The 57,671-nt window shown below is 48.6% G+C and carries 54 protein-coding genes and 1 riboswitch (1 of these 55 only partly in view); of the genes, 16 read left to right on the top strand and 38 right to left on the bottom strand.

The window, feature by feature from the left end:
- Positions 1-288: 288 nt before the first annotated feature.
- A complete protein-coding gene (locus B8987_RS08610; RefSeq protein ID WP_084661269.1) occupies positions 289-2,184 on the top strand; it encodes a glycosyl hydrolase family 18 protein in 1,896 nt (631 codons plus the stop codon).
- A 210-nt stretch (positions 2,185-2,394) separates the two neighbouring features.
- Here B8987_RS08610 and B8987_RS08605 read toward each other — a convergent pair whose 3' ends face one another.
- The 14 genes from B8987_RS08605 to B8987_RS08540 form a co-directional block, all read right to left on the bottom strand.
- Positions 2,395-3,351 (bottom strand): NAD(P)H-dependent flavin oxidoreductase, encoded by a 957-nt coding sequence (locus tag B8987_RS08605; protein ID WP_084661268.1) that lies wholly within the window; start codon positions 3,349-3,351, stop codon positions 2,395-2,397.
- Positions 3,348-3,737, bottom strand: a complete 390-nt coding sequence (locus B8987_RS08600; protein WP_020375695.1) for an HIT family protein — start codon at positions 3,735-3,737, stop codon at positions 3,348-3,350. Before B8987_RS08600 ends, B8987_RS08605 begins: the two co-directional genes overlap by 4 nt.
- A 317-nt stretch (positions 3,738-4,054) precedes the next feature.
- Positions 4,055-4,825 carry a glucosamine-6-phosphate deaminase gene (locus B8987_RS08595; RefSeq protein WP_084661267.1) on the bottom strand — a complete coding sequence of 257 codons (771 nt, stop codon included), beginning with the start codon at positions 4,823-4,825 and terminating at the stop codon, positions 4,055-4,057.
- A 22-nt stretch (positions 4,826-4,847) separates the two neighbouring features.
- Complete coding sequence (nagZ, locus tag B8987_RS08590) at positions 4,848-6,452, bottom strand: beta-N-acetylhexosaminidase (protein WP_084661266.1); 1,605 nt, start codon at positions 6,450-6,452, stop codon at positions 4,848-4,850.
- Between the two features lie 24 nt (positions 6,453-6,476).
- Positions 6,477-7,649 (bottom strand): exo-beta-N-acetylmuramidase NamZ family protein, encoded by a 1,173-nt coding sequence (locus tag B8987_RS08585; RefSeq protein WP_084661265.1) that lies wholly within the window; start codon positions 7,647-7,649, stop codon positions 6,477-6,479.
- A 30-nt stretch (positions 7,650-7,679) separates the two neighbouring features.
- The gene (locus B8987_RS08580; protein ID WP_084661264.1) at positions 7,680-8,381 is read right to left on the bottom strand and encodes a PIG-L deacetylase family protein; all 702 of its coding nucleotides are present in this window, start codon (positions 8,379-8,381) and stop codon (positions 7,680-7,682) included.
- Between the two features lie 62 nt (positions 8,382-8,443).
- Positions 8,444-9,400, bottom strand: a complete 957-nt coding sequence (locus tag B8987_RS08575; protein ID WP_084661263.1) for a GNAT family N-acetyltransferase — start codon at positions 9,398-9,400, stop codon at positions 8,444-8,446.
- Between the two features lie 69 nt (positions 9,401-9,469).
- The gene (locus B8987_RS08570; protein WP_084661262.1) at positions 9,470-10,531 is read right to left on the bottom strand and encodes a GNAT family N-acetyltransferase; all 1,062 of its coding nucleotides are present in this window, start codon (positions 10,529-10,531) and stop codon (positions 9,470-9,472) included.
- A 96-nt stretch (positions 10,532-10,627) separates the two neighbouring features.
- Positions 10,628-11,731: a serine hydrolase domain-containing protein gene (locus tag B8987_RS08565; RefSeq protein WP_207651512.1), complete on the bottom strand. Its 1,104-nt coding sequence runs from the start codon at positions 11,729-11,731 to the stop codon at positions 10,628-10,630.
- Between the two features lie 41 nt (positions 11,732-11,772).
- Entirely contained in the window at positions 11,773-12,780 is a 1,008-nt protein-coding gene (locus B8987_RS08560; RefSeq protein WP_084661260.1) for an oligopeptide/dipeptide ABC transporter ATP-binding protein, read from the bottom strand.
- The gene (locus tag B8987_RS08555) at positions 12,773-13,777 is read right to left on the bottom strand and encodes an ABC transporter ATP-binding protein (protein ID WP_084661259.1); all 1,005 of its coding nucleotides are present in this window, start codon (positions 13,775-13,777) and stop codon (positions 12,773-12,775) included. Before B8987_RS08555 ends, B8987_RS08560 begins: the two co-directional genes overlap by 8 nt.
- 4 nt (positions 13,778-13,781) lie before the next feature.
- On the bottom strand, positions 13,782-14,696 hold the full coding sequence (locus B8987_RS08550; protein WP_084661258.1) for an ABC transporter permease: 915 nt from the start codon (positions 14,694-14,696) through the stop codon (positions 13,782-13,784).
- A 6-nt stretch (positions 14,697-14,702) separates the two neighbouring features.
- Entirely contained in the window at positions 14,703-15,692 is a 990-nt protein-coding gene (locus tag B8987_RS08545; protein ID WP_084661257.1) for an ABC transporter permease, read from the bottom strand.
- A gap of 82 nt (positions 15,693-15,774) precedes the next feature.
- Complete coding sequence (locus B8987_RS08540) at positions 15,775-17,580, bottom strand: ABC transporter substrate-binding protein (protein WP_084661256.1); 1,806 nt, start codon at positions 17,578-17,580, stop codon at positions 15,775-15,777.
- Between the two features lie 237 nt (positions 17,581-17,817).
- On the opposite strand from B8987_RS08540, the gene B8987_RS08535 reads away from it, so the two are divergent.
- Together B8987_RS08535 and B8987_RS08530 are read left to right on the top strand one after the other, a co-directional pair.
- Positions 17,818-18,717, top strand: a complete 900-nt coding sequence (locus tag B8987_RS08535) for a MurR/RpiR family transcriptional regulator (protein ID WP_084661255.1) — start codon at positions 17,818-17,820, stop codon at positions 18,715-18,717.
- 506 nt (positions 18,718-19,223) lie between these two features.
- Positions 19,224-20,579 carry an O-antigen ligase family protein gene (locus B8987_RS08530; RefSeq protein ID WP_084661254.1) on the top strand — a complete coding sequence of 452 codons (1,356 nt, stop codon included), beginning with the start codon at positions 19,224-19,226 and terminating at the stop codon, positions 20,577-20,579.
- A 111-nt stretch (positions 20,580-20,690) separates the two neighbouring features.
- Here the strand turns inward: B8987_RS08530 and B8987_RS08525 are convergent, their stop codons facing one another.
- On the bottom strand, positions 20,691-21,287 hold the full coding sequence (locus B8987_RS08525; RefSeq protein ID WP_084661253.1) for an alpha/beta hydrolase family protein: 597 nt from the start codon (positions 21,285-21,287) through the stop codon (positions 20,691-20,693).
- A gap of 405 nt (positions 21,288-21,692) precedes the next feature.
- Positions 21,693-22,259, bottom strand: coding sequence for a hypothetical protein (locus tag B8987_RS08520; RefSeq protein WP_084661252.1), 567 nt, complete (start codon positions 22,257-22,259; stop codon positions 21,693-21,695).
- An 85-nt stretch (positions 22,260-22,344) separates the two neighbouring features.
- Here B8987_RS08520 and B8987_RS08515 point away from each other — a divergent pair, with 85 nt between their 5' ends.
- The gene (locus tag B8987_RS08515) at positions 22,345-22,725 is read left to right on the top strand and encodes a hypothetical protein (protein WP_084661251.1); all 381 of its coding nucleotides are present in this window, start codon (positions 22,345-22,347) and stop codon (positions 22,723-22,725) included.
- A 10-nt stretch (positions 22,726-22,735) separates the two neighbouring features.
- Here the strand turns inward: B8987_RS08515 and B8987_RS08510 are convergent, their stop codons facing one another.
- Genes B8987_RS08510 through B8987_RS08505 form a run of 3 tightly spaced genes read right to left on the bottom strand, consistent with a single transcriptional unit; the run spans position 22,736 to position 25,598 of the window.
- Positions 22,736-23,890 (bottom strand): aminotransferase class V-fold PLP-dependent enzyme, encoded by a 1,155-nt coding sequence (locus tag B8987_RS08510; protein WP_084661250.1) that lies wholly within the window; start codon positions 23,888-23,890, stop codon positions 22,736-22,738.
- A 23-nt stretch (positions 23,891-23,913) separates the two neighbouring features.
- Entirely contained in the window at positions 23,914-24,153 is a 240-nt protein-coding gene (locus tag B8987_RS19855; protein ID WP_207651511.1) for a hypothetical protein, read from the bottom strand.
- Between the two features lie 50 nt (positions 24,154-24,203).
- Entirely contained in the window at positions 24,204-25,598 is a 1,395-nt protein-coding gene (locus tag B8987_RS08505) for a M14 family metallopeptidase (RefSeq protein ID WP_207651510.1), read from the bottom strand.
- 241 nt (positions 25,599-25,839) lie between these two features.
- Here B8987_RS08505 and B8987_RS08500 point away from each other — a divergent pair, with 241 nt between their 5' ends.
- From B8987_RS08500 to B8987_RS08490, 3 genes are read left to right on the top strand one after another with little or no spacing between them, the layout of a single operon-like run.
- Entirely contained in the window at positions 25,840-26,694 is an 855-nt protein-coding gene (locus B8987_RS08500) for a deoxyribonuclease IV (RefSeq protein ID WP_176213200.1), read from the top strand.
- Between the two features lie 50 nt (positions 26,695-26,744).
- Positions 26,745-27,635 carry a diacylglycerol/lipid kinase family protein gene (locus B8987_RS08495; RefSeq protein WP_084661249.1) on the top strand — a complete coding sequence of 297 codons (891 nt, stop codon included), beginning with the start codon at positions 26,745-26,747 and terminating at the stop codon, positions 27,633-27,635.
- A gap of 37 nt (positions 27,636-27,672) precedes the next feature.
- Positions 27,673-28,908: a glycoside hydrolase family 1 protein gene (locus tag B8987_RS08490; RefSeq protein ID WP_084661248.1), complete on the top strand. Its 1,236-nt coding sequence runs from the start codon at positions 27,673-27,675 to the stop codon at positions 28,906-28,908.
- Here B8987_RS08490 and B8987_RS08485 read toward each other — a convergent pair.
- From B8987_RS08485 to B8987_RS08460, 6 genes are all read right to left on the bottom strand, one after another.
- A complete protein-coding gene (locus tag B8987_RS08485; RefSeq protein WP_084661247.1) occupies positions 28,865-29,377 on the bottom strand; it encodes a hypothetical protein in 513 nt (170 codons plus the stop codon). The two genes, B8987_RS08490 and B8987_RS08485, sit on opposite strands and share 44 nt — an antisense overlap.
- 188 nt (positions 29,378-29,565) lie before the next feature.
- A complete protein-coding gene (locus B8987_RS08480; protein ID WP_084661246.1) occupies positions 29,566-30,534 on the bottom strand; it encodes an NAD(+)/NADH kinase in 969 nt (322 codons plus the stop codon).
- 12 nt (positions 30,535-30,546) lie between these two features.
- Positions 30,547-30,987: a MarR family winged helix-turn-helix transcriptional regulator gene (locus B8987_RS08475; RefSeq protein ID WP_176213199.1), complete on the bottom strand. Its 441-nt coding sequence runs from the start codon at positions 30,985-30,987 to the stop codon at positions 30,547-30,549.
- 246 nt (positions 30,988-31,233) lie between these two features.
- On the bottom strand, positions 31,234-32,013 hold the full coding sequence (locus B8987_RS08470) for an ABC transporter ATP-binding protein (RefSeq protein ID WP_084661244.1): 780 nt from the start codon (positions 32,011-32,013) through the stop codon (positions 31,234-31,236).
- A 48-nt stretch (positions 32,014-32,061) separates the two neighbouring features.
- Complete coding sequence (locus B8987_RS08465) at positions 32,062-33,126, bottom strand: taurine ABC transporter substrate-binding protein (protein WP_176213198.1); 1,065 nt, start codon at positions 33,124-33,126, stop codon at positions 32,062-32,064.
- A gap of 196 nt (positions 33,127-33,322) precedes the next feature.
- Positions 33,323-34,177 carry an ABC transporter permease gene (locus B8987_RS08460; RefSeq protein ID WP_084661243.1) on the bottom strand — a complete coding sequence of 285 codons (855 nt, stop codon included), beginning with the start codon at positions 34,175-34,177 and terminating at the stop codon, positions 33,323-33,325.
- 90 nt (positions 34,178-34,267) lie between these two features.
- A riboswitch (cyclic di-AMP (ydaO/yuaA leader) is annotated at positions 34,268-34,391 on the bottom strand.
- Between the two features lie 210 nt (positions 34,392-34,601).
- On the opposite strand from B8987_RS08460, the gene B8987_RS08455 reads away from it, so the two are divergent.
- Positions 34,602-35,243: a histidine phosphatase family protein gene (locus tag B8987_RS08455; protein WP_084661242.1), complete on the top strand. Its 642-nt coding sequence runs from the start codon at positions 34,602-34,604 to the stop codon at positions 35,241-35,243.
- Between the two features lie 39 nt (positions 35,244-35,282).
- On the opposite strand, the gene B8987_RS08450 is transcribed toward B8987_RS08455, so the two are convergent.
- On the bottom strand, positions 35,283-35,579 hold the full coding sequence (locus tag B8987_RS08450; protein ID WP_020375662.1) for a hypothetical protein: 297 nt from the start codon (positions 35,577-35,579) through the stop codon (positions 35,283-35,285).
- A 201-nt stretch (positions 35,580-35,780) separates the two neighbouring features.
- On the opposite strand from B8987_RS08450, the gene B8987_RS08445 reads away from it, so the two are divergent.
- Both B8987_RS08445 and B8987_RS19985 read left to right on the top strand, forming a co-directional pair.
- Positions 35,781-36,746, top strand: a complete 966-nt coding sequence (locus B8987_RS08445; RefSeq protein ID WP_176213197.1) for an ABC transporter substrate-binding protein — start codon at positions 35,781-35,783, stop codon at positions 36,744-36,746.
- Between the two features lie 460 nt (positions 36,747-37,206).
- Entirely contained in the window at positions 37,207-37,398 is a 192-nt protein-coding gene (locus tag B8987_RS19985; RefSeq protein WP_084661240.1) for a flagellin, read from the top strand.
- A gap of 63 nt (positions 37,399-37,461) precedes the next feature.
- Here B8987_RS19985 and B8987_RS08435 read toward each other — a convergent pair whose 3' ends face one another.
- The 12 genes from B8987_RS08435 to B8987_RS08375 form a co-directional block, all read right to left on the bottom strand.
- Complete coding sequence (locus B8987_RS08435; protein ID WP_084661239.1) at positions 37,462-38,304, bottom strand: SDR family oxidoreductase; 843 nt, start codon at positions 38,302-38,304, stop codon at positions 37,462-37,464.
- Positions 38,305-38,360: 56 nt separating this feature from the next.
- On the bottom strand, positions 38,361-38,699 hold the full coding sequence (locus B8987_RS08430; RefSeq protein ID WP_020375653.1) for a NifB/NifX family molybdenum-iron cluster-binding protein: 339 nt from the start codon (positions 38,697-38,699) through the stop codon (positions 38,361-38,363).
- A gap of 15 nt (positions 38,700-38,714) precedes the next feature.
- Positions 38,715-39,653: an MBL fold metallo-hydrolase gene (locus B8987_RS08425; RefSeq protein ID WP_084661238.1), complete on the bottom strand. Its 939-nt coding sequence runs from the start codon at positions 39,651-39,653 to the stop codon at positions 38,715-38,717.
- Between the two features lie 127 nt (positions 39,654-39,780).
- Positions 39,781-41,019 (bottom strand): helix-turn-helix domain-containing protein, encoded by a 1,239-nt coding sequence (locus tag B8987_RS08420; protein ID WP_084661237.1) that lies wholly within the window; start codon positions 41,017-41,019, stop codon positions 39,781-39,783.
- 42 nt (positions 41,020-41,061) lie between these two features.
- The gene (locus B8987_RS08415; RefSeq protein ID WP_084661236.1) at positions 41,062-42,021 is read right to left on the bottom strand and encodes a glycosyltransferase family 2 protein; all 960 of its coding nucleotides are present in this window, start codon (positions 42,019-42,021) and stop codon (positions 41,062-41,064) included.
- The gene (locus B8987_RS08410; RefSeq protein ID WP_176213196.1) at positions 42,008-43,051 is read right to left on the bottom strand and encodes a glycosyltransferase family 4 protein; all 1,044 of its coding nucleotides are present in this window, start codon (positions 43,049-43,051) and stop codon (positions 42,008-42,010) included. Before B8987_RS08410 ends, B8987_RS08415 begins: the two co-directional genes overlap by 14 nt.
- A gap of 71 nt (positions 43,052-43,122) precedes the next feature.
- Positions 43,123-44,214 (bottom strand): glycosyltransferase family 4 protein, encoded by a 1,092-nt coding sequence (locus B8987_RS08405; protein WP_242940650.1) that lies wholly within the window; start codon positions 44,212-44,214, stop codon positions 43,123-43,125.
- Complete coding sequence (locus tag B8987_RS08400) at positions 44,215-45,423, bottom strand: ABC transporter ATP-binding protein (protein ID WP_084661234.1); 1,209 nt, start codon at positions 45,421-45,423, stop codon at positions 44,215-44,217. It abuts the gene before it with no gap.
- Positions 45,424-46,284 (bottom strand): ABC transporter permease, encoded by an 861-nt coding sequence (locus B8987_RS08395; RefSeq protein WP_242940649.1) that lies wholly within the window; start codon positions 46,282-46,284, stop codon positions 45,424-45,426.
- A gap of 119 nt (positions 46,285-46,403) precedes the next feature.
- Positions 46,404-47,462 carry a DUF2079 domain-containing protein gene (locus B8987_RS08390; RefSeq protein ID WP_176213195.1) on the bottom strand — a complete coding sequence of 353 codons (1,059 nt, stop codon included), beginning with the start codon at positions 47,460-47,462 and terminating at the stop codon, positions 46,404-46,406.
- The gene (locus B8987_RS08385) at positions 47,453-47,788 is read right to left on the bottom strand and encodes a hypothetical protein (protein ID WP_084661231.1); all 336 of its coding nucleotides are present in this window, start codon (positions 47,786-47,788) and stop codon (positions 47,453-47,455) included. Before B8987_RS08385 ends, B8987_RS08390 begins: the two co-directional genes overlap by 10 nt.
- Positions 47,789-48,161: 373 nt before the next feature.
- Positions 48,162-49,397: an IS110 family RNA-guided transposase gene (locus tag B8987_RS08375; RefSeq protein WP_084661229.1), complete on the bottom strand. Its 1,236-nt coding sequence runs from the start codon at positions 49,395-49,397 to the stop codon at positions 48,162-48,164.
- Between the two features lie 482 nt (positions 49,398-49,879).
- Here B8987_RS08375 and B8987_RS08370 point away from each other — a divergent pair, with 482 nt between their 5' ends.
- The 6 genes from B8987_RS08370 to B8987_RS08345 form a co-directional block, all read left to right on the top strand.
- Entirely contained in the window at positions 49,880-51,133 is a 1,254-nt protein-coding gene (locus B8987_RS08370; protein WP_084660932.1) for an IS110 family RNA-guided transposase, read from the top strand.
- Between the two features lie 291 nt (positions 51,134-51,424).
- A complete protein-coding gene (gene sor, locus B8987_RS08365) occupies positions 51,425-52,345 on the top strand; it encodes a sulfur oxygenase/reductase (RefSeq protein ID WP_020375642.1) in 921 nt (306 codons plus the stop codon).
- A 181-nt stretch (positions 52,346-52,526) separates the two neighbouring features.
- Positions 52,527-53,681 carry an aminotransferase class I/II-fold pyridoxal phosphate-dependent enzyme gene (locus B8987_RS08360; RefSeq protein WP_084661228.1) on the top strand — a complete coding sequence of 385 codons (1,155 nt, stop codon included), beginning with the start codon at positions 52,527-52,529 and terminating at the stop codon, positions 53,679-53,681.
- Positions 53,682-53,824: 143 nt separating this feature from the next.
- On the top strand, positions 53,825-55,654 hold the full coding sequence (locus B8987_RS08355) for a M61 family metallopeptidase (protein WP_084661227.1): 1,830 nt from the start codon (positions 53,825-53,827) through the stop codon (positions 55,652-55,654).
- Positions 55,655-55,711: 57 nt separating this feature from the next.
- A complete protein-coding gene (locus tag B8987_RS08350; RefSeq protein ID WP_084661226.1) occupies positions 55,712-56,857 on the top strand; it encodes a glycosyltransferase family 4 protein in 1,146 nt (381 codons plus the stop codon).
- A 13-nt stretch (positions 56,858-56,870) separates the two neighbouring features.
- Positions 56,871-57,671, top strand: the 5' portion of a protein-coding gene (locus B8987_RS08345) for a UDP-glucose dehydrogenase family protein (RefSeq protein ID WP_084661225.1). It continues 576 nt past the right edge of the window; only the first 801 of its 1,377 coding nucleotides appear in the window; the start codon lies at positions 56,871-56,873; the stop codon falls past the right edge of the window.

The following is a 57,671-nucleotide window of genomic DNA, read 5'->3' as shown; positions in this document are numbered from 1 at the left end:
GCTTTCTAAGTTTTCGGGTGTAAGGCTATTTGCTGGGTCGACGATCGGGAGAAAAGACCTCAATAACCTGTCCATCACGCAATATCTCATCGATTTCCTTCGTTTCTGCTATTAAATAACAACCTACCTTAAATTTTGGGTCATACCGGAACGATTCATTATAATGGGAAAGGAACGGGATGGGAAAAGTTTCTATATATTATGCGTAATCATTTTTGAGATGTTTGCAATTTCAATTCATCGAGATATTTTTGGTTTCATTTGTTCCGGATTTTGAGGAGGTCATCCATGAAGAAACGTCACCTTATCCCTCTATTCGCGAGTTTTTTGACGATTGCCAGTTTCTCCCCACTCACCCATGCCGCCTCGGTTCCCTATGCCAGCCAACTTATGATTCATGGTCCTGAAGGCAATTTACGTCCCGGTACAAGTATCAGCATTACGGTACAAGCCAATGGCCATGGAAGCACACCCCAATATCAATTTTGGATGGAATCCGCCAAAGGGTGGACGCTCCTGCGTAATTATTCGGCCGATAACACCATAAATTTGGGTACCCTACCCGCGGGGAGCTATATTATAGCCGTCTATGCACTAGATCCCAACCAACTACAACAAGGACAATATCACGAAGCGGCTCAAAGTTCCGTTGTCCTCAATATCGGCAGTCAGGTTACCATCTCCGCCCCATCAACGATGCTGGCGGGACAATCCCAACTCCTTCAAGCTGACGCCACAAATCTTATCAGTCCCGTTTATCAATGGTGGTGGCAAAATCCCGAAGGCCAATGGAAATCGAGTGGCCCATATCAAAGTTCACCCAGCTGGAATTTTACGCCTCACCAATCGGGTCTTTACCACCTCATTGTTTATGCCAAAGATCCCTTGGCCCCTAATAACGCCCAAGGCGCCGTCTGGTCTCAAACCGTTAGTCTCAATGTTCAGCCCATTTCATTAGCGTATGGATATTTTCATGTCTCTTCCGATAGCCCCGGCCATGCCTGGTACGATATCCAGCAGCATGCGAGCGCATTCAATGCCATTGCCCCGCTCTGGTATACTTACAATCCATCAAACAGTAATCCTTTTTCGACCGATGTCTCTACCCAAAGCTTACAAACCGTGACCACTTATGCAGCGTCCCATCATATGTTCGTCTGGCCGACAGTTCAGTTGACAGGCACTCTCCCTAGCGACTGGTGGGCAAGTTCCGAGCCTCAAAATTTGATCACCACTCTGATCACAACGGCCGTACAAAATGGATTTAACGGTTATACGCTCGACTTTGAGGACATTCCCGCCGCTCAGGGTGCTGATTTCACCGCATTTGTCAGGGAATTGGCACAGGCCCTGCATCAAGCAAAGTTAACTCTGATAGTCGATGTCATGCCGTTACCCAATAGCGCGTATGATTATCCAGCATTAGCGAAGTCGGCCAATTATTTGGATCTCTTAGCCTACCCTGAATATACCACGACCACACCCACAACCCTGGCTCCCAATCCCGGCCCTACCGAAGGGGCACCTTGGGTCAATAACGCCATTGATCTCGCACTTCAAACCGGAATCTCCCCTAGCCAACTATTACTCGGTGTGGCGCTTTATGGGCAAAGCTGGACTTACACGAATCAGGGATTTCAAGGCGGGGAGGCCATCACGAGCCGGACAATTGCCAGCAATTTGAGCCAGCAATCTGGACAATATGTCTGGGATCCGAGTCAACAGGATCTCGAAATCAATACCGGTCCTCTGGCCGTCGCTCCGCCAGCACCCTTGTCGTTAAATCCGGCGACCTTCAGTCCCCTGGTCCAAAATTTGCAGTTTGTCCTCAATGCCGTTTTATTGCGCTATGCCATATCCCATCAACAAACGCCTCCGGCATTGTTAGCGACAGATGGAGGCTATGGTCAGGACACAGAAGCCGCTGTCGCCTTATTTCAACAAGACTTTAACGTTCAGCCCCAAGTTCTTGGTAGCTATGGCCCTCATACGGCCCAAGCATTACAAGCCGCCATTGATCAATACAATATTGGCCAGACTATGGCATGGGATGAAAATACTGAGTCAATCATCGATCTCTTAACCACCGCTGCTACTGACCATTTAGGTGGCATGACACTTTGGCGGCTAGGATATCAGTCACCCCATTTTTGGACACAATTCACAGGTAATTGGCCGTCCTAAAGCATGTGACAGCCTGTAACAAAGGTCAGGATTGACGTCAAAAAATGCCTGCTTGATAGCCTAAAGCGGCAAAAAATCAAGCAGGCATAAGTCGTGTTGTGCATCAAGCGACGGACGATACGATAACCCACTAATCCCTTGAAGAGTTATCAGGACTAGGCGCACCTATTAAAGCTTCAGACAAACTCTCTGTTCAATTTGGTTACGGCCTCAATGCCCAAACATCTTTCCAAGCGTTGTCCACATGCTGAGGGCTTCATCTTCCATGCGTTCCAAGAGTTCTGCAACAGATGGAATGTCGGTAATGAGCCCCGTCACCTGCCCACCCCAGGCAAACCCTTCATCCCATTGACCGTCTAAGGCCGCTGAACGGTTTTTGTCACCCGAAATATACGGCAATAACTCGTCAATCGATGAAGCCGGTTCGTGAGCCAAAATGGTTTCAACATATGGCGAGGGCAAAACTCGTCCTGGTCTTCCAATCGAGCGTTCGATAATGCGTGTTTCATTCTCTTGGGTGTTAATCAGCCGATCTTTGTAAGAAGGATGGGCTGGGCATTCCTTTGTGGCCACAAAGCGCGTTCCCATTTCAATTCCTTGGGCTCCTAGAGCTAACGCCGCCAGTAAGCCGTAGCCATCCCCAATGCCCCCGGACGCGACGACGGGAACCTGCACGGATTCCACAATTTTTCTTGTTAATACCATGGTTCCCACGTCATCCCGGCCAAGGTGGCCCCCACCTTCGACCCCAACCGCCACAACAATATCGGCTCCTAAACTTTCTGCATTCTTCGCAGCGCGCACACCCGCGGTTAATACCATAAGACGGATGCCGGCATCGATAATACGCCGGGCAAAGGGTTTGGGATTGCCTCCAGTGAGCGAAATAACCGGGACCTGTTCTTCAATAGCCACATCCAACAAATCATCAATCGGCCGGTGACCCAAAGCAAAATTGACGCCAAAAGGTTGATTCGTCCGCTGCCGCACCTCATGAATTTCTTGTCGTAACTGCCCAACATCATCTAAGGTCGTAGCCGTGATTTGTCCCAGTCCTCCAGCCTCAGAAACCGCTGCGGTCAAGGGTGCTCGGGCCAAATATGCCAGTCCCCCTTGAATAATCGGCCGGCGAATATGTAATAATTCGGTGACTCGTGTTTGAATCATAATGCCCGCCGAATCTCTTCTGCCATGCTCTCTAACTGCTCCGGAGTACTCGGGGCAGCTTTGCTAAAATCTAAATCAGACATGACAAAAGCAGGAATGAGGTGCAAATGCGCATGCGGAACATCAAAGCCTGCGACTACCGCCGCAACCCGGTCACATCCTGTCACCCTTTTTAGCGCTCGCGTAATCGGTTTAGCAAAAATCAAAATTTCCTGCAGAAGCTCATCATCCATGTCAAAAAAGTGATCGACTTCTTTTTTGGGGACAACCAGGGTATGTCCCGGCATTACCGGACGAATATCCAAAAAGGCTAGAAAATGATCGTCTTCCCGAATGCGGAAACTGGGAATTTCTCCCGCAATAATTTGTGAAAAAATGGACGCCATGTCACCCTCTCCTCTGTTCCCTTCAATTGTGGATGTGTCTCTTATCATGACAGCTCATCATTCCCACACATCAAGCATGTTTGATTTTCTTCTTCTTGTATTCTCAACTTTCTTGCAAAAATGGTCAACACAAAGAACACATGACGCAATGGACCAACCAAAAGCCCTTAATACAAAGCCGTGCCGGACCAAACGCACAGGGCAGGAAACCCTTATTGTCTCACTGACATGAACCGCCCTTTTAACGAAAAATTAGGCGCACCATGAGAGCACTCCCGTTTGAGGCGTGAGACCTGGTCTTGGAGAGATGACAGAACTTATACGTCAAATTGAGAGGGGAAACCGGGCGAATTGAAGGACGAGCTAGGGCGCAACAAGCGCCCGGCTTCCTGATCACAAATAATATAGACGCGTGGGTGATGTTGTAAAATCGACGCGGGTAGTTCAGGGCACACGGGCCCGTAAACGGCCTTGGCTAAGACAGCACTTTTGCTCGCGCCAAATGCGGCCAACACAATGGTACGTGAGCGCATAATCGTTTTGAGTCCCATAGTTAAGGCCTGTTCAGGAACATGATGCCAATCCCCATCAAACCAGTGCCGGTTCGCTTTGCGGGTATTCTCCGTCAACTTCACAACATGCGTCTCACTATCAAAAGAGGTACCCGGTTCGTTAAATCCGATGTGACCATTGTGGCCAATCCCGAGAAGTTGCCAATCTATGCCTCCATGTTGTTCGATCAGGCGATCATATCCGGATGGGTCTTGTGAAAACTCGGGAAAAGGAAAGAAGGTTTGATTGGGGGTCAAATGCGCCGGATAAAACAAATGATGTTGCATAAAAGCGTGAAACGAATGGGGATCATGGTCTTGTAATCCCATATACTCATCCAAATTGAACGTGCGGACTTGGGCCAGGCTAAGTTGTTCGCGACGGATCCGCCCTATAATCTCGCGATAAATCGGGATGACCGTGGCACCGGTAGCGAGTCCCAAAACCGAATAGGGATAAGCGCGTAATTGACGGGTCAATAAATCCACAATGCGTTGACTGGCTCTTTTCTGATCCCCAAATACTTCGATGTGCATGACCCTCACCTCACTCGGGACATTATGATACGCATCCCTGGTAGCCCCTAGGATAGTCTTTCACTTGTACGGGCAATGAACCCCATGCACTCTGACCACGAAGCGCTCCTAAAGCCGCCTGAATCATCCACGGGGTATTTTCATATAATGCATAAATCCGCTTAGCTCCCATCTCTTTAAACATCGGAAACAGATAAGGTGTGCGCAAGAGCCAAACCACGGCATAAGGATGGGCCTGAAGGAGTAAACTCAGATCGTCCTTGATTGGTCCCAGCGTGCGCGAGAGGTAGATTAACCAATCATAGTGCAAGACCTCTTCAACATCGCCTAATGCCTCGCTCTCCGAGAACGCTCGCACCTCCGCACCTAAAAGACCGGCTTCAATGCTTTGCACTAAACTCGCGTGCACGGCATCGGGTCCGGCCGCAATCATTTGAGGTGCCCCGGTATCGAAAACAACAGCAACACGCCGGGGTTTGGGAAAAGGCCGGGAGACTCCCGGTTCTGTTTTTGATTGACTGCCATCATAAAGGCAGGTTAAGGCATGCTGGGCGGCGTCTTTTTGCAGATCGAGCGCCTTTGCCTGCAAGAGTGGCAAGCGGTCTTGGGATTCATGAACACTCTCATGCAGGGCTGTTTTAAGGCGCTCTATACGCCCATAAGCTTCTTCGAGACGGGATAGTGGCAACTGACCTTTAACCACCGCATCATAAATAGCATTCATCGCTTCAATCTGCAGATCAAGGTGATGAGAAACCATAATCATATCTGCACCCGCTAACAAGGCCATGACGGCTCCTTGACCTACCCCTACAGTCCCTAAAATCGCCTGCATCTCAAGACAATCGGTAGTAACCACCCCAGTAAAGCCCAAGGTTTCACGCAGCAAGCCTTGGAGTACCTTGGGAGATAAGGTGGCAGGATGATCGGCATCAAGTTGTTCAAACACAATATGAGCCGTCATAACGGCAGACAATCCATGATGAATGGCTTGTTCAAAGGGTAGCAACTCGACCGCTTTCATCCGGTCGAGATGATGGGAAATCCGGGGCAAATCCGTGTGGGAATCGACATGCGTATCACCATGCCCGGGAAAATGTTTGCCGCAGGCGATCACTTTGGATTCTTCTAACCCGCGGATCATCGCCACGCCCATTTGGGCCACGCTCTTCGGATTGTCACCAAACGATCTCACACCAATCACAGGATTTAAGGGATTATTGTTCACATCTAAAACCGGAGCCAAATCCATATTGATGCCAGCCAAAGCCAGAAATGCACCCGTCATTTGGCCGACGCGGTAAGCCCATTTATCATCTCCTGTGGCTCCCAAGGCCATATTGCCGGGGAATCCGGGAACATCCTTACTGAAGCGCGACACCAGTCCATTTTCTTGATCCGTACAAATCAGAAGAGGATCGTCTTGTCCTGTCTCCTGGGCTAATTGCTGCAAGCTTTGGGTAAGATGTCTCGTTTGTTCCAAGGACTCAATATTCCTTGAAAAAAGAATGATATTGCCCACATGATATTCACGAATTAATTGCTGCACATGGGCATCCACATCGGGACTCGGAAAACCACAGACCATTAGTTGGCCAATCAGATGGCGCAATTCACGGGACATCATTACACCTCACACCTATCAGTCTTATCATGATTTTTCGGGATATAACAAATCTTGGGCGACTTCGTCACGAAATTGTTCTAATTGCCTGGCTTCATCTTGCAAGAAATCAAGACCATGACCAGATTCAATCGCTTTCCGTAATCCATCAGAACCCGCTAATAAGTCAAAAAACAACCGATCCGCATCGTGGCCGTTATGAGAAGGTCTAAGAAACGCAAAATGTTCAGGATAGGTGTCATGAATTAATTGCACCAAGGCTATCCCGACTCTAAAAGGGGTCAGCACTTTGCGGTCTATAACATGAAGTTGGATTCCTTGACACAGAGTCTTAGCGTAAATGGAACGCCACGGAGAAAAATACAAGGGTCTCGCACGGATTCCCGGCCACTGTTGTTGATTGAATCGCTCGGCCAATTCAAAACCGTCAATATATGGTGCACCAATGATTTCAAAGGGTTTCGTCGTTCCCCGGCCAACGGATACATTGGTTCCTTCAAACAAACAAGTTCCTGGATATAAGATCATCATATCAATGCCCGTGGTATTAGGGGAGGGGGGCACAAAAGGTAATGCCGTGTCGTCCCAATATTGCCCCCGTTGCCAATGTTCAAGGGCCATAACGTCTAAATCGAGATGGGGATAACGCGTGCGTTTAAGCCACCTCGCTATCTCACCCAAAGTTAACCCGTGACGGACAGGAATAGGAAGACTTCCCACAAAGGAGGTATAACCCGGTTCGGTTAACGGGCCTTCCATGGAGCTGCCAATAGGATTGGGCCTGTCTAGCACCAAACAGCGGATGTGATTCTCGTCACAGGCTTCTAAGACTCCTTTTAACGTACTTACGTGAGTGAAATATCGAGTGCCGATATCTTGCAGGTCCACGATCAGCAAATCCACATCCTCTAACATTTCCGCTGTGGGTTTTCTGTCCGTGCCGTAAAGGCTAAGCGCCGGAAGTCCGCTACGTGCATCCTGTTCGCTGCTAATATGCTCACCTTCAGGGCTCGCTGTGCGAATCCCATGCTCGGGCCCAAACAGCTTGACAATATTGGATCCAAACACTTGAATTAGGCGATCAATAACTGGATGCAAATGACTATCGGTCATCGCATAATTGGTCACCACACCAGTCCGGTTGCCCTTCACCCATGAAGGATATTCGTTAATCAAACGATCAATCCCCAATCTGACCATAGTAACAGCAGCATCCCTTTCTTTGTGCCATTATGCCTGGGGCCCTAAATGTGGTACCCTGCGATGTAAATCGCCTGGCGGCACCATAAAAGCTTGCGCTCGATTAAAACCTTTTGGAGCGCCACGAACCTGCATTAAAGCTTGATAATAAGTGATATAGGGAAAGCGGGTAATTTCGCCACGGGCAAACGCATAATGCGAAATAGCTTGCAACCATAATTCATAGGCATCGGGTTGAATTTCCACAAAAACTTCGGGAACAAATCCCTCACTATCTTCCCAATTGTCCGCGTAATAAACATAGGGAACAAAGTGCGAAGGTAAGGCACGCTCATACCATTTCAAACTGGCATAAAATAGGGCCTGCTCCGTAATGTAGTGTGCCGCGGCATGGTCAGGATGAATACTTTGTTTCCAGTGCGTAATCACGACGGCGGGACGAATTTCTCGAATAATGTCGGTCATTTCATGAACGGTGTCGGAATTCACTTCCAGTTCCCCATCGTGATAAGGTAAAAACCGGACATGCGCACCAATGTGTTGAGCAAACAAGGTCGCTTCCTCAATTTTTTGCTTTGCATATTCATGAGGATGTAACCGCGGATGTCCCTTTTCTCCCGGGTTAAGATGGACTAATGTCACTTCGTCGTGATTTAACACGTGCTGTGCGAGTACCGCCCCCGCCGTTAAATCCATGTCGCCAGCATGAGCTCCAATCGCCAGAATCCTCATTAGTATGTCAACCTCCCCTAACATCCCATCACTGACAAAATTCCTTCTCTTTCACGGCCTACCTATGGCGTTCTCTTCGGCGAGAGGGTTTTCACCATGACATGAAAACGTCGAGTTACGGCAAACCCGGTGCGGAGATAAAGATGGCCCGCTGGTTCTCTCTCTCCCGTCCACAAAAACCATGCCGAATGGAGACCTTGCCGCTGCATGGCCTCTAAAGTCCGGTACAACAACACTTTTCCGAGATAATGGCCCCGTAATGCTTTCGCCACACCAAACGGTCCAAAACGCTCAGCAATATCCTCATATCCCCCATACATGGCGAAACCCACAATTTGATCGTCCTGGGCTACGACCCAAATCTGCGATAATGATAACGATCCCAACAGTGCCGTGCGGACCGCCCTTTCCCAGTCACGATCAAATTCTTGATGCAAAAACGATAATAAGGGCCAAATTTGAGAGGATTTGAGGGGGTGAACGACACATCCTTGCTGTTCTAATTCTTGTTGTTTGAGACGAACGTCTTCAGGCACACAAAAATCCACAAGATTTTTGTCCATCGCCACCGGGGAATAAAGCACAGAAAAACCATGATGCAACAACCAATCGTAAGCGCGAGGATACCGATTTGCATCAAGACCAGGAAGAAAATAATTTGGAGCATAGGCAGCAAACATCACTTTGTGGCGGTGATGAGACAGAAAATATTGTTCGGCATGTTCCCATAATTGGTGCGCAATCCCTAATTTTTGATAGGGGGGAGCGACGCCAAAGGTTGTAATCCATCCTTGGTCATCTGATTGATGTGAAGTGTCTTGATGATCAATCACGGCCAAGATCCACCCTACGAGTTCGCCATCATGCTCTGCAACCCATAACCCTTGAGGGCGGAAATTGGGATCAAGCAGAACTTTTTGAGTAAACCGTTTGAGGGTAATCCCATCTTGGGGTAATGTCTGGTTCCAGACATCAACCAAAAGGGCTTCATCTCCGGGGCGGTAACAACGAATGAGCATACTGCCTCCTCCTTGCCATTGTTCCCTTGTTGTAAGTGTTGTCTTTAGGACTCAATCAAGGACCGAGGGCTAAATATAATTCAGATCGTCGGTCAAGATAAAAGGAAGATTTAAGCTCTCATCAAACGGCGGTCCAAACAGATGGCTCAAGAGCTGCTCGTCTGAAAGGGTCTTTAGGCTCATAATGTCTTGAGCTTCTTCCTCAAGCCGTGAGGCATAGGCATGAATTAATACGTCGGAATTGGCCACTTTAACGGTGCCTTGAATGGGTTCTTCATGCATCATCCAACCATGCGCTATCGCTAGAGATTTCATCCAATGGTCCATGGCATGAATATGAAACGTGATATCGTTCAGATTCATCTGCCTGAGAACGTGGGCCAAAGCCCCCGGCATTCTATCACGGTTTCCAGCCCATTCCATAATCATGCCATGCTGGGGTTGGGATTCTCTAACGAACACCACAAGATAGCCCTCAATAGATAATTCCGATTCGATCACAAACAGTTCTTGACGGAAATGGGGGCGCTTAAACCACAAGGCATTCAATAATACCGCCATCTGTTCGGCACTGCGCTGAAACCGGTAACTTTCTTGCTGGTAGATGCTCGCCAACAAAGGAGCGTAACCCTGCCGGCTATGGGACTCAATGTATCGTATGTTCCCATCGGCTGAAGAATCCCGGGGAAGCATGTCGGCATTGACATGAACGGTGTACATCCGGCCAATTTTCCTTGCTCCCTGCCTGAGATATAAATCCCGGTCACCTGAAATGAGACAAAGGGCTTGCCCTTCTTGCGTCATGACATCAAAAACCGTCTTCAAAATCGTCGTAGCCAGTTTTTGTCCACGATATTGAGGCAAGGTGACAACACTACCGATCGAGGCCACGGGAATATGGGCTCCGGGAATAATAGCCGTTTGTTTCAAAACCGCCACCATGCTCACAGGAGTGGAATCCATTTCCGCATAAAATAAGTTGTGCGCGTTACCTGAATGAAAAAGATGAGGAAATTCTTTGGGCATTCCCTCACCCGGACGTTGCTCAGGTCGGTAAACCTTATCAATCATCGCTCCTAACATATTGACCATTTCCGGCACGGCCCGTTTGACGGTAATGTGACGAGTCATCTGTTGTTCATCTCTTTTCTATTTGGATTGATGATTTATGATGGCGAAAAATCAAGTTTGCTAGAGAAATCACGGCCTTCTAGTTCTGTTCCGTCTTTATCCAAACAAGCAGGCTGCCGCCACATTATGGAAACGGCGTCGAAAATCACTAATATCTGTCTGCCTGCCAAAATGCACCCGGTTCGTGAGCAAAATAGCCCAATAACCAGAGGGCCTATCGAATACCAACGATGTTCCCGTAAATCCACTATGGCTGACTGTGGTTGTGGGCCATAAATCCCCCGCAATATCGTAACTATCGTGGCGCATGACAAATCCCAAGCCCCTGGAACCGCCGAGGCCATGCGTATAGGAATGCAAAGAACGTTCTTTGACAACCTCACGCAGAGGACCTTCCTGGCCGACCCACATGGCAAGATACCGGCTTAAATCCTGAGCCGTTGAAAACAAGCCCGCGTGACCTGCAACACCTCCCATCGCGCGAGCATTTTCATCATGCACAATTCCCACTAAAGGTTGTTTATCTACCACTTCAGTGGCAGCAAAATTTTTTTCTGCCAAAGGTCCTAAAAGTCCCAAAGGAGAAAGAAAACGCGTGTTCTTCATTCCTAAAGGCTCGAAAATCTGCTGTTGACAGAACTCCGATAACGACTGTCCACTAATTTTTTCGACTAAGGCACCCAAAAGAATAAATCCCAAATCACTATAGACGACACGAGTGCCAGGCTCATAACTCAAAGGCTCATGGACTACGAGATTCACAATCTCCTGAAATCCCTGAGCCCATTCATAAAATGGTTGGTGAGAAATCAATCCCGCGCTATGGGTAAGCAAATGGATAATACGCACTTTGGCTTTCATACCGTCTTGAAAAGCGGAAAAATATCGTGACAGGAATGACTCTAGGGAAAGCTGCCCAGTTTGCACAAGCAATAAAACGGCTGGCAAGGTTGCCACAACTTTGGTCAATGATGCCAGATCAAAAACCGTATCGGACGTCATCTTCCGCTTTTCTCCATAAATTTGGGCGTAACCCTGGTGGTAACGAAAGAGTACGTTGTCATAGCGCCCGAGCCAGGCCACCACACCGGGTATCAGCTGATGTTCGGTGCTGTAATCCAGCATCTGCTTGACCTCATAAAATCTCTCCGTAATGCTCACCTTCCCGTCTTCTTCAGTGTCATCTAAAAGTTCATTCACTCACGCCTGCCGCTGCTCATGCGTGTGACAAAAGCCAGGCGTCATGGTTTTTCTGGTCGGGCTGTGGCCACCACGCGCCGGACAGTTGGAAAATGACAAGCATGATCATGCCCATCCCCTTGCAAAAGGGGACGAGTTTGCCGGCATTGATCCTGGGCAAAAGGACAACGCGGTTCATACAAGCACACAGTCTCTTGAATCTCTCCGTCCTCATCAGCCCTTAAGGGAATATAGCGGTCGGGCCCTGGGATTTCTAACCCTTTTAAAACCGGAACCGCACTTAACAGGGCTTGCGTATAGGGATGATAGGGATGAGTAATCACCTCATCGGTCTGCCCTGATTCGATGATCATCCCCTTATAGATCACAAATAACTGCCCGTCTTGTCCCACATAGCGGGCAGCCGCCACATCGTGTGTGATAAAGAAAAGCGAAATGCCAAATTGATCTCGTAAGTCCCGAAGTAATTTCAATACCCCAAGCCGCAATGACACATCAATCATCGAAACGGCCTCATCGGCCACGAGCACTTTGGGTTCAACAGTTAATGCCCGAGCGATGACAATACGTTGTCGTTGCCCTCCAGATAACATATGGGGATATTTGTCTAAGACACTCACGGGTTCAATACCCACCATTTGCAGCACTTCATTGATCCGTTGTTGAACCCATTGGGGCCCTTTATGCTGTTCTCGTGCGATAACGGTCAATGGGTCTTTTAAGGCCTGTTCGATCGTCCGAGCCGGATTTAACGCTTGGTAGGGATCTTGTTGGATCAATTGCACCTTGCGAAGAAACCGTAGTCGTTGGCGTTGCGGCAAAGCCGTAATATTGACGTCATCCCACCAAATCTCTCCTGCACTCGGTGTCTCTAATCCCGCCAATATACGCCCGATTGTGGTTTTCCCTGATCCTGACTCTCCAATAAACGAAATGGCTCCTCCATCAGGAATGGCAAAGCTCACCCCTCTTAGTGCCACCACAGCGTCACGTCCGAGGAGTCCCTTACGCGATGGGAATACTTTAACCAGGTTAGTCACATTAATCATGTTGTGTCACCCGAAAGCATGCGACATGTCGACTGGGACCTAGACGTTCATACACTGGTCGAGTGAGCTCACACGGCGCAAAGCGTAGAGGGCACCGCGCCGCAAAAAGACAACCGGGCTGGAAAAACGTCACCGCATCGGGAGGAGAACCAGGTAGAGCGACAGCTTGCTCGAGCTCACCCGTGATTCGGGGAATAGCCCTAATCAGACCTTGCGTATAAGGGTGGGCAGGATGTGCGAGGACCTGTTCGGTTGGACCCGCTTCTGCCAATTCGCCGCCATACATCACAACCACATTGTCGGCAAGGTCAGCCACGACGCCCATATCATGGGTAATGAGAATCGTCGTCAATCCCCGCTCTACATGGATCTGGCGCACAATTTGAAGAACTGCCGCCTGCGAAATCATGTCTAAAGCCGTTGTTGGTTCGTCCAAGATGACCACTTGGGCATCTAAAACCAGGGCAAACATAATACCCACGCGTTGGCGCATCCCCCCCGACAACTCGTGTTGATAGGATGTTAAGACACGATCCGCATTGAGACCCATTCGTGTCAATAAATCTTTGGCTCGCCGAATAAGAGCTCGCAAATCCTTGACATTATGCGATCGCCCTAAATCCAGCACTTGGTGCCCGATACGCCGAAGTGGGTTCAAGGAATTTTGTGCCGCCTGAAAAACAAACCCGATATGCCGTCCGCGCGCCTGTCTTCGGCTTTCCTTGTCAATTTTGAGCATATCCCCAATACCATCGACAACCACAGACCCGCTAACAATTTGTCCGGGATGCGGCACCGCATTCATCAGAGCCATGGCCAAAGTCGACTTGCCGGATCCCGATTCGCCAATGATGCCGGTGATTTGTCCCGCCGGTATGTCCAAATTGATACCATTCACGGCGGGAATATCGCCTTGACCCGTGTGATAAACGACTTTCAAGTTGCGAATAGAAATCCCCACAGGCTGCACATGGGCCCTACTAAGGTTTACTCCCAACGATCTAGGCCTCCTTTAAACGCGGGTTAAAGAGTTCATCCACGGCATCGAGAAAGAGTACCACGCCTAATGTCAGTACGAGCAATGCGATTAGGGGAGACAGTAAATAAGGCAAGGCTTGAGTACTGGACATGGCTCCGGCAGAAAAGACAGCTAAGTTGAGCATGACGCCCCAGTTATTGACTTGAAAGGGCACCACACCTAAAAAGAATAATCCGACTTCCGCATAAATACTGCCTGTGATGGCCAATAACAAATTCATCGCAATATATGAACCCACATTCGGCAAAATTTCTTTAAAGAGAATATGCATGGGAGAGAGTCCTAAAGTCCGGGCGGCTTCAATAAATCCCCGTTCACGCAAAGATAAGGTTTGAGATCTCACCGCCCGGGCAAGTCCTCCCCATCCTGTAATCCCAAGCACAAAGCCCATAGCAATAGGTTGACCAAAATTCCACACGGTGGATAACACGACTAACAACGGAAAACCGGGAATGGTCAAAATAAAATCGGTTATCCGCATGATAATCGAATCCGACCATCCCAAAAAATATCCGGAAACTAATCCTAAAACAGTACCAAATACGACGGTAAAAATCGCTGCCATAAAGGCTGCAAACAGAACATACCGAGCACCGGTCACAATTAACGCCAAATTGCTGGTGCCTTCAAAATCTGTGCCCAATGGATATTTCCAGCTTATCGGGGCATATATGGCATTAGGATTAATCGGAAGATTTTTGGGATACAGATAAGGCCCGACAATGGCCATCAATGTAAAAAGCACAATAATCGCCAGTCCCACCAGCCGACCCGGTTTTTTCACAATAATCTTCCATGCCGTACGAAAGAACGTTGGCCTTTTCCGGCGAATCGGGGGCGTTGTGGGATTTGTCGACGTCGGTACTGCCATGGACATTTTTCATCACCTCCGTATTCTCGGATCCACGACCGAGTACAGAAAGTCAGCGAAAATATTCGAGATAATCACAGCTACTGTAATCAGCAAAAAGGCCCCACTCATCAACGGATAATCCCTGGCATTGATTGCATGAAGCAGCAAATTCCCCAGTCCCGGATAATCAAAAATATCTTCAATGAACAAGGACCCCCCAAACATGAAGCCAATCGACAAAGCAAAAACGGTAAACAAAGGGAGGATCGCATTATGGGCAATATATTTAACCTGAGTCGACATTTTTAAGCCACGCACTTCCGACGCCAAAATGAAATCGTCACCTAATACTGTGATCACGCTTGATTTCATGGTTAGTAACCATCCACCATAACTGGATAGAGCATACGTAGCGACAGGCAAAATGGCATGGCGGACGAGGGAGGAGATAAAAGGCCAATTGAATCCGGGCGTTAAAGCCGCATTATAAGGCGCCCCAAACGGAAGAATCGCCCAAAGTGTCGTAAAAACATACGCCAAAAATAATCCCATCACAAATTGAGGAATTCCGTGCAATATCGATCCGGACAACGATAAGGCATTTCCGACTGGGGACGAGCGCTTAATGGCAGCAATCACGCCCGCTAATACTCCCACAATAAAACTTGCAATCAGGCCCGTTAAGACCAATATAATGGTCCATGGAGCAGCGCCTAAAATGATATGAAGAACGGGAATCCCCTCATAGGAAATAGATCGTCCCAAATTTAAGTGTATGATCTGATTGAGATAGAGCACATATTGTTGCCACAACGGTTGGTGAGGAATAAATCCATACATCACTCGCACTTGGTCCATTGCTTGGACCGGCGTCATGCCCCGCATAATTAACTCATTATACTTCGCCTCAACAGGATTGCCTGGCATCAAACGAACCAAAAAGAAGGTAAAGGATGCAACCGCCAGGACCATGATAATTCCTGCCAGGATTCTTTTCACGAGTCGAATCCAGATTTGCACGCTGTCCCTCCATTCTCTGTGATATGATGCCAGTTCGCCACGCAGATTCTCGCAGCAGAACTGGCATCATATGGTTCTTCCTCTATTTCGGTTTCACGTAACCCTCCATCATCCACACGCCCGGAGGATTATTCAGTAAACCGGGATTGTTTACCGGGAAGTCAGTGAACCGGTTGGTATTAATAAACTGCACATTGATGTAGTTCCATAAGGTAATCATGGGAAGACTCACGTTGGCAGCCAGAGCTAATTTTTGCACAATCGGACGCTGCTCTGAGGGAGTCAAATTGTTAAGAGCATAGGTGAGACGACCCGGATCGATCACTTGCCCGTTTGGCAATTTGACAGTGCGTGGTGCATCTAGCCAGTTTCCCTCTGTCTTGTTGCTGTAGGGATAATGCACCAACTGCCCGCCGACAACGTTGTATCCATCATCGCTTCCCCAGATTCTTTGAAATGTTGGATAGGCTTCCGGTCCCAGAGCATTGAGCCAGAATCCTATAGCATATTTATCCAAAGCGATGTTCTTGAGATATTCCGAATAACTGCTGACAATGGCGGGCTGAGTAGGAATGCCAAATGCGGTCATTTCACTAGAAATCACTTTGGCCGCTTCAATCCAGTCGCTAAATCCATTTACCGTATAGATCGTGGCTGTCCATGGCTTTCCGTTCGGCATCATCCATTGCCCGTTAACTTTCTTAAAGCCCGCCTTTTCTAACTCATGGGTTGCTTCAGTTAAATTGTAATTATAGGGATTTAATTGTTTGATTTGGGCCGGCGTAAGCCATTTTTCCGTAGCCGCATCCACCATGCCATCTGAGTATTTCGATACAGTTCCCACGACCGGCTCCGCCACTTTCTGCACGGCTTGACGGTTTATAATGTGGGCTAAAGCATATCGCACATTAGGAATGCCATAGGGATAAATGCCTTGGTTAAAGGCCAATGCTGCGGCGACATATGCAGGTGCTACAACTTTTTGATTACCTTTGGTCTTAAGGATTTGATTGAGGATATTGGTGGGCATTGCGGTAAAGGGCGCCATGTCTAATTGTCCTGCAATCAAATAGTTCCAAATTTGTTGGTTACCCGTGTAATTTCGAAATACCACTTGTTTGACATGAATATTTTGGGCGTCATAAAAATCCGGGTTCTTAACAAGCAAGGCTTCTCCCGGGTTTAAGTTTTTTAGCACAAATGGCCCGGCCGAAATATCTTTTGCGGGGGAAAATGCGGCGACTTTTTTGCCCAAATTGGTCAATTCCGTTTCAGCCTTGCTTGCCAAGGCCTTTTTAGCCGGATTGGAACCGGTATATAACGACTCATTAATAATCGTCCAGATATTGGGCCCCAACACTTTATCATATTCAAAGCTCGGAATAATCGGCTGTTGCATCAAGTTGTTAAAAAACAAATTATAATTTTGACCAGGTACCTGATTAAATTGAATCTCTGTCGGAGAAATAATCTTTACACTGCCCAAATAAAATGCCTGCGCATTGCCTTGGGTAAACGCGGCCGCCATCGACGCCTTAACATCCTCAGCCGTCACAGGTTTGCCATTGGACCATTTGGCGTCTTTTTGCAACCACACCGTCACGGTCCGTCCCCCATTGGAAATTGTCCATTTTTCAGCTAGTCCCGGATAAAACGCATTGGGATTTGTGGCTGAATTGGCTGACCACCCGAGTTGCATTTGATCAAAACTCAGCCAATTGTTGCCATTACTATTAAAAGGGTTTAACGGGGCTCCCACGGTAATGCCATGACTTTCATCAATCGTCGTGAACGTACCGGAAGCCGTGCTTTGCGTAGGAGATGCGCCGCAACCAGCCGCCATAACACCAATGCTCGCCACTAATACCATCCCTATGGCTTTTTTCATCAGTCTCGCTCCTCTAAAAAATTCTCGTGGGTACGCACTTATCCATAATTTTCAGAATACAAAGGGCCCAGATCGGCTTGAGCGTGAATAAATGGGATGAATAATCTGTAAGATTTTCTAAATTTATGTTATCATATTTCAAAAGTTGAACCAATATGCTGAAAAAATAATTCATCACAAGTTACAAATCTCCCAAATTTGTCAGTTCTATCCGATAGAGGTAGGAGGATTTCTTGAGTGGCTATTTCTGGCGTTTTGGATCGCCTCAGCAGCACACTACCGACACTGGCCAAGTCCGAAGCACGGATTGCTCGCTGGATTCTTGAAAACCCACGTCAACTGGTGGATCTTACCGTTAAGGACTTGGCACGCATCACAGGCAGTAGTCAAGCCGCTGTTATCCGGCTATGTAAGTCCATTCAAGTCCCAGGTTATCAAAGCCTGAAAGTGGCTGTAGTTGCCGATATAACCCGTGAAGAACGTCCCCCCACATCCCGGTTTATGGAAATTGATCCGACCACGCCGTTGTCTCGTTCCATTCAATCCTTAAAACGCAATACCATCATGGCGATTAACCGCACCCTCAATGACATGAGAGAAAATGACATCGATGCCATCGTCCAACGATTGAAACAAGCCAGGTGGATTGTCTCTTATGGAATTGGTGCCTCGGCAATCGTGGTAAAAGATTTCCAACAAAAATTATGGCGTCTGGGCCTGCCAGTGTTTTTTGCCGAAGACTTCCACGTTATGGCCACTATCGTCGGTCAACTCACGGCCGATGACATATTTTTAGCGGTATCCTATTCAGGAGAAACATCTGAAGTGCTAGAACTCGTTCAATTGGCTCGAAGACGAAAAGCGTTTATTGCGGCGCTAACCCGCTTTGATCGGAAAAATCCCTTGTCACGGCTTGCCGATTTGCCGATTTATGTTTACGCCTATGAGGCGTCCCCCCGCATTGGTGCCAGCTCTTCCCTTATTGCCTCGTTAACCGCCATGAGCGCTTTATTATTTGCGTTGGCCAATACCCTCGCCGAAGAAGCTGAAAGCAAATTATCTGACACGCTAGAAGCCGTCCGTCCTCACCGCGTTTCTCTTCCCGAGACACGACAAGATACCGACAATAATCCATGAACCCCACCGCAATAAAATCACGGGCAATAAGAAAATTAAAGCCAACGGACTTTGATTTTTGCGTAAAAACTGGGTATGATGAGAACAATCTAATCGGGAGGGTACTATCATGTTATGGATATTAGGTGGGATTGCCATGGTTATTTCGCTACTCATCGGCATCCGCTTCATGGCTGACCACAAAGAAGAACCGTAAAAAATTTGTTGGATTTCCCGGTTACCCTGGTTCCCACTTTCGGCCGAGTCCCGTAACAGGATGACTCGGCTTTTTTTGTGGTGTCTGTCATTGGATGCAATTTAGATTCTTTTCTGTGTGCAAAGATATGGGATGCCTCAGGCTGTATTTGGCCTTCTCATCATTTTGTTGTTGTCTTGGGTCGATTTGTGTAGTTTGATGGTTTTATGACAAAACGGGGGAGATTTCGAAATGGCTCATATGCCATAAAGATTGAAGGCTTACGTGTCGTGCGTTCGAATGGATATAGACAGTAGGAGGGTTTGGTTTATTGCTCACGCAAAAAAAGTCTTTACAGTGGACATGGCTGATTCTTATCGCACTTTACATTCTTAGTGCGCCCTTTGAAGGCTATTTGGTTATTCCAGGATTTCATGGTCATTCTCTCGTGTCCTTGTTGCAACGCCTTCTCTTAATACCACTACCTGTCATCACACTCTATACCATTATCCAATATAAAGATTACCGGTCAATCTGGCCCCTTGGCATCATTACCGCATGGCTAATTTGGGTGCTCATGACCTTTCTCGTATTCAGTCCCCACACCTATTATTATCTGTATTATACGTGGGAACAAATTGCCGGCTTCTTGTTGATTTTAAGTTTTTGGTATCTTGCTCGTTTCCCCACCTTTTCGCGTTTGACGACTATCAGCAGTTTATTGATTTATTATGTCGTCACCTTGATCGTGAGTTTTTGGGAAATTCGCACCGCCCATCATTTAGGACACTCCAGCGAAGGAGGGCTTCATCCCCAACCCATTCCTACTGCGTTTTTTTATGGACCCAATCACCTAGGCGCGGCTTTAGCTCTCATGTTTCCGTTTGTTCTCTTTCTCTTTTTATTAAAACCCTCGGCGCGGTCCATTGTCTTGAGTGTGATCATTTCCCTGGGAGGACTCTATGTTCTATATAAGACGGGAAGTCGCGGCGGAGAACTCGCGTTGTTCATGGAATTTTTCGGTCTTGTGATCATTTTGCCACGCAGGTATAAACCCTATGCGCTGATCAGTCTAGGTGTTTTGATGGCGGTATTCGTGGCCGGTTTGTGGTATGTCACGCATCTTCCTGCACAAGACAAATTACCTTTTGCTCTAGAGAAGTTTCGTCATCTGGCCCATTTATTCCATCCGACTTTTCATAAAGTGACACCAACACAGGGGCCAGGTTCGTTACAAATCCGTCTCGCCCTGTTAGAAAGCGGATACCATGCCTTATTGCATCATCCTTGGGGTTTAGGTCCTCGGGGAGCCGAGCGGTATTATTTATATTATGTTCACCACAAAAGTCCCTATAACACCTATGGCGTCATCGATGCCCATAACATGTGGTTAGAAATCGCTATCGATTTCGGCTGGTTAGGAATTGGTCTTTACATCATTTTTTATAGCATGCTCTTACGAGGGCTCTACCGCTTGCGCCAACATCCGGATCCTGTTTTGCGATATCTCTCCTGGGCAGGGTTTATTTCCTTAATAGGCTTTTTGATTGGATCCGTATCACCCTCTAGTGTGATGATTGGTTTCAACATTATGTGGATCGTCTATGGGATGGCCATCATGGCCATGTATCAAGGAACTCTGTCACAAAACACATCGCGTTTAAGTTTTCAAAAGCGCCTGCCATAAAACTGAGAAAGAGAAGACTCGCCAGTGCACCTAGGCGGCTCTTCTCTTTCTCATCCACAACCTATAAGCTGATCCCATTTTTCTGTTTCTGGTCATGCCCTCACAATGCCCTTACAATGCTTTCAAAAATTCACGGACGTATTGTTCAATGAGATCACGATCGGGACCTTGCCAAATTTTTTGTGCATGACGGCCGCCAGAAATCTGCTTGAGCATTTTGGGTTCGGGCGCTTCCCGGTAAACCGCCAAAGTCTGATCGTGCATCATTTCACTCTCACTAACGATAAACAGTTTGGGAATATTGCCTAGGCGGCTTGCGACCTCATCAGACACTGCCACGGTCGACCAGGTAATGACGGCACGAAATTGGTTAGGATTTAATGCGACCGCCCGAAGGACACCGCCCCCGCCACGCGAGGCCCCTAAAGCCACGGACGGATGCCCTTTGGCTTCTAGTTCTTTCGCCACGGCAATGACATCATATTCAATCGCGTCGACGCCCTCTTGGCCCACCGTCGAACGACCATATCCCCGGAAATTGGGAATAGCAACCGTGTAGCCTTCTTCACGCAACGTTTGTCCGTATTCGACAAAACTGTCCCGGTCAAAAGCTTTGCCGTGACATAAAATAACGGCCAAGGGTCCTGCAGGTAAAAAATATGTTTCAATCTCTGCTCCATCTGAGGTTTTAGCAATAAACTCTTCCATTGAAAATACACCCCCCAATAACTTCTAATTTTAGCACACGATGGATGTCGATGTGCTATGGCATCATGCACTGGCCATTTCTGTCTCAATGCGCCAACAACACAACGAAGCAGCTCCGTGGTGGCGGGGAGCTGCTTCGTTATGGAAGCTGGGTTATTCGGTTACATCAAACCATTCACGCATCACGTCAAACCATTCTTCCAATTTTTCTTCGGTCTCTTGGCGTGTTTCCTCTTCCATATCGAGCACCTCCCTAAGTCTGAAGTCCGTTGGCTGTAGTTTTATTGTGTGCCTCAAGTCTTCAGGCGGCTACGCTCTCGCCGCGAATGGTGCAAAATTAACAGTGAATGGTTTTCTTAGCTCCATGAAGTGCATACAGAGCAAACAGCCTCCATAAAAGCCCTATCATCCTCCCACTCTAGCGCGCAATTCGGAACGGATTTTGGCCATCACCTTATCAGCCCATGTAAGTTCCTGACCCCATCCCATCAATAGGAAATGACCCGCGATACTCACTCCCCGCTGCCATGACCATGACCGAAGAGGACTTTGTCCTTCCCAAATCACCTGATTCATATGCCTTATCACCTGGGTCGCAACCCATTTTTGATTGGATCGTCGTGCCATGTCGAGCCCATAGATCCATCCCATATCGATACTCCATCTCAGCAAAATACCGGTCAAAAGAGGAATCCCAATCACTGGCGCCAAAGGGCCGCTTAGGGTACTGACACCCATTTCTGCGGTAATGCACCACCGGTAATGCTGGCGCATTTGACTGGCACACATTTCCCGTAATGTCAAAGGAATGCTGAGCACATCGTCAATATGCGCCACGGAATATCCCGCTTGCTCATAAAAATTCCACAAATCATAGGGTCGGGACCGGGCTACAACTGTAGCGACAATCTTGTCCCGATACATTTGGGGATTTTGCGTGATAAGTCCCCATGCCGAAAAACGTGCAGGCATACCAATCCCCCTTTTCGTGTTACGATACGGGTAGACGATCCGAAAGGTGAGAACATTCTCAAGGGAGAACAAAAAGGAGGAAATCATGGGTTTTGGTCCAAGTACAGGCGATCCCCAAAGTGGCGTTAAAGCGGTAATTGATCTTATTGATCTTTTATACCCAGAACGAAGCACACCTTCGTTAAAACGGTGGCTAGAAGCCATTTGTGAACCGTTACTTACGGCCCACGCACCGCTAGCCTTTGACACCATTGCCCGATTTTTGTCCCAGCAGGACTTTCGCCAGTATATTTTGGCTCAACCCGGTATTGCAGGTCACTGGCAGACACTGTGGTATGCCTACGAAGGTTCTATCGATCCCGAAAAGCTCGATCCTGATTTAGCATGGCTCATCCACGACAGGCTTGCAGTCCTAGAAGAAAGCGCTCGGGACATGGATAATCCACCTTCCCAATCAAATTCCTAAGGGGACCCCATTATTCGGACAGCGTCTGCAAACAACTGACCAAGGCATTAACATCATCGGGAATATTAAATAAACCCAAAGCTACCCGAATGCCTTGGTAATCGGGCACCGATTTCACGACAACATTGTGTTCCCATAATTTTTCTGCCAAATGGGCCCCCAATTTTTTCGATCGTACGGTGACTAACGCCGTCAGACGATAATCGGACTGGGGCGGCATCACCACTTCAAAGGCATCAAGATGGCCTACAGCCTGCACTAGTTGTTGTGCAAGTCCTAATTGGTAGCGGCTTTGATGGGCAAATCCCTCTTCTTCAAAATAGTCCCAGGTTATCGACCATCCCACAACCCGGGGCCAAGCCCGGCTCCCGAACTCTAATCCTTGGCCGTTATCCAAATCTAACGGCCAGACGCCATGTTCCAAATCTTTGGGATTAAACACATGATCATCAATAGGCCACATGGTTGCTAATTCACCTAACCGGGTGGTCCGAACCCATAATCCCGCCCATCCTGGCGGCGCCATCATCCATTTATGTCCACAAAACACATAGAAGTCAGCCCCGGTATTAAAAGGATTTATCAAAATATTTCCCAAAGCCTGAGCTCCATCCACCAAAAACCGTGTTCGCGGATACTGATGAATAATCGGTGCCAGCTTTTCCACCGGAAGTTGCCATCCCGTTAAATAAGAAACATGACTCATGGCGACAAGTCGGGTCTTTGGCGTGAGGAGACGTTGTAACTGGTCTTGGAGCGAATCAGCACTATCCACCGTCATCACTTTAACCTTAATCCCAAATCGGCGTATTAATGAGGCTAAACTGAAAAGCATGGCAGGGTGTTCGTGATCGGTGGTAATGACTTCGTCCCCTCTCTCCCATGGTAATCCCCACATCACTCGCAAAATGGCTTCACTATTGTTTTCCACCAGGCTTACCGTACCCCTAGGCATGTAATGCTCTATCCGCTTAGCAAACTGACGCGCTTTTTCCCGCGCTTCTAAATAGTAGGGAACATGGCCGGGACCGATTTCTTCCCATTCCAATTCAGCCGCACAAGCCGCGGCGGAGGCAGGTGTGGGAGTCGGACCAAGCGTTGCGGTATTCAAGTAGGTTTGTCGTAACGCCGCGGGAATCAATAATCGCAAGTCATATCCAAACACGCTAATCCTCCGTTCCCTACTCGTTATTCTAAAACCACGGGCACCGTAACTTGACCCGCTTTAGGCGTACTCACCGTGAGCGCCACTGTGCTGTGAGGGCTCGCTTGGATGACCCATTCCAGTTGTACCCGATTTGATGCCGGAGGTTCTCCCGCATCTAAACTGCCATACCCGCTTAAATGCCCTAAATATTGGGGCGATTGCCCAGCAATGATTTGATAATTCCCGTCAAGACGTGCGGTTAGTCCCTGGTTACGTTTCATCGTGCGTCCTTTTTGCGTGCTTGAGGTCGGTAAAAAGCCTTGGTTCGTGACTAAAGCGACAATCCGGAAAATATCGTTCCCCGTTTTTCGACCGCCAGTTTCGAAATGGCCAACTGGGGCGTGCTCAACCCCAAAGTGGTGAGAAAACGTCCGACGCGCTCACACTCTTCCTCCAAAAACATTGGCGGTGGGTTTTGAATCACAAATTTGGGATCAATGCCCCCAATTTCTACCGGACCTAAATCCGGATGGTTAAATGGTGTCCATGCAAAAAATGCTTCCGAACCAATTTTTTCATCGATAAAGGCCATAATTTTGCGCATATCGTCTTCTTTTTCGCTATCCGTTAATTTCATCAAACCTTGTACACCATATTCGGCATATCCCCGTGCCCCAGCATGACGAGGCAAGTCCCAAATTTCGACTGTGAAACTTAAAACGCCTTGATGATCATACATCCAGTCATCAGCTGCGCCCGGCATCAACACGTCATCGTGGCCATTATGAAAGGTTTCATAATTGGACTTGGCAAAATATCCGCTCACTTGCGCTCCCTCATAAGCAACCCGGGTAAAGAGCATCCGGTCCTCCAGTGACAAGACCGTATCGGGTCCTGTCGACGGTTGCCGCAAGATCACGCCGCCCGAGGTATGAAGCGCCGCATACCCTGCAATATTGGGATGGTCGATGACAAATTGGGCTAAAGCATACAGTTCAGGTTCAGAAAGGGGAAAGGGTCCTGCCCCCTTTTGCTTGTCTTCTCCGGCCCAGCGGATCGGGAAGTTCCGGTTAAAATCCATTGCATTAGGAACGGTGAGATTTAAGCGGCCTCCCATCAAGTCTTTGCCCTGATGCTCCGCAGGCAGCACGCGTCCTTCGGGAAAGACATGGTAATATTGACCGCCAAATTCGCCAGGGCGGCGCCTGCGCATAATCCGAGGATCTTTGTCATCCACGGCAAATGCCCCATCATCCGCCGGCATCCGTATCGTTAAAATGTGCCCATTATGGTCAATATCGTCTAATATCCATCCCGGTAATACTTCCGAATACGGATAAAGATGAGGACTAGAACGCATCCGAAGCGGGGTCGTTAAATATTCTTCGGCTCCATCCACCGCAATTCGGGGAATCACATACACAGTACGGGTATCGAGAAGCCAGGTGATGGCGGGGGATTTCCCGTAGTTCTCTAAGAGAGTGGCCATCCAGTGCATAGCTACCGCATTTCCAGCCACTTCACCCGCATGAATATTAGCATCCACCAGCACTGCAGGTTTCCTCTTTGCTTCTTTGACCGGCGATGATATGGTTACGGCCCACAAATCCCGGCCCATCCGGCTTTTCCCGATGGCTTCGAGCGCAAAAAGATTAGCATACTGTTCTTGCCACTGCTGCAGGGTTTCTGTCATTAACGCATAGGTATAGTAACGTGCTGCACTCATCCATGTTGCCTCCCGGTTTTTCATTAAACAAACATGCGCTGTAACAACTGGCCAATTTTCACGGTTCCCTCAAATAATCCAGCGCACCTTCGAATGCCGTCATCATGATTCGTGATGTCTATGTTAGTTCGATTTTGACAAGCAAAATTCCTTTAATTTTTTCAGGGATTTACACTTTGCTTGACGTCAAATCCGATTTTCGTCATCATGGACCATAGTGATGGAATGAGGCGAAATAACAATGATACGTATAGGATGCCATTTGAGTGTGGCCAAAGGATTTGTCAAAGCAGTGGATAACGCGCCGAAGTTGGGCGCCACATGTTTTCAATATTTCACAAAGAACCCGCGGGGATTTCGAGGTGCAAAACCTCTCAATGTCGTCGATGCTGAAGAGGGACGTACCCGCATGCAGGAGTTGAACTTGGTGACGGTAGGACATACGCCCTATCTCATTAACCTGGCGACTCCTGATGAAGAACTGTTTCAGTTGTCTGTGGACGCCTTAGTCCAAGATTTAGTGATTGGAGAAGCGCGGGGATCCTACGGCGTAATCGTCCATTGCGGCAAACCCAAGGATAAAGGTCTAGACTGGGGTATTACCCGTATGCAAGAAGCCCTCGCTCGGGTCTTAGAGAGAAATAAGACGGAGCACGTGATGATTTTGTTAGAAAACACGGCGGGACAAGGATCGGAAATTGGAACGACGATTGAACAGTTATTAGCCATAGCGGATCCATTCCCCAAAGACAAAGTGGGATTTTGCTTGGATACCCAGCATGCTTTTGCTGCAGGCATTCTCTCTTCGGAAAACATCGGGGATTTTGAAGGATTTCGACACCCCGAATTTATGGATGGACTAAAAGCCATTCATTTAAATGACAGTAAAGTGCCTTTTGGTGCCAAAAAGGACCGCCATGAGTTAATTGGGCAGGGATTTATGGGGATCAATATGATCCAGGCGATTTTAAACGAACCCCGTTTGCATTCGATACCATTTTTCTTGGAAACCCCTGTCGAATCTGAAGCACAGTATGCGGACGAAATTCGCACGTGTCGCGAACTGCTGGGAAGTGACAAACAATGGGCGACGTAGTCGAAATATCTACGCAGGTATCTTCATTTAATGGGGGAATCCCGTAACATATGGCAGCGCGGATCATATATAATCCCACAGCCGGTAATGGCAGAGCGGTTCACGTATTAGAAAGTGTTAAACCGTTTCTCGAGAAATTCGATGTGGAAATTGTTGAAACACAGGGCCCAGGTCATGCCACCCAACTGGCCCAAGAAGTTGCAGATATTGAAGACATGACGGTCGTATCTTTAGGAGGAGATGGGACACATCACGAAGTGATTAATGGCTTGATGCCCTCGGGTAAAGCCATCTTTAGTGTCATTCCTGCGGGCACGGGCAATGACTTTGTTCGCATGCTGAGATATCCCAAAGCACTCGATCAAATGGTAGATACCGCCCTTAGGGGACCCCATCAATGGTTCGACTTAGGTCATATTGATGGCCAGTATTTTCTTACCGTGGCCGGTGCCGGATTTGACGCCGAAGTCGCGGGTTGGGTCAATCAGCGCAAGAAGCAAGGAAATGGGACATGGGTTTTCATCCGAGGGATTTTATATAATGCCTTTGGCTATCGTCCGCAACCGATGACGGTAACCTTGCAAGAAGCAACGCGATCGCAAAATACGTTTATGATTGCGATTGGGAACACGCAATATTATGCCGGAGGAATGAAAATCTGCCCGGAAGCGAATCCCCATGACGGAGAATTCCAAGTGGTATGGATTGAAGGGATTAGTCCATGGCAAGTATTTCCACTATTAGCGCGCGTTTTTCGGGGCAGCCATGTCAGCCGCAAAGTGGTTAAGACCTTTCCTGCCGCCTCTTTGACCTTGGAAGGGCCCAAAGCGTTGTGGGTCCATGCCGATGGAGAATTGATTGGTCACTTACCGGTCACGGTGAAAACCGTCCCCAAGGCGATTCGGGTCCGTGTCGGTTCGATGGAACAAGACGCGCCATAAAATTTTCAAGCGTATGAACAGAAAGGCAGAATAATGGATGATGTCTTGGCCTCTTGATACCACACCGTTTTTATGGGGCGTGGCGACATCAAGTCATCAAGTAGAAGGCAACAACCATAACGATTGGACACAATGGGAAGAACAGGGCCATGTTCCCGAGAAATCGGGAAGAGCATGTCTTCATTACGAAAAATATCCTGAGGATCTTAATCTGTTTGCCGAGCTGGGCATCAATGCGTACCGCTATTCAATAGAATGGAGCCGCATTGAGCCAGAACCCGGATATTTTGATCAGAACGCTTTAAATCATTACCGGACAATGACTGAAGCCGTCATGAGGCACCAGATGGAGCCCATGGTTACATTGCATCACTTTACGTTGCCCTTATGGTTTGCCGAGCAGGGAGGTTTTTTTCATCCTGAGGCGCCACAGATATTTGCCCGGTATGTGAAACAGGTGGTCAGCGCACTAGGCGATTTAGTCCGGTTTTATATCACCATCAATGAACCCATGGTCTATGCCGTAATGGGTTACGGTAATGGACAATGGCCGCCTGGCCATAAAAATCTCAAAGAAGTGTGGCAAATCGGCCCCCGCCTTCTCGCTTGTCACAATGCCGCTTATCACCAAATCAAACAGCAACGACCAAATACCATGGTGGGTCTTGCCCATCATCTCTTGGCCTTTGAACCCTATAACAGTCGCTCCCGGCTCGATCGTTACAATGCCCGTCTTCTTCATTCCTTGTTTAATGGCCGCTTTATTCAGTGGACCAAGCATACCGCTGATTTTATCGGGATTAATTACTATACCCGGCAGTATGCACGTTTTCGTCAATTTCTCACCCCGGTTCCGCATAAACCGGACCAAATTCTTACCGACATGGGCTGGGAAATTTATCCCGAGGGTCTAGAAAAATTATTGGTCGCGATGAAGCGCTATGACAAGCCTCTTATCATTACGGAAAACGGGATTGCTACGAATGATGATCGGCTACGGCAGCAATTTCTCAAAGATCATATCGCAGCCGTAGGCCGTGCCCAAAATCAGGGGGCTATTGTCCGCGGCTATTTTTACTGGGCCGGACTCGATAATTTTGAGTGGGCCGAAGGCTATAGACCCCGGTTTGGTCTTATTCATGTGGATTATGCCACGCAACAACGCACGCTTAAAGACAGTGCTCTGTTATACCGCCGCATCATTTCAGCCAACCAAGGCCGGTGGCCCATTAGCGTACCACCAGAACCGGAACCACCGGTTTCTGATCTTTGAAACAGCGAGCATAGCTTGCTTCATCCAAAGCTTGTGATTTAAAAAGGCGCTCCAACCATTCAGCACTGAGGGCAGGACGAAACTGAACGGCCTTTTGAAAGACGCTGGAGAGTTGTTGTTGGGTATCTTGAGGCATGCTGAGTTCCGAGATGGCAATGCGTAAAGCAACCAGAGCCTCTTGATCAGAAACCACAGCTTCTGAAGCCGCTTGGTCTAACAAGCCATGGTCATCTAATACCTGCAGGGCTTCCTCATAATCGATGCGCCCATTACGTTGTTGAAGACGTAATTCCACTTCACCGACCCGGATGGGAAAAGCATTAGGTGGCCAATCCTGTAGCGTCTTTAAAAGTTCTTGGCGAATGACGTGCTCTTCCGTTTCTAGTTGTCTGATTTCCCGGCGGATGGTCGCAAGACGCACGATAACCTGAGCCATATTGGCACTCACAGCATAATCTGGTGAGCCCATAATCTCCCCCCTGACAAAATTGCCTGTTGTCCTATAAATAAGTCACAGGAAGAGATTTAGACCAAAAAAATGCTGGTCCACCGGCTATTTTCTTGAAATCTGGCTCTTTCTTAACGTGAGTTCCACGATGGCCATGAGAATAATTGAGAGCATCATGTTGCCATCATGGTTCGTTGCAAGATGTGTGATCAACCTTTTCTCAGAATTTTAGTAGGATCTAATACAAAGGGCCCATCGCGAATAACGCGCAGCATGACAGGCTCCCCAGGTTTTAACACCACACTTCGTTCGCCATCCAAAGCTAACGAACCGCCCTCTTTACGGCTCCACGTCACCGTTTGTCCTAATGCTAAGGGTTCAGCTTGTTGAACATAAAATGGCGTCATTAGACCTGGCGCCATCACGGCTAAGGTGGCTTGTCCCGGTGGGCCTCCTCGCAAAGTCACTTGAAGCGCGACATCGTCACCCGGAAAAACAGGATAAAGAAATCCCCCCACATTAGACAACCCCGGTCGAACCGGATCCGCCACGGTCAAGAGCAGACGTTCCACATCCTCAGCATGCCAAACGGCCAAAGCTCCCGTATAAGCCTGACGCACAAGCGCCACATCAATTAATGCCAGCTCTTCATGACCACTTTCCAGCTGCACATGAATCAATTTGGCTTGAAATCCGACGTCCAGCGGATCATCGCCCCGTGCTAGATATAGTGCGCACGCGTAACCGGCCGCGGTTTGATCTCCAGTCCAGCAAGCGACGTTATTAGTTCCACCCGCAATCGGCAAGATGGGAATCCGGAGTTGGGCCTGGGCAATGTTCCGTTGCGTACCATCCCCTCCCACACTCACTATAACCCGTGCTCCCGCCTGCTCAAGACGTTTAGCCCAATCAATTGTCGATGCCCCGTTACTCGGCTCTTTTTCCCCCGCAATGAGTTTCACAGGCAAGAGGTCGTTCAATTCATGTAGAGCATACCGCCCAAATCCTTCATAATCATCAATCATCATCACTTCGGTATCCGGGATTCCAGACATCCCAGAAAATAATCGCCGGACCACTAACATTTTTTCGGGTGCCGACTGCAAAGACGCGGCAGCCACTAAGCGCCTGATATCACGTCCAGCCATCGGATTAATAATTAGGCCAATTGTGGGCATTCACCATTCACCTTATTGTTTTTCGGTCGATGCCGGGGGAATTAACTTATTGAGCAACGCAATCAATTGATCTTGCTCATCTGCGCTGAGTTTGGCATCGGCCTCTTGAGCTAAAAATTTGACATGTTCCGCACGTTCTAACGACAACAAGCGGATCCCTTCATCAGACAAACGCAACCACACTAGTCGCCGATCCTGCGGATCACGTTCTTTACACAACAATCCTTTTTGCACTAACGCATCGACAGCTCGCGTGGCGGTCGGCGCAGACACCTGTAGATGTTTAGCCATATCCATAAGCGTCAAGGTTCGGCGATCTCTAATCAAATACAAAATGTGATATTGCGTTGGCGTAATATGCCATGGCGCGCGATCACGCGCAAATTGACGTGCCATCATGCGCAAAACGCGAAATGCGGCATCAAACAATGCTTCTGCCTTTTCCTGGTCCACCGTCTTCTCCTCTCCACGGGATATGACAAGCATACCATCAAAGATCGCTACTCGGGTAGACTCAGTTTCACTCAGTTTCACTCAGTTTCACTCAGTTTCACTCAGTTTCACAGGAAGGGAATTTTCGCACATCAAAAACCTTTTAGGCTGAACACGATCTTGTGTTTGAACAGGCGAAAAGGGTCTTGGAATGCGACACTCAGCAGCTCCTAGATCCCTTCTTCGCCTAGTTTTCGACTTCGAACCTTAATGGGCGAGTTTCGAGGTTGGCCCTGGTTTCAGAATGTTTAACACAGTTTTCTTGTAATGCAAGAAATCCGAAGACAGCGTAACGTCCCACTGACGAGGTCTTCCCAGATTAATCGGAATATCCGCGGCAATCTTGCCAGGCCGTGGCGTCATCACCACCACCCGGTCAGCTAATACAATCGCCTCCTCGACATCATGCGTAATGAAGAGAACTGTGGGTTTAAGCCGCTCCCACAGGGATAACAAAAAGCGTTGCATATCGGCTCGGGTTTGGGCATCCAAGGCGCCAAACGGTTCATCCATCAAAAGAATTTGCGGTTCCGTGATCAAGGCCCGAGCGATAGCTGCCCGTTGTTGCATGCCTCCTGAAAGTTGGTAGGGAAAATGCTGTTCAAATCCAGACAATCCGACCGTATCGATAATGGCCTGAACTTTTGGGACATGAGAAGATTTTTTCCCTTCGCGAATCGTTAGTCCCAAGGCCACATTGTCGTAAACATTCATCCAAGGAAACAAAGACGGTTGCTGAAACACGACTACCCGTTCTGGCCCCGGTTTATCCACGACCGTGCCGTCTACTAAAATCTCTCCTTGGCTCGGTTGTTCAAACCCAGCCATCATATTAAGAATCGTCGTTTTTCCGCATCCCGAAGGACCGACAATACAGACAAATTGGCCAGGACATAATGACAAGTCCACATGATCCACCGCTAAAACAGCTTGCCCACCTTTTTTAGTCGGTGGATAGAATTTCGTCACATTGTGAAGTTCTATCACCCGTAAATGCTCCTTTATGAACTTTATTGATCACAGAGATGACATCGTTTAGGATCCCGTTTTAAGAGAATGATTGTAAACCGTTTGGCAAAAAGAAGGGTCAACATACTGGCTCATATTCGCCGGGACAGTACTGATTTGTCCCGTCTGTTTCAGCCACGTTGCTGCCGACGTTAACGATTTTGTGACCAAAGAATCGGCCACCGTACTGGGAGTCCCCAATCTTCGCAGGGTTAATTCCTGGGACAATGTCGTAAAGTGTAAGCCTTGCGCTTGCGCTTTCGCATCGGCAGCCGAAATCCCATTCAACTTCCCAATATCTTGGAATGACTTATGGGGATGGGCATAGAAGAATTTGACCCCAGCTTCTTCTGCCTGAATAAATTGATCCACCAATTGAGGATACTTGCTGGCAAAATGCGAATTGACAACTGCCAAATTAAAAATCGGGGCTTGATTGACCTGGTTTTGATCGTAAATGAGGATATGACCGTGATCTTGCTGCATTTCGTTCAAAAAGGGTGCCCACACATACGCTGCTTCAATTTGGTTGGTTTTCCACGCGGCCACCATATTGGGAGGAGCCATGTTATCAATATGGACGGAAGATACGGGAATGTGGTGCATTTCAAGAGCAGTATCCAGTTCAAACGGTGAGGTCGAGCCTTGCACCAGAGCCACCGTTTTCCCTTCTAAATCTTTGAGGGACCGAATATGAGAGCCATTTTTAACGACGAGTCCTTCGGCAGTGGTGTAGCGTTCCATTGCCCATATCACTTTCAAGGGCACGCCGCGGGCAATCGCAGAGGCTGTCGGCGGATTACCTAAGGTAGTCATGAAGTCTAGCGACCCAGACGCTAAGGATGTCAGGGCTTCGGGCCCTGATGAAAAATATTTCAAGACGACATGTGCATGCATATATTTTTGAAAGAAATTCTGCTCAATCGCCACCGACTCAGGGTCTGGAGCATTTTCATAGCCGATGGTCACCGTCGGTTCTTGTGTAGCAGCTGTGGCACTGCCGCACCCAGCTAACCCCACTAGGAAAGGTAGAGCGAAGGCTCCCATCATTAAAGATCGCCATGATTTCTTGGTTCGCATGAATACACGCACAAAACATCCTCCTTTGGTATTGTTATGGGTGTTAGGCGCCTAAGTCGTCATCATTACGGCAGTAGACGCCTGCTTCAGTAAGGGTAAAACCGTCACGTTATCCTTTCTCAGGGAGAAAGGTGGCATAAGATCTACAAGCGTGGCGATTTAAAGCCATGGCAGGCCATGCCTTGTTTAAGACAACAATCCTTAATCTTTATGCTTTCCCTTTCCACGGTGTGACTCGGTGTTCAATACGGCGGATAACGAGTTCCATCCCGTAACCGAGAAGACCAATGATAACAATGCCAACAAAAACCACCCCGATTTGCAGCTCATTACCTGCCGATTCAATCATCCAGCCCAGTCCCTTGGACGCTGCAATCATTTCGGCAGCGACAAGACAGGTCCACGCAATCCCGATGCCGACACGCATACCCGTAAAAATTTCCGGGAGTGCCGATGGCAAAATCACATAGCGGAACAGCTGTCTTTTGTTGGCTCCAAGGCATTGGGCTGCCCGGATGCGGGTCTCTTGAGCACTTTTCACACCGCTCATGGCGCTAATGATGATAATGGGGATCGTGCAGAAAAAAATCAGGATCACTTTCGAGGTTTCACCAATGCCAAACCAGACAATCATCACAGGAATATAGGCAAGCGGGGGAATAGGACGCAGGAATTGTAATAACGGGTCAATGGCTAAAAATACCCAGTCTGAAGACGCCATCCAAAATCCAATGGGAATCCCAACAACAACGGCCGCTAAAAATCCTGCAGTAATCCGCCCCAGGCTATATAAAGTGCTCGTTAATAAGGGAACACCGCTATAACCGATTGTGGCAACCGAAATGAAATCATGAAAGACAGAGCCGGGCGAGGGGAGCGCTGTGGATGAAACCCAGTGAAGAGCGGAAATTAACCACCATACCAAAATGACCATGACAGCCACTAACCAGGGAACATAACCTTTATATGGTTTTTTTTGCATCGCCCACGTCATGGCTTCTGGATTTTGATTCACCACGACATTTTTCTGTTCCTCATCAGGCGTCACCCATGAATAACCCATAAAGCGTACCTCCTTAAAAACTGAGCTTCTCATCTCCTATCAATCGAAAAATCACCAAATCGATAAAAAAACCGGGACAAGCCCGGGCAACTGTCCAAGCTTTCCATGCCGACGAGGTAAGCTGACGGGCTAGGGCGGAAAGCTGCCCCCTTACGTACGCCCCGAAAATTGGGTCCCCCGTTCGTGTTTGCACACGATTTGGCGATTAATTCAATTGATTCCACTAAGCCCTAGCGTACTATATGTACAAAGGACTGTGAGTGTTCCTTTTCAGCCTAACATGAGTTCGGTGTTCAGGGCAATTTTGTATATCATTGACAAATTTGCGCGGGCGCAATAAATTCTCCCCATGACTTCGGAATTTCAGTAAGATAAATAGCGCCTAGTCCATTGTTCTCAATTATTTCTCACAGGAGGTTTTCTGTTGCCCGCATACGCTGATGTATTATTGGTCCGGCATGGTGAAAGTGAAGCGAATGCAGCAGGTCGCTTTGCATGCCGCACATGGGACCCGCCTTTGACCGCCTCTGGTTCTCTAGAGGCTGAGCGACTCGCACGACAATTGCTCAATGCGCCCGTTCGCTATATTGTCACAAGCCCTTTGTTACGCGCCAGGCAAACCATTGCACCCTTGGCACGAATACTTCACATTGATCCCGTCGTCTTGGAAGACTTGGCAGAAGTTGATTTAGGACAGTGGGATGGTCACCGACTGAAAGATTTGGAAAACGCCAATTCACCGGCTTTCCAGGCCTGGCGACAAGATCCCGAGAGCAATCCCCCTCCAGGCGGAGAAAGTATCATGACCGTGGGCCAGCGTGTGCTGACCGCGCTCTCGCAGTTCCTTCAAACCTGTGAGCCCAGCACCTTAACCGTAGCAGCAACCCACGCCGATTGTATTAAAGGGGCCCTGCTCGTCATTTTAGACGCCCATGGACCCGCTGCCCGTCATATTTGGGTACCGAATACCGGGCAATTGCTGCTGCGGTGGTTTGATAACGGACGCTGGGTCCTCATTTTCTCCCCGCTGTGTAATGCTCGAGAAGAAGGATGTGACTTAGATTAACCACCACCATGGACCCCACTCTTATTTATAATGGGTCCTCTATAGTACATCATGATGGTTTAAAGGCAGATCCCAAAGCAAGCGGTGCATTAATTCCGCTGTTTTAATCATGTCCTGATCTTTAGGCCGTGCCCAAAAATATAAAGAAGGCTGTCCCGCGGTGTGATACACTTCAATCCATTTTTTCGCTGCCAAGCGTTCAAGAATCGGGGTAACAATGTGGGGTTCGAGACGGGCATCCCCACAGATGGTCCCGACCGTCACTGCTCGGCGCCGATACCATAAGGACCACAATACGCGTTCAGTAAAGTCGTCGATGTCTTTAGGATAATCCATCGTTACAACCTCCTTAGATGTGCCTCGTTTGGAAAATGCCTCCACTTGTTCTACAATATTCCCGAAATTTACAAATTGAGTCCTAACCGACTTTTTTCCTTGTCAATGAGAGCACATCATCATACACTCTCATTATGGCAAAGGTCCTGGACGGAAACATTGTGTAATTTCATCAAGAGTAATCAGTCTAAAAGGAGAAACATGTTGAACCGTTTTGCAAGAGCCCTAAAGCTATTCGGGCTCGGTCTTAGCCTTAGTCTCTTGGCGGGCTGTGGACAAACTGTAACCCACGCCAAGGCGGCCAAAATCCATACGATTACGATAACGGATGATACCGGACGCACCGTCATTCTCACGCATAAGGCTACCCGCATCGTCACCATTGCGCCTAGTAATACCGAAATTGCTTTAGATTTGGGACTCAAAAACGAGATTGTGGGAACTGACACCATGACATTTGAGTATGCGCCGCCTCCATGGGAAAGCGAATTGAAAGGACTCCATAATATAGGTTCGTCTTTCCCCTCCATCAATATCAAGCAAATCGTGGCGACGAAGCCCAATTTGGTGCTCGCAATCCCCGGCATTAAAGGACTATCCGCCCTTCAACACTTTCACATTCCGGTTATCATTTTAAGCCCGCAAAATATAAACGGCGTGTATCACGATATCCAAATTGTTGGAATAGCCACTGGGAGAACACAACAAGCCAAAACGTTGATTTCCCAGTTAAAAACCGAATTAACGACTCTTCAGCACCTTGTGCGCAAAAATACCCATCATACTCCTACAGTCTTTTTGGATTTAGGACAGCTATATTCTGCGGGGCCCAATAGCTATTTGAACAATCTCATTACAATGGCCGGAGGGAAGAATATTGCTGATCAATTTGCTCACACGGCCTATCCTGTACTCACACCGAAGCAAATTGTCAAGGCCAATCCTGAGGACATCATTTATGATCCGACTGATGCGACAGCCCATGTTATTGCCACTTTACCGGGATTTTCCCATGTTCGGGCAGTTAAAGACAATCATATTCTGGCCATGCCCGAGCCGTCTTATATTGATGAACCCTCACCCGCCATTGCCATGGGATTGGCAGAATTAATCCATCTGCTCCATCCTCATGTGATCTTGCCCCATGATCTCCTCAAGGATTTTTAAACAGGATGGCGTTCTTCTTTTACTCGTGCTAGCATTCGTTATACATCGCAGTTATGGTTGGTCGGCGTGCTTAATAGAACAACAACCTTTATCAAGTCGCTTGCGAATCCTTGGAATCAGCATCGACAATGCTACGCTTGCGAACGGCGACTTCGACCAACGCGGCGGAAGCATCCTGTATAGTCAACGTTGATGCAACAGTCATAAGCGGTTCAACTTCGAACACTATTAACTTTGGTACAGGTGCCACCACTGACCATTAACGTTCCAACGTGGTCCCAATAACAATGCAGCTAACCAAATTCAAACTCATCTTGGTTCCTTTACGAGTTTAAGTTTGGGTCTTTCTAATATCAACGTTGTAGGAACAACCAATGCTCAGAAGGCTATAACCCTCGCAAATAATGCGCTATCCATGTTGACAAATGCGCAAGGCCAAATTGGTGCACAGTAAGACCAATTGAATTACACGATTCAGAATCTGAACACAGAAAATACCAATTTGCAGGCGGCTAAATCAACAATTATGGACGCCAATATGTCGCAGGTCATGAGTAATTTTTCACGAGAACAAATTCTGCAACAAACGGGACTCCAGGCTCTGGCTTCAGCTAACCAGCTCCCCGGACTCGTTTTGAAATTACTCGGCTAAGGCATTACGACAACATCCCGCTCAGATCACGTCTGAGCGGGATATTTTGTTTTTTAAAAAGAGCTAGAACAACGGCTCAAAATCGCGGCCCGCGACTAAGCGATAAGAAGGATATTGTGTGATCAAGCCCCCATTAAGCGGTCTCTTCGCTGGCAACTGAAACGATTCGGTGCTCACGGGTTCCACTAAATCTGGAGAATAGCCAAAGGCCTTGGCAATGCGCTGAGTCAACTCATATCGCGTTAAGCGCTCAGGCCCGACAATATGTAAAATGCCTTCAAATCCGTCTTGCAGTGCTTTCCATGCCATATTCACTAAGCCATCACTAGGAGTCGGTGTATTCCATTGATCTGTCACCGCTTTAACAGAACGTCCCATTTTCAGTTCAGATAACACCCGGTAGACAAAATTTCTGGCATTATCATCGCGGCTGTAAATCCAAGCTGGCCGGATAATAAGGCTATGCGGTACGTGCGTCAACAAGTACTGTTCCATCTCCACCTTGTGCTGACCATAGACCTGAATGGGATGCACGGGGTCCTTTTCTTGATACGGTCCATTCACCCCGTCAAAAACGTAGTCCGTAGAAAAAAAGACAAGACGGGCGCCCTGTTTTGACGCCAGTTCAGCCACCATCTCAGGAGCACGAACATTTTGTTCGTAGCTCAACTCAGGATTGTCTTCACAGAAGTCCACATTCGCCATAGCGGCAGGAATCCACACAACATCCGGCTTAACAGCGGACAGCAGGGACTTAACAGCCTCTTTATCACGCATATCTAATGATACGTAACCCGAATGGGGATGACGATAATAGGTGCCTATAACGTCTTCCCTAACCTGATCTAATTTTTGATAGAGGTACGTCCCCACTTGACCCGAGGCTCCAATAATCACATGTTTCATTTAGTCATTTGAACTCCTTTATTAGTTCCCTCGGACGTCCCAGAGAATTGTGACGCTTACAGTTCTTGAGCCAGCCGCTCAACGACTTGTCGCGCGTTGCCTTCGACGCCTAAATAGGTGTGCAGTCGCATGGATTCCAACATGCGTGACATACCGGGACCCATATGGCTCGCGGCCACATCACTCACATGGTGATCCATCAGGAATTTCGCAATCCGTGCGTGATGCCGACCTTCACCGTCTTGATCATGTAACGTATCCCAGTGGACATCGAATTCTTCCCAGTTCGTGATTTGATGATTTTCAATAGTCGCTAGTGCCACCCGAGGAGCACGTCCCCACCGAGGTTCTACCTGACCGGTCTCATCAACCGGAATACAAATGATATGTGCCATCCTAATCACCTCTTTCTATAATTTCCCATCCTTTTTCTTCTGTATGTACACCAAAATGCCTTGGCTATCCAACATAATGTCCAAAGCTAAGGGATCCACATTGTTTACCGGATGGCCTAAGCGTTTTAAATCTTGGGCAATAATTTCGGATAATGCCCGGTAGATTAGCTCATAGCTTGGATTCTCCGGCAATTGTTTAATCAACTCGTTGATATAGTGCACCCCTTTGCGGGAAAAGTCAAAAGCCTCTTGAGCTGGTTCTGTCACTCCAAAATGGGTGTGATAAATACGGTGCGCACCGAGCGCTTCCAGCCGGTCAAGGGATTGAAGCATCACGTCGGGATCAAAATCCACGGGCGAAGTGGTAGGAAATCCATAATCAAAGTCCCATCCGGTATATCCTGGTACGTAACGAATGCCGATCATGTCGCCGCTAAAGATTCCCTGTGTGACATCATCGACAATACACATGTGATGTTTGGCATGTCCTGGAGTATGGTAAAAACTCAACGTATGCTCTCCAAGATTCAGGGTGCCTTCATCGTCTTCGATGACGACCCGGCTTGCGTCCACGGGGACTAACGCGCCAAACATCTCATCCATATGGTCCCCATACACGGCCCGCGCACCCTGATCGAGCTTAGAGGGATCAATTAAGTGCCGGGCGGCCCGGGGATGCGCATGTAGAAGAGCATGTGGACTTTTTTGCATCATTTGGCCCGCTCCCCCAGCATGATCTAAATGGACGTGGGTCACAATAATATGATCTAAATCCACTGGGCTAAGGTCCAATTCTTTGAGACCTTGTAGCAATGCCTCATGGCTTCTCGCTGATCCCGTCTCAATTAACGCCGTCTGATCATCTTTAATCACATACGCACTGGATCGAAACGGTTTTCCTTCCTCAAATAAATCAATGGCATAAATCCCCTGACCATAATCAATAATGGACATACATCATCCCCCTCCCCCTATTATTTTCATCGGTTATCTGGAATCTGGCAATTAACGAATTATTCACATAAATAAAAAGCTAGAATTCTTACAGCATGCGGCAAAAAAGAAGGACATATGATCCACGTTATGGAGACTGAGACCAGAGGGCAAGGGTTTGTTGAACCTCTAATTGATGACCAATCTGATTAAAAACGGACAACGCACGGTAGAAATATTCTTGGGCCTCATCTTTTTGTTGGCGGGATAAGTGCCACTGCATTTGACGCCGGTGGGCCAATCCCTTGATGCGTTCGTTGTGGATGAAACGAGAAATCTTTAACATGCGTTGAATAATTTTCTGCGCCTTGCGCCAGTACCGGCGATGAATGTATAATTCCGCCAAGTCGTCTAGAATAAAAGCATATGACGCACTATCATCTCTCAAATACCCGAGGGCATCAATAAGACACGTTTCAGCCTTTTTCCATTGCTTCTGATAAAGATAATATTCGCCGCGGTCATGAATGACTGCGGCATAAGCAGCTTGGTCATGGGCCGCGAGCGCGAATTCTTCGGCTTTTTCTAAATGCTCTCGGGTTCTCGGCATTGCTTCATGTTGCATCAAATCGCACGCGGCTAGATCAATATGTGTCCAAGCCAACCAATACGGTTCATTAAGCTGTTTAGCGATATCCCAGCATTGTTCAAAAGTGTGGTACGCTTGATGAAATTGACCCATATTGAGATAACAAAGGCCGGTGTTTAATAACATTTTCATAACAATGCGCTCATCCCCATCGGCTTCAGATATCACTTGGTCATAAAGCACAGCAGCCATGGCAAAATGATTCATTTGATATAGCGCATTACCTGTGCGAATTAATGTGTGACGCCGGTCTTTGGTATCCACATGAGCAGGAAGCGACAACAAAATATGCAGACCAAAATCTGCAGCTTGCGAGACTTGACCTGTTAGTTGTAGGACTTGAGACAAATCGGGACCGATCGAAGCGAGTAAATCATGCCAGTGGTAAGCCCGGGTAAACTGATAAGCTTGGGACAAAATTTCTGCTGCATCCTCATGACGTCCTTTGATAACGGCGTCGTGTCCCGCCTCACATAAAGCCTGTGCCGCTTGCCTTAAGGCAACCTTTGGTGGACAAATTAACGCGCTCATGTCCACTCCGAGAACGTGGGCAAAGTGCCGGATCCAGTCGTCAGGAGGCACACATTGATTGGTTTCTATCAACTCAATCACGGAAACGGGAAGCCCTGGGGTCGCCAATGCTTCTACAGACAGGCCCTGCATCAGACGCAGGTTCCGAATCCGGTCACCTACGGTAAGGGACGCAGGCCGAATTTTCACGTCCTCCACGACCGACACCTTTACCTTCTACAAAATCTCCTGCCATAATAACAAACTTCATCAAGGCAGGAAAGATTTTCCGACCATATTGTCTTTATTTCGCCATTGTTGGCGAATTGCCCAAATTTTTTTCCGTTCTCCCCATAATTTCGACCATGTTTTCCATAAATCTTTCGCATACGACATATGATATCGGGAAGCGGTTAGAGCAAAAAAACTATAATGCAGCGTTACCGCAATGGCCGTCGTCAAAGGATAATATTTCCATACCAACAACAGGCGTGCTGTTTCGGCCATATGTTGGCGTTGCCTCCTATCTTTAGGATCAGAATGGCCCGGATGATGCAACACGCGGGATAAGGGTTCAAATATGACGCGATACCCTAATTGCCGGATACGAATTCCGATCTCCGTATCGTCATGCCATTTGGGCATCGTCTCATCTAATGGCCAAATAGCCTCGAGCCCCTCACGGCGTATAATCATGCCACATCCCATCGGATAATCGACTGGCTGTCCACGCCAGGTCAACAAAGTGCTTTCATATTGAGACAAAGACTCTCCCCAAAGACGATCTCTGCCGTGACCCGTAGCATCAAGAAAGGAACCCGCCCCGTTAATGATTTTCCCTTGGTTCATCAATACCAAAGGAGCAACAGCGCCCGCTTGCGGATGTTCCACCAGAACCTCCACAGCCTTGGCAAGCCAGCTCTCCGTCGCTTCTCCATCACTATCTAAAAATGCCAAAATTCGGCCTCTGGCCATAGCCACACCCGCATTACGCCCTCCTGCAACACCACGGTTTTCATTTAACGAGATCAATCGTAAGAGGGGATCGGAGAACTGGTGAAGAATATTGAGGCTTTGATCGGTCGACCCATTATCGACCACAATGCATTCAAGGGGCCTTGGATGAAGAGCCAAAACGGATTGAACCGCTTGAGCAATAACTTTTTCCCCATTATAGTTCACAATAATAACAGAGACATCTTCAACTCGCAGTCTGTCATCGTTTTCCATGACTCACCTCATGATAAAGGGCTGCGTGCTGAGCATACGTCTGATGCCAGGTAGGCAACGCTTTTTGGTCAACATCTACTCGTTCTTTTACCATTTCCATAATTTTTTGAGTCCATAATTCCACATGGTCCGTGGGTAAGACATAAAGTCCTTCCACAGTATGATCCCTCACGCCTCCTGTCGGCGAAGCAATGACGGGACAACCATGCCACAACGCCTCAAAACTCCCAAGGCCAAAGCCTTCATAATGGGAAGGCGAAAGATATATGGCCGCATCGTGATACAATCTCACCGTCTCACTATCTGACACATACCCCAAAATATGCACCCGGTCTTTCAGCGGGAAGTTCTCATAAGTCCGCCAAAACGATTCATTGTTCCAGCCATTTGATCCGGCCAATACGAGATGATGGGGCAAATGGCCCTTTGTGACGATCTCGTTGAATACCTCTAGCAAAAACTCCAAATTCTTACGAGGCTCAATCGTTCCCACATGAAGAAAATAGGGGGCTTCCAGAAATGATGCAGGCGATGGCGGAATATCTCTTAAACGATCACTGCCCAGCGCAATCACAGCAATACGATCTGGACTCAAGTCTGAAGCCATTTTTAACAAATCCTCTCGCACTTCCCAAGACGGAACGATAATTTTGGTGGCATTTCGCATTGAGCGCGGTACGACCTGCATCAGATAGCGAACCGTATCGGACCGTACCACTTCAGGCATACGGTAAAAGGCGGCATCATGGATCGTAACTACTGACGGGACGGAACTAAAGGGAGGAATACTAAATGCCGGGCCATGAAACACATCATAGTGATGACGCCTTAAATGCCATGGCAATAAGAGACTTTGCCAGGGGATTCCTTTGATACGGGGAATGACCCGAACGGCTACCCCATCCGATTCACTGTCATTCTTTTCATAAGATAAAGGATGCAAGACGACATTTTGGCTGTCATGTTGGTATTCGGCCAATAAACGCGCGATATATTGGGCAATGCCTACCCGTTCCCGTTGTCCGGACAAAACCCGCACATCCATAGCAACAACCGTGGCTATTGTCTTTCGCCTCCATCGCCTAATGACTTCCCATTACCTTAAAGCCCAAGAACACGCCGATATCCTTCATCGGTTAGGGAAGCCGTCTTATTCCAGTCAAACCGCCCAGCGCGCTGTTGTCCCCGCTCTGCCAAATTTTTTTGTTGTTCAGGGTGCGTAATGACCTGCCAAATCGCATCGGCCCAGTGAGAGGGATCGAGCGAATCCACATAGAATGCGGCATCGCCCCCTATTTCGGGCAATGAACTGTTGGTTCCGGTAATGACAGGACAGCCCAAGGACATCGCCTCCAAAATCGGTAGGCCAAACCCCTCATACAGGCTGGGATAGACAAAACAGCTCGCTTCGGCGTATAAATCCGCTAACGCAACGTCATTAATCATCGAGCATAATTCCACATTGTCCGGTACCACAGTCTCCTGCATCACCCGGGATAAATGATGGGATTCGATTCCCACCACTTTAAAATGCACCCCCCGCCTCACCAACATAGCCGCCGTTTTCATCACCAGGGCCAGATTTTTTCTGGGGTCCATGGCTCCCAAGACTAAAACAAAGGGCTTTTTGGGCCACATTATGTTGTCACTTTGATATTTAGGAGCCAAAGGCGTCACCATAATATTGTCAATGGGAACATTTAACGTTGCCGCAATATCTTGGGCCGCATGGTGAGACACCGTAAAGATCAGCGAGCTTTTCCGCACTAAATAGTTGAGGGCATTCATCCGGTATAGTCGGCTCAGATGATGGCGCAAGGGAATCTGACCTCCGAAATCCTTGCCCCGGTGCCATTCGATGACGTCATGAACCGTCAGCACTAAAGGTTGTCTCGTTCGTAGCGGCCCGATATTGGCCGTCCCATGAATTAATGACATGGAACGCGCCGCATAGGGCATAGCCAATTGTTCCCACCAAAAGAAATTGGGAGCCTTGAGAATCTCTATGGGAAACGCCGAGCGAAATTGTTTGATGGTCTCATTATCCGCTCGTTCATCCGCATACAGGTATAGATCATAGGGCCTAGGAATATCCGCTAGATGGCGAAGCAATTGGTAAATATATTCCCCAATACCTCGGCGGGGGCTATGCATTCCGTAGCGCGCATCAATACCAATGACGGGCCTTGTCACCTATTCCACCTGCCACGTGTGCGGAAGCACTAATAGCCCTGGGCTTCGTGCCATGGATTGCACCGCCAAGGGGATGGCTCCCGGCCATTCTCTTAACCGGCGACCATTATCATCATATAAGGTCACACTCATTTCATATTGGCCAGCCGTTAAATACAGTTCCGGCATATTTAAAGAAACCCGCACTGTTCCTTGTGGGAAGATGACTGGTGTACCGTCCAGTAACGTCGAGAAACTGGCAATTTCAAGCCCATCTGGCCGTCTTAAGGCCAAGCTCAAATGCCCCCTAAACGCATCAGGTCCATGATTTTCCATAACGATGACCACATTTAAAGAGTCCCCCGATAATAACGTATCAATAATTTTATCCCGACTACGCACAAAAGCCTGTTGCAACTGCAAAGGGCCTTCACTATCTCGTTTGACTTCCGAAGTGGTGAATTCCTCGGCGGGGTTTTGTGGATTTTGATCTAACACGCTTTGACGATACGCTAAGACCACATCACGGGGAAGACCCGATTTTTGCATGACCCCTTTATTAATCCAGATGGCTTGATCCATAAGCCGTTCAATGGATGACAGATCATGGGATACCAACAAAATACTCGTGCCTTCCCGCTTCATATGAAAAATACGGTCCATACATTTTTGTTGGAAGGCTTCATCACCGACTGCAAGGACCTCATCCACAATAAGAATTTCGGGTTCCACGCTGGTCGCTACGGCAAATCCCAAGCGGGCATGCATTCCAGAGGAATAATACTTCACCGGGGTATCAATGAACGGTCGAATTTCTGCAAAATCGATAATGTCATCCATCTTTTTTTCAATAGCCCGGCGGCTGATCCCTAAAATGGACGCGTTCAAGTAGACATTTTCCCGACCAGTAAAGTCAGGATGGAAACCAGCCCCCAACTCCACCAGCGCCGAAACCCGGCCTTCAATATGAATATGTCCTCGAGTCGGACTCATCGTTCGCGTCAAAATTTTTAATAACGTGCTTTTTCCCGAACCGTTATTGCCCACAATACCAAAAGAGGTCCCAGCAGGCATGTTCAATGAAATGTCTTTTAAAGCCCAGAACGGTTCCGCAGGTGCCTTTCTCCGGCGCTTTGGGATCATACGGGTCAACAGCTGTCCCACACTATCGGCCCTATCGCGGCGCAGCATAAATTGTTTCCAGACATGATCCACAACAATGGTTGCCACCTACATCACCTCAGCAAATAGCGGTTCAATCCGTCTAAAAAGACTAACCCCAGCCAAAAATACAAAAACCGTCCAGGCCAGAGCTACCCAAGCAAAAATGGGATATTGCAAATGGCCAGTAAAAATCACATCACGTTCCATTTGCAACAGGCTGCCCATCGGATTCATTAACAAAATACTACGGAGGCTGGGTTTCAGATTGGTAACAGGATACATAACCGGAGAAAAATACATCCACACCAAAAGAATAAGGCCCATAAGCTGGTTCACATCGCGGTAGAGAACATTTAAGGCCGCCACTAAGTAACCAATCCCGAGCGTAAAGAATATTTGCAGCACTAAAATAACAGGAATCCATAAGGTCGTCCAATAAATAGGGGTGTGATAAATAAAGATAAAGACAATGAGCACAAGTAATGAAAATAGGAAATCAATAAAGCGCGCCAAAACTGATGCCGTCGGCAACACAATACGAGGAAAATAAATCTTCGCCAATAAAGCCGCATTGCCGGATATGCTCCCAACAGCCGACATCACGCCATTAGCAAAAAAGTTCCAAAATGTGATTCCCGTCAACATAAAAACCACATAGGGAATCGGCTTACTGGAAGCATGAAAGACAACCCCAAAGACAAATCCAAAGATCGCCGCGGTCACTAAGGGGTTGATGATGGCCCAATATAACCCCAAGATCGAGTGTTTATAACGGGTTTCCACATCTCGTACTGCCAAATTGCGCGTTAATTCGGCCCACAACCCGATTTGATGGAAACGCTTTTGCCACTGGCTTTTCCATAATGACACAGAGGGTGACGATGCACTCTCGTGTGATGATTCATCCATACGGACAGGCTTTGACACGCTTTTTTTCGCTCCCTTGCTCGATCCAAAAATCAATCGCCGGCTCATGATATCCTTCGCTCATTTTAGACATCTATGGCTAAAATGCCAACAATCATAACCCTAGTGCCCCGTAGCTGTTAATGGCGCGCGGTAATTTTGAATACGATAACACCCGCGTCTTGAAAGACAATGTCGGCCTTTGGGGAGTGAGATAGGGTATGCAAAAAGGCATAAACCTTGGCTGAAGTGATGTGATCACTAAACTGGGTGTCCCAAATCACCTGCGCCCCATAGGCCAGGTGCAAAGGATTAAGACGACTTAAAGGCACCGCGTAAGGTGTCATGCCCAAATGCGGTAGCACGTTATTTTGTGCATAAATTTCCTGGTGGAGAGAAACATGAGCAAGGGCTTTGGTCAATGCCGCCGTATTTTGGGGCCTGACGCGCCAAGCCGAATGATAAAAATCTAAAGCCATTAATGCGAGCATTCCCAAAAGCACAGCATTTATAAACCCATGTGCTTTTTTGGACCAGGTAACCCGCGAAAAGTGTCTTAACGTGTCCATCACAGCCCACAACAAAAACGGTACCAACCACGCAGAGTCTTGGTCAAAGGGTGAGGATTGTGCCAAATTGCTTGAAAATAGATGAATACTTAACCCAATTAGGGCCATAATCCAATAGGGACTCAAGTAAAACGCCTTGTGACGAAGGATCAGTGTCGCTACGAACAAAAAGGGCGCTATCACCCAAATGCTATAAAGTACCGTGCGCATGGAGATATGAAAGTTTAACGGATAAACACCGGGCAAAAGCCAACGCGCCCATGATAAGTCAAATCCCAGGTGTAAGACGAGAAACCACACAATCAGCACAGAAAACGTCACGAGGGCAAACCGCCGGTCTTTTTGCAACAGCAATACCAGCGTGAACAATGCCATAACCAATGTTCCGTGAATCCCAAAACCCGTGAATAGAAGGAGAGTTAGGGTAAAGGCTCCTAACTGGGATTTCTGAGCCAAGACAAAGGCCCATAGTAAAAAGGGAATAGCCAAGAGGCTCATATGAAAATCATAAAGATTACCAGCAATCACTAAGGGATTTAGAAGGTACAATCCTCCTATCACAACCAGGGATTCTGGGGATAGGCCCCATAACTTGGCTAATTTCGCCAGAGGAATGTATCCTAATGCCACACCCAGAGTTTCGATAAAAAACAAAAACCGGTGCCTAGCCAGATGGCAGGATAAGCGAGAAAAATCATCAACCAGGCGTCATTGTGTCCTAATACGGGCCCGGAAAAATAGGTAGACGTGGCATGTATCCCTTCATGGACCCATGCCGCCAAAGCTTGCTGGTAAAATCCCAAATCAAAACCATGCGCGACATATAAGCTCCAGCGAAAAATCTGCGCGGAGAGGACAATCGCCACGTACGCAAAAATGCGACTATACAGTCCCACGCCAAAATATTGGGCATCACGATTCTCAACTTCTGGTTTTATCCAGACACTTTCCGTCATAATCGGCCTCTTTCATGAATCTTCATCATCCTTTGTGTCGATTCTGGCATAGCTCACGCTGAGGAGCAAGAACTGGTTCTTTTTTAAACTGCTTTCGATTTTTTTTGAAACAAGTTGATCCATTTCGAAATCAAAGGTGTACAATACAAATTGACCGAGGTCAATGGTCACGCGACCAAAAGACAATTTCAAACGACCTGGGAACAAAAAATTGCCATCATTTCGTACTCTGTCCCAGAAGCAGAGTCATAATTAAGTCCCGCGGTTAAATGTCAAGAACCGATCAGCTTAGGACAACGACGAACAGGGCCAGGTCAACATAAACCTGCCTAAAAGGAGGTGGTAGATAATGGCAAATCAGTTGTCAATCCCTTTAGTGCGGCATCAACTTCCTTTCGTCGTAGATTTGGCCCCGGGTCAGCATCCCGTAGACCACGCCGACCAACTTGCGTGCCGTCAAGACCAACGCCCGCTTATGCGCGTGGTGCGTGGCTTCGTGGTACTTCTTCTCGTAAAAGGCTTTGAACTGCGGGTCCCGCACCCGGACCCTCTCCGCCGCTTCGATGAAGTAGTACCGCAAATAGACGTTCCCCGTCCGCGTCAGCGGACGGATGTCGGCATCAAAATTCCCCGATTGATGCGGGCGCCAGGTCAGCCCCGCATATTTGGCCAAGGCATTTTCCGACGGAAATCGTTCGATGGGACCGATTTCGGCCAAGAGGCCCGCGCCATAGACCGGACCAATCCCCGGAATCGTGGTCAGGGTTTGGCGAAACGCCTGCATGTCACGGGCAATCACTTTGTCCAGCGCCTGTTGTTGATGTTCCAAGGCCCGGATGGTGTCCAAATGCAGGACCAAGCTTTGGTGCCGCGCGTCCTGCTCGTCCGGATGCAACCGAAAGGCGCGCCGCGCCAAGCGGTGCAAGGTCTGCGCAATGTCATCGGGCGCTTTCAGCCGTTGGCGACCGGCCGCCGCGATTTCCGCCACCAGATCCGCCAGCGGGATGGCTGCCAGCGTATCGGGCGTGTAGCGTTCCAACACGGTTTGCGACGCTACCCCAAAGACGTTCGAGAAAAACGGCTCCTCCGTATGGGCATACTGCCCCCAGACACAAAACAATTGCACCAACGCGCGATTTTTTTCTTGGGTGATGAGGTGGCTCAGCTGCCGACGATGGCGGGTCAAGACCTGCAACGCCGCATAGCGCGGATCCGGCGGGGTCCAGGGCGTGACGCGCCCAAACCGCATGACATCCGCAATCAGGGCGGCATCCGCTCGGTCGGTTTTGCCCCGATCCACATAGGTCTCTCGGAATTTCTGGACGACTTTCGGATTGAGGACGTACCAGGTGGGTTGCCACCGCTGCAAGTCGGGGGTTTGCGTCAGCCATTCCATCAGCGGCACATGGTACACGGACGTGGCCTCGACGCCAATGGCCAGCCGCGCGTACGGCGCGGCGTGGGGGTGCAGCCAGGCGACGAATTGCTCGGCCCCCGCCTGATCGTTGGGGACGGTCGTCCGCGCGACGACCTGGCCATCCGCCGCCATCGCGCAGACGACGTGAGCCCCGAGACTGGTGTCAATACCGACGTACAACACGCTATCCATGGGATTTCACCTCCCTTCGCGGAGGAATGCATCGGGAACGGGATTTCGCCGACGCGCCGACGCCTTCGCCGCAACCTCGCTTATAAGCCGTCATCGCCACCCGCGGTGTGCGATAGACCGGTGCCACGGGTCTCCACGGGGGGAGCGGCATCCCGCGCGTTAACTGTGACGAAGCGGCGTCGCCGACTCACAGACTTTCGAAGCCGTCAATCCGGCAGGAGGAATGCAGTCTTGAATCGTCCCGATCTTCTTCGAGCATCGCCGACGAAACCCGATCTGGCAAGCCTGATCATCCCGAATGCCGATTGCTGCTGGCCGCGAGGCAGGCCTCAAGATAAAGCCTCAGGGTAGCAGAATCAATTTCTTTATACGAGAATCCTGTAATAAAGTGTCCGGGGCGTATTTAGGGATTGAGTAAAGAATGGCCCCTCTGATAGGGTTGGAGTAGCGAACAACAACCAAATTCAGGGGGGCACAGTTCAATGGCTAAGCACAGTGTAGAGCAGAGCGACGGAAGAAAGCAAGGACTGGGGGTGGGCGGCATCGACGTGGCGAAGGACTGGCATTATGTGCAATGGCTGGACACGAACGGGCGGCCTGTCGGTAAAGCCTTTCGGTTCGCCAATACCCGTGCGGGATTTGAGGCGATGTGGGAGCGGCGGCCGTCCGAGGAGGTCCGCGTTGGCATGGAGTCCACCGGGCACTATTGGGTTGGGTTGGCCCATTGGCTCCGTGCGCACGGCGCGGAGGTGGTGCTGGTGCAGCCGGCTCACGTCCATCGACTCAAGGAATTGGATGACAATACCCCGACCAAGACCGACGCCAAGGATGCCCGGGTTATCGCCCGACTCGTCTATGATGGCCGGTGGTTCCGGTGGGAGCCGCGCGGCGGCGCGCTGGCCCAGCTGGCCACGTTGGCGGTGACGCGTCGGCAGCACCACCAGGACGTCATGCGATGGCGAGCGCGCATTGCCGGCTGGATCCATCAATACTTTCCGGAATTCTTCACGGTCTTCAAGGCGTGGGATGGGAAAGCGGCGCTGACGACGCTGGATACGCTCCCGACGCCGGACTTGGTGTTAGCGCAGTCCGTGGATGCGATAGCGGACCAGTTTAAGGCCGCCACCACACATCGCGTCGGCGCTAAACGCGCCCACGCCTTGCACCAGGCCGCCGTGGACTCCATTGGGATTCCCGTAGGCCGGGCGACTGCGCGTCTCCAACTCGCCTCCTATCTTCGGAGTTGGCGCGCGGCGCTCGCCGCGCAAACGGCCATTGAAGCCGCGCAAGCCGCCATTTTAGAGGACTGGACTCCTGCTCAGCCGTTATTCAGCATTCCGGGATTCGGGCCCCAGGTCATTGCCACGGTGTTGGGCGAGTTGGGGGACTTGTCCCGATTCGCCGATGCGCGCCAAGCGCAGAAAATGGCGGGACTCAATCTCACCCAAACCAGCTCGGGACACCGCCAAGGCCCAACGCATATTGCCAAACGGGGACGTCCCGCCGCGCGTGCCGTGCTGTATCAGGCCGCGTGCGTCGCGGTGGCCAAGGATCCCCAGTGGAAGGCCTGGTATCAGTCGCTCACCCGACGGGCGGCGCATCCGCTCGCCCCGAAAGCCGCCATGGTGGCGGTCGCGACGAAGCTCCTCCGGGTGGCCTGGGCGTGCATGAAGCACGGACAGGCGTATGATGCGGCGCGACTGTTCCCCCTGGGGGAGGTGTCGACCGCCGCGTAACGATGGAGGGGCTTCGGTTCTGTCTCGGGCGTGGGAAGTCGTCTCCCTCCTGTTGGGCTTTCACTCGGTGAAATGACCCCGTATACGAGTCCGGCTCCCACGTCATTACTACCGCACGTCAAGCTGAACGAAGGATTGGTCGGGCATAGACCCTGTGAGACATGGTAGGGTTCGCTAACGTGGTCACGGTAATGAAAGACCGTTCGAGAGGGAACCGAAGCGAAATCCCTTGAAAGATTGTGAAAGGGTTAGGAAACAGGACAAAACATTGAGGTAGGAGGGTATATTAAGATGCCTCGTCCATATATCGCAATTAATGATGCAAAAGTAGTTAATGCTGAATCGAGTTTTCAAGCATTTCAACAAGTTGGACCAAAAGTTTGTATGGTGACCGCGAATCACCCCGGATTCGTTGGTTTCCAGAACCACGTGCAAATCGGTGTGTTCCCCATGGGTGGTCGTTACGGCGGCGCCAAAATGGACATGCACGAAGAACTAAACCCCATTGGTATTCGTCAATACACTATGTGGAAGCGCTGGGAAGACCACGAAGAAATGCACTACCAGCAATTCGACAGTATTTTCCGTCTCTGCTCCAGCTGCTTAGGTATGGTTGTTGAAGGCCCTTGGGAAGATGTGTATGAAATCGTCAGTTCTGATTTGCCGGAAGTCATCGCGATGACTGACGTTCCTTCGAAGCTCGGAGCAGCCTTCATGGCCGGACAGCAACCGGCTCCTGTAGCCATGCCGTATGGTCAGCGTGTGATTGCGGGATCTGATCACTATATCATTCCCGGCCGCGAACAAGAATTTGAAACCGCTATTACTGATTTGATGAAGATGTTCCAGAAGGCTCCGGGTTTCTTGGGTTACATGGTCTTAAAGCAAATTGGTGCCTCCGCCATTGGAAGCTTCCAGCTGCAACCAGAAGGGATTCACCAGGCACTGCAAACCTTGGGAGACAACCCACCCAAGAACAAAGAAGGCAATTTCAAACTCATCGAGGCGAAGAAGACCCCAACCAAGTACCTGGTTCACATGGAGTGGATGGACTTAAACTCGGCGATGTTTGGGATTTCTCGTGTGGTGATTAACGGACGTTACCGTGCTCAGCACGACAAGGCGTTAGCCACATTGGTCCAAGGACCTTACGTGACATTATGGAGCCCGATGATGGAAGACACGTCATGGCGGGAATATCTCAACGAGTAATTATTCCTTCTATCCTATTAATACGTTTCGAAAATCATTGAAAAGACTTCCCATTTCGGGAAGTCTTTTTTTCCGCTCTGTTTAGATTTTCCGTATAATGAGTAACAAAATCCCTCTCGACCGAAATCTGTTTTCATCGAGACCCGAACTATCACGAATATCATAAGGAGTGTTTTCTTTCATGGAACCCGCAAAGCGTCTTAAGCGCCTACCCACACAATTTTTTGCTCAACTTATTCAACGTGCTGAACAACTCAAACACGCCGGATATGATGTTATTAACCTCGGACAAGGCAATCCCGATCAACCTGCTCCCGACTTTGTCATCAAAAAATTACAACAAGCGGCAGAGAATCCCTCTTATCACCGTTATATTTCTTTTAAAGGTCTTCCCGCGTTAAAACAAGCCGTAGCAGATTGGTATCGTCGGCATTACGATGTTCAACTCGATGCGGAAAAGGAAATCGCCATTTTAATCGGAAGCAAAATTGGCCTACAAGAAATTTCTTTAGCGTTGCTAAATCCCGGTGATAAGGCCCTAGTCCCTGACCCCGGCTACCCTGATTACTGGTCGGGAATTCAACTGGCCGGAGCCGAAATGAAAAAATGGCCGCTCCATCCACAAACAGGTTATCCCGATCCGGATCTCTTGACCACCGATATGCGCTTAGCGTTTTTAAATTACCCCAACAATCCGACAGGTAAACTGGCGTCCAAAGAATTGTTTGATGCGGTCATTACTAAAGCCATGGAGACAGAGACCATCTTAGCTCATGACTTAGCCTATGGCGACATCGTCTTTGATGGCAAGCGAGCCCAAAGTCTCTTAGCCCGGCCAGGTGGCAAAGCCGTGGGCATTGAATTTACGACCATTTCCAAGTCATTTAATATGGCGGGATTTCGTTTAGGCTTTGCCGCTGGTCATGCCGAGGTTATTCAGTATTTGGAAACATTGCAAGATCATTTACATTGCAGTCAATATGGTGCCATCCAAGAAGCCGCCATTACAGCGCTTACAGATTCCGAAGAATTTGTCAGGGCACTAAGAAGCTTATACCAAAGTCGCCGCGATGCGTTTCTCGAGGCTTTACCACCCTCCTACCGTCCGCCAGCGACGGAAGGATCGATTTTTCAGTGGATGGCTTTGCCTAAGGGCTTTCCCTCTTCCTTAGACTTTGCACAAGGTCTGGCGGAAACCGTTCACGTGATTGTCGCTCCGGGTGTCGGATTTGGTGAGGGCGGCGAGGGGTATATCCGCATTTCCTTGACGGAAAACGAAAACCGGCTTAAAGAAGCGGCCAGGCGACTTACGGCGTTCATGGACAAGGCGCGCTAACTCGATGGCAAATGGATATGCTAACATAGGTTTGACGCTCAAAAAGTCGAAGCCTGTCTAATTCCTGTCGCGTCATGCTAAGGGCCAAATAGTGGCAACACAATCATCACCAGGCAAAAACTTACGATGTAAGGGGGATTTTCGTGCAACAACCTATTTGCCATTTTACGGTCAGCTTTCTCGAGCCGGGCAATCATGTTTACCACGTGACACTCGATATTGACCAACTGCCTCAAGGGCGTCACGAACTGTCCTTGCCGGTATGGACACCCGGTGCTTATAAAATAGAAGATTTTTCCCGCCACCTTTTTGATTTATCGGTTAAAGCAGGGCAAGAATCCTTAGAAGTGATCCACGCCGCCAAAAATCGCTGGCTTTTTGAAACCACGACGGAGGCTTCTGTACATATTGAGTACCGTGTCTATGCTTTTGAATTCGGTGTATCGACGTCTCACTTGGACCAAAGTCATGCCTATTTCAATGGCGCTCAGCTATTTCTTCTGATCGATGATTACAAAGAGATTCCCTATTACCTAAGTTTGGAGAAACCCCCGTTATGGAAGATTTCCACCGGTCTTAATGAGGACCACAATGGTCTCGCCCAATTTAAGGCGGAAAATTACGATATTCTCATCGATAGTCCCTTTGAAGTGGGCACGCAGAGTATCACTACCTTCGAAGTGGACAACAAAAAACATACACTCGCAGTATATGGTCACGGGAATGAAGATCTGGCGCAATTGACCCGTGATGTGGAAAAAATTGTTTTGTCCCAGCGCCAAATATTCGGCTCTTTACCCTATAATCACTACACTTTTATCCTGCATTTGTCTGACAAATCCACGGGAGGGCTCGAACATCTCAATTCGACGACCTGTGGAGTTGAACGGTTTATGTTTCGCCCTTGGAAGAATTACAAGCGAGTATTGGGACTCCTATCCCATGAATTCTTCCACCTTTGGAATGTAAAACGTATCCACCCTGACATGCTGGGACCTTTTGACTATAACAAAGAAGTCTATACACATTTGCTCTGGGCAATGGAAGGATTCACCGATTATTACGCCTATTTAACCTTACGGCGCGCCCAGCTCTATTCCGTCAAAGACTACTTGCACAGTTTAGGCAAAAAACTGGCCGATTATGAGAAACGTCCTGGCCGATTCGTCCAGTCGCTGGCCGAATCGAGCTTTGATACCTGGATAAAACTCTACAAGCCGGATGAAGATTCCATCAACCGTACGATTTCTTATTATCTCAAAGGGGATTTAGTGGGAACATGTTTAGATCTCGAAATCCGCAAACGAACCAACAATCAGGCGTCATTAGATGATGTATTGCGCAAACTGTATGAACGCTATGGCGCTAAAGGCATTGGATTCCCCGAATCGGTCTATCAAGATACCGTAGAAGAAGTTGCTCAAAGTTCCTTTCAGGAGTTTTTTGACAAGTATATTTATGGGACCGAATCCATTCCGATCGACGAGGCCTTGCGGTCAGCAGGACTGGACATTCAGCGCCAGTACACCAAACCGGCACAAGATGATGAGGAACTCTCTGCCAACAAAACGACCCAGATTCCCTTGCCATGGCTTGGAATTGACACCAAAATTGTCGATGGTCACCGCATTGTGATTAGTCAAACCTATAGCAGTGGACCCGCGGCAACGTTACTGAATGCGGGCGACGAGCTCGTGGCGCTTAATGGATACCAGTTGCACAAACCGGAGGATCTCACTCACCGGCTCGAATACGATCATCAAGTGGGGGATACGGTTACGGTAGCATACTTCCGTCAAGGGCAGTTGCAAACCGTGTCTATTGTCTTAGCACCTAAACCCTTTGATAAAGTGACGATTACCCCGGTTAAAGATCCCACGCCGCTGCAACAAAATATCTTTGAAACATGGCTTCAAGCGCCATGGAATCCTGATGGGGAACACGACACCTCAGATCCCGGATCGTCATCGTGATGACGATCCGGCACACGAACATAACTAGGCACCACTTTGTATAGGGGGATTATCCGCGTGCGTGTCCTCATGATATCGAAAGCCTGCGTTTCTCAGAGTTACCGAACGAAAGTCGAATATCTCAATCAGCTCGACCCCACTGTAGAAGTTGGGTTGGTTGTGCCTCCAAAGTGGGGATCGCTGCATTTTGAACCACGGGAACAAGACTCGGCGTATCCCTTGTTTCTAAGTCCGATTCGCTTAAACGGCCGCAATCATTTTCATTTCTACCCAGAATTAGGTTCCATAATCCGGCGTTACCGTCCTGACTTATTACATATTGATGAGGAACACTATAGCACGGTGACGTATCAGGCCACACGGATTGCCAAACGGCTTAAAATTCCTTCTCTTTTTTTTACATGGCAGAACATTTACAAACGTTATCCATGGCCTTTTTCGGCAATGGAACAAGAGGTCTTTCACCAATCGTTAGCTGCCATGGCAGGCAATCAAGAAGCCCAAGAGGTTCTGCGCCGAAAAGGATTTCAGAAGCCCATTTGGGTTATCCCCCAATTTGGCACGGATGTGAAGTTATATCAACCGTTAGATAAACGTGAAATCAAGAAAGATTGGGATATGTCGGGTCGATTTGTCATCGGGTATGTGGGCCGCCTTGTTGAAGAAAAAGGCCTGGATGATCTCTGGCAGGCATCAGTGCCTTTGTTATCCGAGCATCCCGAAGCCCTTTTATTGTTGGTGGGATCCGGCCCTTGGGCAGAAATCATACAACAACGTGCCGAGTCTTTGCAATTAACGTCGCAGTTGCGAATCATCCCGTGGGTCAGCACACAAAAAATGCCAGAAATCATGAATACACTCGATGTGTTAGTGCTTCCCTCACATACCACATCCCATTGGAAAGAACAATTTGGCCGTGTTTTAACCGAAGCTATGGCCTCAGAAATTGCCGTGATTGGTTCGAGTAGCGGAGAAATTCCTCAGGTGATTGGACAAGCGGGTCTTATCGTTCCCGAAGGTTCTCCCACAGCCCTATTCAAAGCGTTAGAGTCGCTGTATGATAATGCAGGGTTACGGATCGCCTTAGGCCGGCAAGGGCGCCAGCGTGTCCTTCACCACTATTCCCAAGATGTGATCGCCGAAAAGACCTTGAAAGTTTATCATCACTTAATGTCAGAGCGATCAACAAATGACAATGGATAGGGATGGAACGTTTATGAATGTTGTCGTATTTGGTGCTGGGTATGTGGGCTTAGTGACAGGCGCGGTATTAGCGGAGTTAGAACATCATGTCACCTTAATTGATGTTGACCCGTCTAAGGTCGCTATGATCAACCAGGCCCAGCCTCCAATTTTTGAATATGGACTGGAAAATTTATTACAACGTGTCAGACAATCTGGAATGCTTGAAGCCAGTATGGATCCATCCCAAGCGGTTCAAAACGCTGACATAATCTTTATCGCGGTAGGAACTCCCCCACTACCCGATGGGGCCCCGAATTTGGACTATGTCCACCAAGCTGCCATGACGATTGGTCAACACTTAGGCGAGAATCGCACGTACGTGATTGTCAATAAGGCAACGGTTCCTATCGGCTCGGCCAATCTGGTAGAAATGTGGATCGACGATGGGTTTGTCCAAAAGTGGGGTCACCCAATTCCTGAAGGTGTCTTCACGGTCGCTTCCAACCCAGAGTTTCTTAGAGAAGGCACAGCCATTCATGATACCCTCTATCCGGACCGGATTGTTCTTGGAGCCGACCATGCTTGGGCTTTGGAACGTCTCATAGATCTTTACCAGCCCATTTTAGATCAAACTTTTGAACCGCCCGGGGATCTTCCTAGACCCCTAGGAATTCAGAGAATTCCTTTAATCACCACCGATCGGCTATCGGCTGAGATGATTAAATATGCTGCCAACGCCTTTTTATCGACGAAGATATCGTTTGCAAATGAAATGGCGAATATTTGTGAGCGTGTGGGTGCTGACATCACGACTGTCATGCAAGGCATTGGT

The organism is Sulfobacillus thermosulfidooxidans DSM 9293 (genome assembly GCF_900176145.1).
In the GTDB taxonomy this organism is placed as follows: Bacteria; Bacillota; Sulfobacillia; order Sulfobacillales; family Sulfobacillaceae; genus Sulfobacillus; species Sulfobacillus thermosulfidooxidans.
This window is presented reverse-complemented; position numbering and strand designations above follow the sequence as displayed.

Excerpts from the sequence above, each read along its gene's own strand:
- B8987_RS08610 (WP_084661269.1), top strand. The coding sequence starts at position 289 with ATGAAGAAACGTCACCTTATCCCTCTATTCGCGAGTTTTTTGACGATT.
- B8987_RS08605 (WP_084661268.1), bottom strand. The coding sequence starts at position 3,351 with ATGATTCAAACACGAGTCACCGAATTATTACATATTCGCCGGCCGATT.
- B8987_RS08600 (WP_020375695.1), bottom strand. The coding sequence starts at position 3,737 with ATGGCGTCCATTTTTTCACAAATTATTGCGGGAGAAATTCCCAGTTTC.
- B8987_RS08595 (WP_084661267.1), bottom strand. The coding sequence starts at position 4,825 with ATGCACATCGAAGTATTTGGGGATCAGAAAAGAGCCAGTCAACGCATT.
- nagZ (WP_084661266.1), bottom strand. The coding sequence starts at position 6,452 with ATGATGTCCCGTGAATTGCGCCATCTGATTGGCCAACTAATGGTCTGT.
- B8987_RS08585 (WP_084661265.1), bottom strand. The coding sequence starts at position 7,649 with ATGGTCAGATTGGGGATTGATCGTTTGATTAACGAATATCCTTCATGG.
- B8987_RS08580 (WP_084661264.1), bottom strand. The coding sequence starts at position 8,381 with ATGAGGATTCTGGCGATTGGAGCTCATGCTGGCGACATGGATTTAACG.
- B8987_RS08575 (WP_084661263.1), bottom strand. The coding sequence starts at position 9,400 with ATGCTCATTCGTTGTTACCGCCCCGGAGATGAAGCCCTTTTGGTTGAT.
- B8987_RS08570 (WP_084661262.1), bottom strand. The coding sequence starts at position 10,531 with ATGACTCGTCACATTACCGTCAAACGGGCCGTGCCGGAAATGGTCAAT.
- B8987_RS08560 (WP_084661260.1), bottom strand. The coding sequence starts at position 12,780 with ATGATTAATGTGACTAACCTGGTTAAAGTATTCCCATCGCGTAAGGGA.
- B8987_RS08550 (WP_084661258.1), bottom strand. The coding sequence starts at position 14,696 with ATGTCCATGGCAGTACCGACGTCGACAAATCCCACAACGCCCCCGATT.
- B8987_RS08540 (WP_084661256.1), bottom strand. The coding sequence starts at position 17,580 with ATGAAAAAAGCCATAGGGATGGTATTAGTGGCGAGCATTGGTGTTATG.
- B8987_RS08525 (WP_084661253.1), bottom strand. The coding sequence starts at position 21,287 with ATGGAAGAGTTTATTGCTAAAACCTCAGATGGAGCAGAGATTGAAACA.
- B8987_RS08520 (WP_084661252.1), bottom strand. The coding sequence starts at position 22,259 with ATGCCTGCACGTTTTTCGGCATGGGGACTTATCACGCAAAATCCCCAA.
- B8987_RS08515 (WP_084661251.1), top strand. The coding sequence starts at position 22,345 with ATGGGTTTTGGTCCAAGTACAGGCGATCCCCAAAGTGGCGTTAAAGCG.
- B8987_RS19855 (WP_207651511.1), bottom strand. The coding sequence starts at position 24,153 with ATGAAACGTAACCAGGGACTAACCGCACGTCTTGACGGGAATTATCAA.
- B8987_RS08505 (WP_207651510.1), bottom strand. The coding sequence starts at position 25,598 with ATGAGTGCAGCACGTTACTATACCTATGCGTTAATGACAGAAACCCTG.
- B8987_RS08500 (WP_176213200.1), top strand. The coding sequence starts at position 25,840 with ATGATACGTATAGGATGCCATTTGAGTGTGGCCAAAGGATTTGTCAAA.
- B8987_RS08495 (WP_084661249.1), top strand. The coding sequence starts at position 26,745 with ATGGCAGCGCGGATCATATATAATCCCACAGCCGGTAATGGCAGAGCG.
- B8987_RS08490 (WP_084661248.1), top strand. The coding sequence starts at position 27,673 with ATGATGTCTTGGCCTCTTGATACCACACCGTTTTTATGGGGCGTGGCG.
- B8987_RS08485 (WP_084661247.1), bottom strand. The coding sequence starts at position 29,377 with ATGGGCTCACCAGATTATGCTGTGAGTGCCAATATGGCTCAGGTTATC.
- B8987_RS08480 (WP_084661246.1), bottom strand. The coding sequence starts at position 30,534 with ATGCCCACAATTGGCCTAATTATTAATCCGATGGCTGGACGTGATATC.
- B8987_RS08460 (WP_084661243.1), bottom strand. The coding sequence starts at position 34,177 with ATGGGTTATTCATGGGTGACGCCTGATGAGGAACAGAAAAATGTCGTG.
- B8987_RS08450 (WP_020375662.1), bottom strand. The coding sequence starts at position 35,579 with ATGGATTATCCTAAAGACATCGACGACTTTACTGAACGCGTATTGTGG.
- B8987_RS08445 (WP_176213197.1), top strand. The coding sequence starts at position 35,781 with ATGTTGAACCGTTTTGCAAGAGCCCTAAAGCTATTCGGGCTCGGTCTT.
- B8987_RS08435 (WP_084661239.1), bottom strand. The coding sequence starts at position 38,304 with ATGAAACATGTGATTATTGGAGCCTCGGGTCAAGTGGGGACGTACCTC.
- B8987_RS08430 (WP_020375653.1), bottom strand. The coding sequence starts at position 38,699 with ATGGCACATATCATTTGTATTCCGGTTGATGAGACCGGTCAGGTAGAA.
- B8987_RS08425 (WP_084661238.1), bottom strand. The coding sequence starts at position 39,653 with ATGTCCATTATTGATTATGGTCAGGGGATTTATGCCATTGATTTATTT.
- B8987_RS08415 (WP_084661236.1), bottom strand. The coding sequence starts at position 42,021 with ATGGAAAACGATGACAGACTGCGAGTTGAAGATGTCTCTGTTATTATT.
- B8987_RS08385 (WP_084661231.1), bottom strand. The coding sequence starts at position 47,788 with ATGACGGAAAGTGTCTGGATAAAACCAGAAGTTGAGAATCGTGATGCC.
- B8987_RS08375 (WP_084661229.1), bottom strand. The coding sequence starts at position 49,397 with ATGGATAGCGTGTTGTACGTCGGTATTGACACCAGTCTCGGGGCTCAC.
- B8987_RS08370 (WP_084660932.1), top strand. The coding sequence starts at position 49,880 with ATGGCTAAGCACAGTGTAGAGCAGAGCGACGGAAGAAAGCAAGGACTG.
- sor (WP_020375642.1), top strand. The coding sequence starts at position 51,425 with ATGCCTCGTCCATATATCGCAATTAATGATGCAAAAGTAGTTAATGCT.
- B8987_RS08360 (WP_084661228.1), top strand. The coding sequence starts at position 52,527 with ATGGAACCCGCAAAGCGTCTTAAGCGCCTACCCACACAATTTTTTGCT.